The organism is Mycobacterium triplex (assembly GCF_000689255.1).
Lineage (GTDB): Bacteria > Actinomycetota > Actinomycetes > Mycobacteriales > Mycobacteriaceae > Mycobacterium > Mycobacterium triplex.
Genome location: NZ_HG964446.1, coordinates 436,344 through 493,566, shown reverse-complemented (window position 1 = coordinate 493,566; position 57,223 = coordinate 436,344). Strand labels below are relative to the sequence as shown.

The 57,223-nt window shown below is 67.0% G+C and carries 53 protein-coding genes, 1 tRNA gene and 1 pseudogene (2 of these 55 only partly in view); 33 read left to right on the top strand and 22 right to left on the bottom strand.

Annotated elements, in window-relative coordinates:
* From BN973_RS02240 to BN973_RS02190, 11 genes are all read left to right on the top strand, one after another.
* A protein-coding gene (locus BN973_RS02240; protein ID WP_036465631.1) for an LLM class flavin-dependent oxidoreductase crosses the window boundary here: on the top strand, positions 1-1,006 show its 3' portion. The gene continues 122 nt to the left of window position 1, outside the view; the window shows 1,006 of its 1,128 coding nt (coding positions 123-1,128); its start codon lies beyond the left edge, outside the window; it ends in the stop codon at positions 1,004-1,006.
* The gene (locus tag BN973_RS02235; protein WP_036465629.1) at positions 1,003-2,172 is read left to right on the top strand and encodes a sulfotransferase family protein; all 1,170 of its coding nucleotides are present in this window, start codon (positions 1,003-1,005) and stop codon (positions 2,170-2,172) included. The genes BN973_RS02240 and BN973_RS02235 overlap by 4 nt, the downstream gene beginning before the upstream one ends.
* A 4-nt stretch (positions 2,173-2,176) precedes the next feature.
* On the top strand, positions 2,177-2,977 hold the full coding sequence (locus tag BN973_RS02230; protein ID WP_036465627.1) for a sugar phosphate isomerase/epimerase family protein: 801 nt from the start codon (positions 2,177-2,179) through the stop codon (positions 2,975-2,977).
* Complete coding sequence (locus BN973_RS02225) at positions 2,974-4,188, top strand: DUF1214 domain-containing protein (RefSeq protein WP_232232010.1); 1,215 nt, start codon at positions 2,974-2,976, stop codon at positions 4,186-4,188. The genes BN973_RS02230 and BN973_RS02225 overlap by 4 nt, the downstream gene beginning before the upstream one ends.
* 11 nt (positions 4,189-4,199) lie before the next feature.
* Complete coding sequence (locus BN973_RS02220) at positions 4,200-5,114, top strand: alpha/beta fold hydrolase (protein WP_036471937.1); 915 nt, start codon at positions 4,200-4,202, stop codon at positions 5,112-5,114.
* A gap of 32 nt (positions 5,115-5,146) precedes the next feature.
* On the top strand, positions 5,147-5,953 hold the full coding sequence (locus BN973_RS02215) for an LLM class F420-dependent oxidoreductase (RefSeq protein WP_036465625.1): 807 nt from the start codon (positions 5,147-5,149) through the stop codon (positions 5,951-5,953).
* A 113-nt stretch (positions 5,954-6,066) separates the two neighbouring features.
* On the top strand, positions 6,067-6,807 hold the full coding sequence (locus BN973_RS02210; protein WP_036465624.1) for a GntR family transcriptional regulator: 741 nt from the start codon (positions 6,067-6,069) through the stop codon (positions 6,805-6,807).
* Positions 6,808-6,856: 49 nt separating this feature from the next.
* On the top strand, positions 6,857-8,665 hold the full coding sequence (locus BN973_RS02205; protein WP_036471936.1) for an ABC transporter substrate-binding protein/permease: 1,809 nt from the start codon (positions 6,857-6,859) through the stop codon (positions 8,663-8,665).
* On the top strand, positions 8,662-9,411 hold the full coding sequence (locus tag BN973_RS02200; protein WP_036465622.1) for an amino acid ABC transporter ATP-binding protein: 750 nt from the start codon (positions 8,662-8,664) through the stop codon (positions 9,409-9,411). Before BN973_RS02205 ends, BN973_RS02200 begins: the two co-directional genes overlap by 4 nt.
* A 62-nt stretch (positions 9,412-9,473) precedes the next feature.
* Positions 9,474-9,980, top strand: a complete 507-nt coding sequence (locus BN973_RS02195; protein WP_036465621.1) for a MarR family winged helix-turn-helix transcriptional regulator — start codon at positions 9,474-9,476, stop codon at positions 9,978-9,980.
* A 48-nt stretch (positions 9,981-10,028) separates the two neighbouring features.
* Positions 10,029-10,700: an SDR family oxidoreductase gene (locus BN973_RS02190; RefSeq protein ID WP_036465619.1), complete on the top strand. Its 672-nt coding sequence runs from the start codon at positions 10,029-10,031 to the stop codon at positions 10,698-10,700.
* A 6-nt stretch (positions 10,701-10,706) separates the two neighbouring features.
* Here BN973_RS02190 and leuS read toward each other — a convergent pair whose 3' ends face one another.
* Positions 10,707-13,613: a leucine--tRNA ligase gene (leuS, locus tag BN973_RS02185; RefSeq protein WP_036465618.1), complete on the bottom strand. Its 2,907-nt coding sequence runs from the start codon at positions 13,611-13,613 to the stop codon at positions 10,707-10,709.
* A gap of 187 nt (positions 13,614-13,800) precedes the next feature.
* On the opposite strand from leuS, the gene BN973_RS02180 reads away from it, so the two are divergent.
* From BN973_RS02180 to BN973_RS02170, 3 genes are all read left to right on the top strand, one after another.
* Complete coding sequence (locus BN973_RS02180) at positions 13,801-14,886, top strand: LpqN/LpqT family lipoprotein (RefSeq protein WP_036465617.1); 1,086 nt, start codon at positions 13,801-13,803, stop codon at positions 14,884-14,886.
* A gap of 78 nt (positions 14,887-14,964) precedes the next feature.
* Positions 14,965-15,306: a hypothetical protein gene (locus BN973_RS02175; protein WP_036465616.1), complete on the top strand. Its 342-nt coding sequence runs from the start codon at positions 14,965-14,967 to the stop codon at positions 15,304-15,306.
* A gap of 39 nt (positions 15,307-15,345) precedes the next feature.
* A complete protein-coding gene (locus BN973_RS02170; RefSeq protein ID WP_036465614.1) occupies positions 15,346-16,359 on the top strand; it encodes a bile acid:sodium symporter family protein in 1,014 nt (337 codons plus the stop codon).
* Here BN973_RS02170 and BN973_RS02165 read toward each other — a convergent pair.
* Positions 16,356-16,961: a YqgE/AlgH family protein gene (locus BN973_RS02165; RefSeq protein WP_036471935.1), complete on the bottom strand. Its 606-nt coding sequence runs from the start codon at positions 16,959-16,961 to the stop codon at positions 16,356-16,358. The two genes, BN973_RS02170 and BN973_RS02165, sit on opposite strands and share 4 nt — an antisense overlap.
* Before the next feature lie 144 nt (positions 16,962-17,105).
* Here BN973_RS02165 and BN973_RS02160 point away from each other — a divergent pair, with 144 nt between their 5' ends.
* Together BN973_RS02160 and BN973_RS02155 are read left to right on the top strand one after the other, a co-directional pair.
* On the top strand, positions 17,106-18,392 hold the full coding sequence (locus BN973_RS02160; RefSeq protein WP_036471934.1) for an MFS transporter: 1,287 nt from the start codon (positions 17,106-17,108) through the stop codon (positions 18,390-18,392).
* Between the two features lie 10 nt (positions 18,393-18,402).
* A complete protein-coding gene (locus BN973_RS02155) occupies positions 18,403-19,176 on the top strand; it encodes a TIGR03084 family metal-binding protein (RefSeq protein ID WP_036471933.1) in 774 nt (257 codons plus the stop codon).
* Positions 19,177-19,193: 17 nt separating this feature from the next.
* Here the strand turns inward: BN973_RS02155 and BN973_RS02150 are convergent, their stop codons facing one another.
* The 8 genes from BN973_RS02150 to BN973_RS02115 form a co-directional block, all read right to left on the bottom strand.
* Positions 19,194-20,399 carry a PPE domain-containing protein gene (locus BN973_RS02150; RefSeq protein ID WP_051641078.1) on the bottom strand — a complete coding sequence of 402 codons (1,206 nt, stop codon included), beginning with the start codon at positions 20,397-20,399 and terminating at the stop codon, positions 19,194-19,196.
* 6 nt (positions 20,400-20,405) lie between these two features.
* On the bottom strand, positions 20,406-20,711 hold the full coding sequence (locus tag BN973_RS02145; RefSeq protein ID WP_232232009.1) for a PE family protein: 306 nt from the start codon (positions 20,709-20,711) through the stop codon (positions 20,406-20,408).
* 179 nt (positions 20,712-20,890) lie between these two features.
* Positions 20,891-24,970, bottom strand: coding sequence for a type VII secretion protein EccC (locus tag BN973_RS02140; protein WP_036465613.1), 4,080 nt, complete (start codon positions 24,968-24,970; stop codon positions 20,891-20,893).
* 7 nt (positions 24,971-24,977) lie between these two features.
* On the bottom strand, positions 24,978-26,474 hold the full coding sequence (eccB, locus tag BN973_RS02135) for a type VII secretion protein EccB (RefSeq protein WP_036465611.1): 1,497 nt from the start codon (positions 26,472-26,474) through the stop codon (positions 24,978-24,980).
* A 40-nt stretch (positions 26,475-26,514) separates the two neighbouring features.
* A complete protein-coding gene (locus tag BN973_RS02130; RefSeq protein ID WP_036465610.1) occupies positions 26,515-26,844 on the bottom strand; it encodes a DUF2710 family protein in 330 nt (109 codons plus the stop codon).
* 29 nt (positions 26,845-26,873) lie between these two features.
* Positions 26,874-30,023 carry a hypothetical protein gene (locus BN973_RS02125; protein WP_139830356.1) on the bottom strand — a complete coding sequence of 1,050 codons (3,150 nt, stop codon included), beginning with the start codon at positions 30,021-30,023 and terminating at the stop codon, positions 26,874-26,876.
* 224 nt (positions 30,024-30,247) lie between these two features.
* The gene (locus BN973_RS02120; RefSeq protein ID WP_139830355.1) at positions 30,248-30,550 is read right to left on the bottom strand and encodes a hypothetical protein; all 303 of its coding nucleotides are present in this window, start codon (positions 30,548-30,550) and stop codon (positions 30,248-30,250) included.
* A gap of 126 nt (positions 30,551-30,676) precedes the next feature.
* On the bottom strand, positions 30,677-32,071 hold the full coding sequence (locus BN973_RS02115; protein WP_407067607.1) for a DUF5631 domain-containing protein: 1,395 nt from the start codon (positions 32,069-32,071) through the stop codon (positions 30,677-30,679).
* A 214-nt stretch (positions 32,072-32,285) separates the two neighbouring features.
* Between BN973_RS02115 and BN973_RS31330 the strand changes: the two genes are divergently transcribed.
* Positions 32,286-32,429: a hypothetical protein gene (locus tag BN973_RS31330; protein ID WP_169718264.1), complete on the top strand. Its 144-nt coding sequence runs from the start codon at positions 32,286-32,288 to the stop codon at positions 32,427-32,429.
* Between the two features lie 10 nt (positions 32,430-32,439).
* Here the strand turns inward: BN973_RS31330 and BN973_RS02110 are convergent, their stop codons facing one another.
* From BN973_RS02110 to BN973_RS02085, 6 genes and pseudogenes are all read right to left on the bottom strand, one after another.
* Positions 32,440-32,751, bottom strand: a complete 312-nt coding sequence (locus BN973_RS02110) for a DUF2694 family protein (RefSeq protein WP_036465607.1) — start codon at positions 32,749-32,751, stop codon at positions 32,440-32,442.
* On the bottom strand, positions 32,748-33,065 hold the full coding sequence (locus tag BN973_RS02105) for an ESX-1 secretion-associated protein (protein ID WP_036465606.1): 318 nt from the start codon (positions 33,063-33,065) through the stop codon (positions 32,748-32,750). Before BN973_RS02105 ends, BN973_RS02110 begins: the two co-directional genes overlap by 4 nt.
* A gap of 45 nt (positions 33,066-33,110) precedes the next feature.
* Complete coding sequence (locus BN973_RS02100) at positions 33,111-34,490, bottom strand: DUF4226 domain-containing protein (RefSeq protein WP_036465605.1); 1,380 nt, start codon at positions 34,488-34,490, stop codon at positions 33,111-33,113.
* A 127-nt stretch (positions 34,491-34,617) separates the two neighbouring features.
* On the bottom strand, positions 34,618-34,968 hold the full coding sequence (locus BN973_RS02095; protein ID WP_036465604.1) for a DUF4226 domain-containing protein: 351 nt from the start codon (positions 34,966-34,968) through the stop codon (positions 34,618-34,620).
* Between the two features lie 15 nt (positions 34,969-34,983).
* Positions 34,984-35,625, bottom strand: a pseudogene (locus BN973_RS02090) (C40 family peptidase); the annotation flags it as partial.
* A 161-nt stretch (positions 35,626-35,786) separates the two neighbouring features.
* Positions 35,787-36,575, bottom strand: coding sequence for a helix-turn-helix domain-containing protein (locus tag BN973_RS02085; RefSeq protein WP_036465602.1), 789 nt, complete (start codon positions 36,573-36,575; stop codon positions 35,787-35,789).
* Between the two features lie 144 nt (positions 36,576-36,719).
* On the opposite strand from BN973_RS02085, the gene BN973_RS02080 reads away from it, so the two are divergent.
* The 5 genes from BN973_RS02080 (at position 36,720) to BN973_RS02060 (ending at position 41,663) form a co-directional block, all read left to right on the top strand.
* Positions 36,720-37,136 carry a WhiB family transcriptional regulator gene (locus BN973_RS02080; RefSeq protein ID WP_036465599.1) on the top strand — a complete coding sequence of 139 codons (417 nt, stop codon included), beginning with the start codon at positions 36,720-36,722 and terminating at the stop codon, positions 37,134-37,136.
* Between the two features lie 89 nt (positions 37,137-37,225).
* Entirely contained in the window at positions 37,226-38,608 is a 1,383-nt protein-coding gene (locus tag BN973_RS02075) for an acyl-CoA dehydrogenase family protein (RefSeq protein WP_036465597.1), read from the top strand.
* A gap of 53 nt (positions 38,609-38,661) precedes the next feature.
* Positions 38,662-39,642 (top strand): pirin family protein, encoded by a 981-nt coding sequence (locus tag BN973_RS02070; RefSeq protein ID WP_036465595.1) that lies wholly within the window; start codon positions 38,662-38,664, stop codon positions 39,640-39,642.
* A complete protein-coding gene (locus BN973_RS02065; RefSeq protein WP_036465593.1) occupies positions 39,639-39,980 on the top strand; it encodes a GNAT family N-acetyltransferase in 342 nt (113 codons plus the stop codon). The genes BN973_RS02070 and BN973_RS02065 overlap by 4 nt, the downstream gene beginning before the upstream one ends.
* 333 nt (positions 39,981-40,313) lie before the next feature.
* Complete coding sequence (locus BN973_RS02060; RefSeq protein ID WP_036465591.1) at positions 40,314-41,663, top strand: PPE family protein, SVP subgroup; 1,350 nt, start codon at positions 40,314-40,316, stop codon at positions 41,661-41,663.
* A gap of 2 nt (positions 41,664-41,665) precedes the next feature.
* Here BN973_RS02060 and BN973_RS02055 read toward each other — a convergent pair whose 3' ends face one another.
* A complete protein-coding gene (locus BN973_RS02055; protein ID WP_036465589.1) occupies positions 41,666-42,559 on the bottom strand; it encodes an SCO6745 family protein in 894 nt (297 codons plus the stop codon).
* 168 nt (positions 42,560-42,727) lie between these two features.
* A tRNA-Leu gene (locus tag BN973_RS02050) sits at positions 42,728-42,813 on the bottom strand.
* A 223-nt stretch (positions 42,814-43,036) separates the two neighbouring features.
* On the opposite strand from BN973_RS02050, the gene BN973_RS02045 reads away from it, so the two are divergent.
* The 7 genes from BN973_RS02045 to pknB all read left to right on the top strand — a co-directional run bounded on the left by BN973_RS02045 (position 43,037) and on the right by pknB (position 52,892).
* A complete protein-coding gene (locus BN973_RS02045; RefSeq protein WP_036465587.1) occupies positions 43,037-44,728 on the top strand; it encodes a DUF3662 and FHA domain-containing protein in 1,692 nt (563 codons plus the stop codon).
* A 108-nt stretch (positions 44,729-44,836) separates the two neighbouring features.
* Positions 44,837-45,304, top strand: coding sequence for an FHA domain-containing protein FhaB/FipA (locus tag BN973_RS02040; protein ID WP_025738168.1), 468 nt, complete (start codon positions 44,837-44,839; stop codon positions 45,302-45,304).
* Entirely contained in the window at positions 45,301-46,815 is a 1,515-nt protein-coding gene (locus BN973_RS02035; protein ID WP_036465585.1) for a PP2C family protein-serine/threonine phosphatase, read from the top strand. The genes BN973_RS02040 and BN973_RS02035 overlap by 4 nt, the downstream gene beginning before the upstream one ends.
* Positions 46,812-48,221, top strand: a complete 1,410-nt coding sequence (locus tag BN973_RS02030) for an FtsW/RodA/SpoVE family cell cycle protein (protein ID WP_036465584.1) — start codon at positions 46,812-46,814, stop codon at positions 48,219-48,221. The genes BN973_RS02035 and BN973_RS02030 overlap by 4 nt, the downstream gene beginning before the upstream one ends.
* On the top strand, positions 48,218-49,696 hold the full coding sequence (gene pbpA, locus BN973_RS02025; RefSeq protein WP_036465582.1) for a D,D-transpeptidase PbpA: 1,479 nt from the start codon (positions 48,218-48,220) through the stop codon (positions 49,694-49,696). Before BN973_RS02030 ends, pbpA begins: the two co-directional genes overlap by 4 nt.
* Positions 49,693-51,018, top strand: a complete 1,326-nt coding sequence (locus BN973_RS02020; RefSeq protein ID WP_036465580.1) for a serine/threonine-protein kinase — start codon at positions 49,693-49,695, stop codon at positions 51,016-51,018. The genes pbpA and BN973_RS02020 overlap by 4 nt, the downstream gene beginning before the upstream one ends.
* Positions 51,015-52,892, top strand: coding sequence for a Stk1 family PASTA domain-containing Ser/Thr kinase (gene pknB / locus BN973_RS02015; RefSeq protein ID WP_036465579.1), 1,878 nt, complete (start codon positions 51,015-51,017; stop codon positions 52,890-52,892). Before BN973_RS02020 ends, pknB begins: the two co-directional genes overlap by 4 nt.
* On the opposite strand, the gene BN973_RS02010 is transcribed toward pknB, so the two are convergent.
* Both BN973_RS02010 and BN973_RS02005 read right to left on the bottom strand, forming a co-directional pair.
* Entirely contained in the window at positions 52,870-53,553 is a 684-nt protein-coding gene (locus BN973_RS02010) for an aminodeoxychorismate/anthranilate synthase component II (RefSeq protein ID WP_036465577.1), read from the bottom strand. The two genes, pknB and BN973_RS02010, sit on opposite strands and share 23 nt — an antisense overlap.
* Positions 53,554-53,602: 49 nt before the next feature.
* Complete coding sequence (locus BN973_RS02005; RefSeq protein ID WP_036465575.1) at positions 53,603-54,346, bottom strand: DUF881 domain-containing protein; 744 nt, start codon at positions 54,344-54,346, stop codon at positions 53,603-53,605.
* A 118-nt stretch (positions 54,347-54,464) separates the two neighbouring features.
* Here BN973_RS02005 and crgA point away from each other — a divergent pair, with 118 nt between their 5' ends.
* Entirely contained in the window at positions 54,465-54,746 is a 282-nt protein-coding gene (gene crgA, locus BN973_RS02000; RefSeq protein WP_025738162.1) for a cell division protein CrgA, read from the top strand.
* A gap of 155 nt (positions 54,747-54,901) precedes the next feature.
* Positions 54,902-55,336, top strand: coding sequence for a PH domain-containing protein (locus tag BN973_RS01995; protein ID WP_036465574.1), 435 nt, complete (start codon positions 54,902-54,904; stop codon positions 55,334-55,336).
* A 10-nt stretch (positions 55,337-55,346) separates the two neighbouring features.
* Here BN973_RS01995 and BN973_RS01990 read toward each other — a convergent pair whose 3' ends face one another.
* Positions 55,347-55,895, bottom strand: a complete 549-nt coding sequence (locus BN973_RS01990) for a peptidylprolyl isomerase (protein WP_036465572.1) — start codon at positions 55,893-55,895, stop codon at positions 55,347-55,349.
* Positions 55,896-56,034: 139 nt separating this feature from the next.
* Here BN973_RS01990 and cwsA point away from each other — a divergent pair, with 139 nt between their 5' ends.
* Entirely contained in the window at positions 56,035-56,472 is a 438-nt protein-coding gene (gene cwsA / locus BN973_RS01985; protein ID WP_036465571.1) for a cell wall synthesis protein CwsA, read from the top strand.
* A gap of 382 nt (positions 56,473-56,854) precedes the next feature.
* Positions 56,855-57,040 carry an excalibur calcium-binding domain-containing protein gene (locus BN973_RS01980; RefSeq protein ID WP_139830362.1) on the top strand — a complete coding sequence of 62 codons (186 nt, stop codon included), beginning with the start codon at positions 56,855-56,857 and terminating at the stop codon, positions 57,038-57,040.
* 13 nt (positions 57,041-57,053) lie between these two features.
* Here the strand turns inward: BN973_RS01980 and BN973_RS01975 are convergent, their stop codons facing one another.
* A protein-coding gene (locus BN973_RS01975; RefSeq protein WP_036465570.1) for a CDGP domain-containing protein crosses the window boundary here: on the bottom strand, positions 57,054-57,223 show its 3' portion. Its footprint extends 145 nt past the window's final position; the window shows 170 of its 315 coding nt (coding positions 146-315); the start codon falls outside the window, past its right edge; it ends in the stop codon at positions 57,054-57,056.

Sequence of the window (57,223 nt, the reverse complement as noted above, 5' to 3'; positions counted from 1 at the left end):
GCCGGACTCGATCTGGACGCCCGAATTCACCGACCTCGCCACCGCGTCGCCGTCACCGCATCGCCATCTCGACGGCCTGTCGGTCGCGGCCGCGGCCGCCGTGCTGACCGAGCGGGTGCCATTGGTGAGCGCGGTCGTCGACACCGTGCGGCGCCACCCCTCACTACTGGCCCAGACCGCGCTGACCATCGACCATCTCGCCAAGGGCCGTTTCATCCTCGGCTTGGGCAGCGGCGAGAGCGAGAACACGCTGCCGTACGGCTTCGACTTCGCCCGGCCGGTCAGCCGTTTCGAGGAAGCACTGACCGTGATCCGGCTGCTCTGGTGCAGCGACGGTCCCGTCGACTTCGAAGGACAGTTCTATACGCTGCATCACGCACGCTTGGACACCGAGCCGTATGGCGGGAAACCGCCGCAGATCTGGATCGGCGCCAGCGGCCCGCGCATGCTCGACATCGCCGGCCGCCACGCCGACGGCTGGTGGCCCGCCGGCGCCTGGACCCCGGAGCACTACGCCGAGATGCTTTCGGCGGTAAGGAAATCCGCCGAGCAAGCCGGCCGCGACCCGATGGCGATCACGCCGGGCTTCATGCAGGTCTGCCTGATCGGCGCCAGCGAAGACGCGCTCGCCGAGATCCTGCGGGCGCCGCTGGTCAAGGCCTTCCTGCTGCAAGTCTCGGCAGAGACATTGCGCGGCTTCGGCTTTGAGCACCCGATGGGCCCGAGTTGGCGCGGGTTCCAGGACATCGACCCCGCCGTGCTCACCCGCGAGCGGATCCGGGTGTTCCTGGACAACGTGCAGCCGGAGATGCTGCTTGCCGTCGTACCGCACGGCACCCCCCGCGAGGTGGCGAAGACCATCAAGACCTACGTGGACGCGGGCTTGCGGGTGCCCAAGATCCTCGACTACGGCGCCATGGCGGGCCTGTCCTACGCCGCCACGTCGGCGGCGAATGTCCTTGCCGCAGAAGACGAATTGATGCAGCTGTGCGGAGATCTGGCGTGAGCGCCCAACTCGACGCCGCTGAGCTGCTGCGTAGCGCGGAGGCCGAAACCGGATTGCACGACTACGGCGATCCCACGCTGCCGGAGCGCTTCGCCGTCGCCGCCGGCCACCTGAACAGCCTCGGCATGGACGCCGACGGAATCCGTGAAGCAGCGCGGGTGTGCCACTGGCTGCTCACTTCGCGGCTGGAATTCATCGAAGACCGCAATCGCTACCCGATCGGTGACGAAGTGATCGAGGCGCCGATGTTCGTGACCGGCGAACCGCGTTCGGGGACAACGCTGATGCACGCCCTGATGTCCGTCGACCCACGCGGGCGGGCGCTGCGCTTCTGGGAGGTGATGTACCCGTCACCGCCGCCGGGGTTGGCCGCCCCGGGCGACCCGCGCCGCGAACAAGCCGACGAGGACTGGCGCGAGATCAACGCGAAGATGCCCAAATGGCTGCACAGCCACCCCTACAACGACATGCTGGGCGACGGCTTACCCGAGGACGAACGCACCTGGGCCTTCGACTTCCGGGTGATGACACCGACGGCGTGGTGGCGGGTGCCGATGCAGTCACTGGTCGGCGGCCTGGCCACCGATGCCGCCGCGCAGTACCGGCTGCACAAGGCCATGCTGCAACAGCTGCAATACGCCCGGCCGCGGAAGTACTGGGTGCTGAAAGGTTTTCACGGCTTCCGGCTCAAGGAGATGTTCGAGGCCTACCCCGACGCCACCCTGGTCTGGCTGCACCGCGACCCGGTTCAGGTCGCGGCGTCACGCACCATGATGATGACCGACATCGCCGAAGGCATGGTCGGCCCCGTCGACCTGCACGCCCTGGCGAAAATGCACCTGGAGTTGACCCGCGCCGGCGTCGCCAACACGATGAGCAATCCCATGGTGGACGATCCGCGCATCCTGCACATCCGCTACACAGACTTCATCGCCGACCAGGTCGCCACGGTGCAGCGCTACTACGCGTTCGCCGGCCGGCAGGTCACGCCGGAAGCCGAGTCCGCGATGCGCGACTACCTGGCCAACAATCGCGGCGACCGCTACGGCAAGTTCCGCTACTCCACCCAGCTGTTGATCGACATCGGTGAAGACCTAGATGCGCTGCACGCCGAATTCCAGTCATTCCGTGAGCGATTCGGCGTCGAGATCGAGAATCGAGGCTGACGCGATGCCGGCCCACCAACGCCTGTCCGTGCACAACGTCACGTTTTACGGTGCCGCGTTGGCCGAACTGGAAAGCCACTGGGCGGAACTGGGCGTATCCCGGTTGAGCATCCTGGACAACCAGCTGCTCGACCCCGAGTTTCCAAAGATGTTGCAGCGCAATCCCTATACCGTCGAAGCGGTCTATCACCTTTTCGCCGGTGGCCGGCTGAACTCCGACCCGCAGGCCGCACAGGATGCGCTGATGCCGGTGATCGACGCGGCCGCCGGCGCCGGGGCGCGGATGATCTACCTGCTCACCGGCGGCCGGGGCACCCTCACCTGGAACCGGGCCGCCGACCGGTTCCGCACGATGATCGCGCCCTGCGTCGCGCACGCCCAGCAGGCCGGTGTGACGCTGGCCGTCGAGAATGCCTCCGGCCTGTACGCCGACCTGCATCTCGCCCACACCCTGCGCGACACCGTTACGCTGGCCGAGATGAGCGGGCTCGGTGTCTGCATCGACGTGTTCCACTGTTGGGCGGAAGGCGATTTCGAGGCGATGGTGCAACGTGCCCTGCCGAGAACCGAGCTCATCCAGCTCAGCGATTACGTACTCGGTGATCGTGCGCTGCCCGGCCGGGCGGTTCCCGGCGACGGCACGATTCCGATCGAAGGGTTTGTCGCCAACGCGCTGGCGAACGGCTACTCGCATGGGTTCGACCTGGAACTGATCGGACCCCGAATCGAGCAGGAGGGTCGTCTGGAATCCGCCCGACGCGCCTGCGCTGTCGTCGGGGCAATGCTGAACAGATTAGGTGCATGACAATGGCTTTCGGCGACGGTGCGGACGATGCGGCGCTGCGCTCGGCGTGGATCGAGTTCTGCGCGCGGCTGCAGCGGGCGGGCGACCAGGTCTTCAAAGACGCCAACGCCACGTCGGGCGCGCAGCGAGTCGACGCGTTTCGCTTCCTGACCCAGAACCTGGGCCAGGCCTTCGATCTGTCGCTCGAGACGCGCGACACCGGTTACCCGGTGCTGCACACCTTCTGCGGCCCGACCCGCAAGCTCGGCGGTGACTGCGCCGACTTCACCTACCAGCAAGCCTGGATCGACGGGCAGTCGACCTACCGGCTGTCCGGCAATCGCGGCACCGCAAGGTTTTTCAACGTTACCGTCCAGGGTGCGCGGGTCCCCGGGCCCGGGGTACTGCACGAGCCGTTCGGTGACACCCCGGAGGCCAACCTGTTCGGCCATCAGCTCAGGGTCGGCGACGACGGGGAATTCGAGATCTACATCGGTGGGCCCGAGTGCGGCCCGAACTGGCTTCCCACCACCGCGCACTCGCGAAAGCTGTTCATCCGTCAGGGATTCGACCGCTGGGATGAGCTGCCCGCGCAGCTGCGGATCGAGCGGGTCGACATGGCCGCCCCCAAGCCGCTCCCCGACCGCGAGGTGATGGTCGAGGCGATGGGATGGGCCGGCGAGTTCGTCACCGGCCTGATGGCGGACTGGCCGGAATTTCCGTTCACCCACGGCGGAGTCGATGCCGAACATCCGAACGCGTTTCCGCGAGTCGGCACCAGCGAAGCGGACAGCAAGCGTGGCCGCGCCGCCGCCAACATGTATTGGGAGCTGGCGCCCGACGAGGCGCTGATCGTCGAATTCGACGCCCACGACGGGCTGTGGATGTTCACCAACATGGGTGTCTTCTTCAACAGCATGGACTACCTCTACCGCCCGGTGAGCTACACGCCGAGCCGCACCAAGACCGACAGCGACGGGCGCATCCGGCTGGTCATGGCGCACCGTGATCCGAGTGTGCACAACTGGCTGGACACCCAGGGCTTCGAGCGCGGGAACCTGACCTACCGTCACATGCTCGACGGCGAACCCGTCGTGCTGGACACGCGCGTCGTCAAACACGACGACATCGCGCGCGAGCTGCCGGCGGACACCGCGATGGTGAGCCCCGCGCAGCGCAGCGCCGCGATGTGGGAGCGATTCCACGGTATTCGGCGCCGTTATGTCCTCTAGTGTCAAAGGTCGTGACCGAGATCTCCGAAGACGAACTGGACGGGCTGTCCGAATTCTCGCTGCTGTCCGAGAACGCCGAACAGGCCGGCGTCACCGGTCCGCTGCCTGAGGTAGAACGCGTCGAGGCCGAAACGCCGAACGGCAGAATCAGCGCGCTGCGCTGGGGCAACACTCCCCCGCGGATCGTTTTTTTGCACGGCGGCGGACAGAACGCCCACACCTGGGACACCGTCATCGTCGGGCTCGGCGAGCCGGCGCTGGCGGTCGACCTGCCCGGCCACGGTCATTCCGGCTGGCGCGAGGACGGCGATTATTCGCCACAGCACAACGCCGATGCGGTGGCGCCGGTGCTGCGCGACTTCGCGCCCGATGCCGACCTGATCGTGGGCATGTCGCTGGGCGGGCTGACCGGGATCCGGATCGGCGCGATCGCACCGGAACTGGTGCGCGAACTCGTTCTCGTCGACGTCACGCCGTCGGCGTTGCACCGCTATGCCGAGATGACCACCGAGCAGCAGGGCACCGTCGCGCTGGTCTCCGGCGAGCGCGAGTTCCCCAGCTTCCAGGCCATGCTGGACCTCACCGTCGCCGCGGCACCACACCGCGAAGTCAAGGCACTGCGCCGCGGCGTGTTCCACAACTCCCACCGCCTCGACAACGGCAACTGGGCGTGGCGCTACGACACCATCCGCAAAGTGCCGGACTTCGGTGATCTGTGGAACGACGTCGACGCGCTGACCGCCCCCGTCACCCTCGTGCGCGGTGGCTCATCACCGTTCGTCACCGACGAAGATGCCGCCGAACTCACCCAGCGCGCAACGCATTTCCGTCAGACACACGTTGTCGACAACTCCGGGCACTCGGTGCAAAGCGATCAGCCCCGGTCGCTGATCGAGCTGTTGGCCGGGGTGCTGGGCGCACGCTGAGAGGCTGCGGCTCCCACGGATAGGAGAAACACATGACCCGTCCCGTTCGCATCGGTGTACAACTACAGCCTCAGCACGCCCCCGAATACCACCACATCCGCGACGCCGTGCGCCGCTGCGAGGACATGGGCGTCGACGTCGCATTCACCTGGGATCACTTCTTTCCGCTCTACGGCGATCCCGACGGCGCGCATTTCGAATGCTGGACCGTGCTGGCGGCCTGGGCCGAGCAGACGTCGCGTATCGAGTTCGGCGCCCTGGTGACGTGCAACTCGTATCGCAACCCGGAGTTGCTGGCCGACATGGCACGCACCGTCGACCACATTTCCGAGGGCCGGCTGATCCTGGGCATCGGATCCGGTTGGAAAGAAAAGGACTACGAAGAGTACGGCTACGAATTCGGCACCAAGGGCAGCCGCCTCGACGACCTGGCCGCGGCGCTTCCCCGGATAACGTCGCGACTGACCAAGCTCAATCCCGCACCGACCCGCGACATCCCAATCCTGATCGGCGGCAAGGGCCCGCGAAAGACGCTGCGGTTGGTTGCCGAGTACGGCGACATCTGGCACGGCTTCACCACGGTCGACACCTACCCGGCCGCCGCCGCGGCCCTGGAAGAGCACTGCGCCGCCGTCGGACGTGACCCGTCCACGATCGAGCGGTCGGCCGGGGTGGAGAACAACAGCGGGGTTCGCCGCGGCGAGGGCGTCGACGGGTTGATCGCCAACGCCGAGGGCCTTGCCGCATTAGGGGTGACGCTGCTGACCGTCGGCGTCAACGGTCCCGATTACGACCTCGGCGCGGCCGAGGCATTGTGCCGCTGGCGCGACGCGCGTTAATTGGGGTTCGCCCTCAATTCATCCGGCAAACACCTTAACGAATGCGCGAATACATGAGAAACTTTCCTGCGCTGATCGCTGGTGCCCAGCTGCAACAGACTTGAAAGAGACTCATGCCGAAGAAATACGGAGTCAAAGAAAAGGACCAGGTTGTCAACCACATCCTCAACCTGGTGCTGACGGGCAAGCTGCGCAGCGGCGACCGCGTCGACCGCAACGAGATCGCGCTCGGCTTGGGGGTCAGTCGCGTCCCGATCCAAGAGGCCCTGGTCCAACTCGAGCACGATGGCGTCGTGTCGACCCGCTATCACCGGGGCGCGTTCGTCGAGCGGTTCGACGAAGCCAGCGTGCTCGAGCATCACGAGCTTGACGGCATGCTCAACGGCATCGCCTCGGCGCGCGCCGCGAGCAACCCGACCCCGCGTATCCTCGGGCAGCTCGATGCGCTGATGCGTTCGATGCGCACCGCGAAAGACTCCCGGACGTTTTCCGAACTCACCGCGGAGTACCGGCGCACTGTCAACGACGAATACGCCGGGCCGCGACTGCACGCCACCATCCGCGCCTCGCAGGACCTCATCCCCCAGGCGTTCTGGATGAGCTACCAGAACAATCGCGACGACGTACTGCCCTATTACGAGGACGAAACGGCGGCGATCCAGCGACGCGACCCCGAAGCCGCGCGGGCGGCATGCGTCGGCCGCGCCTACTTGATGGCGCAGACCATGTTGGCCGAACTGTTCCGGCGCAGGGTTTTCTCCGCACCCGACGACGTTCGCCAGGTTGTTTCCGGCCCCCTTCCCGTACTGGCGGGGTCCGAGTCGGTCCGCGGCCAGCCGTCGATGGCGCTCTAAATCGGCTCTCGCCGCGACGAGTTGCCGCCCGGTCGATACGGTGACGGTGATGAATTCGTGCGGAGGCCCGCGCCCAAAGCGCGGAGCCAAGCTGTTCGGACTAGCCACGACGATTGTGATCGTGTGCGGAATGGTGCTGGCCGGACCCGCGGCCGCCGATCGAAACCAATGCGCGCCGGGCGGACCTGAGCGCGCGACGGCCTTGCCGAAAGACCTGACCACCATCGGCGGGGTCGGTCGCGACGACGACCACACGACCCCCTCCGTCGAGCCACTCGGCTCGATCAACGTCGACGCGTTGGGCCTGAGCTCACCGGGCGTCCTGAGCGTCGGCACACTGTCGGATGCCCCGCCCTCGATCTGCGTTGACCCCGCCGGCACCTTCAGCGGTTTCGACAATCAGCTGCTGACCGCGATGGCGGAAAAGTTGGGCCTGCGAGTGCGTTTCGCCAGTACGGATTTCTCCGCGCTGCTCGCCGAGGTGGCGTCGCGGCGCTTCGACGTCGGCTCGGCCTCGGTGAAAGCCACCACTGCCCGTCGTCACACCGTCGGGTTCACCAACGGCTACGACTTCGGCTACTACGCACTGATCGTGCCGCCCGGATCGCCCATCGACGGCTTCGATGATCTCGCCGAAGGACAACGCATCGGGGTCGTCCAGGGCACCGTCGAAGAGTCCTACGTCGTCGACACCCTGCACCTGCAGCCGGTGAAGTATCCCGGCTTCTCCACCGTGTACGCCAGCCTCAAGACACACCAAATCGACGCCTGGGTAGCGCCGGCGGCGCTGGCCGCCAGGGTGATGCACCCCGGCGATCCGGCGGTGGTGGTTGCCAACGAGTTCAGCCCGGGCGACTTCGTCGCGTACGCGGTTGCCAAGGAGAACACTCCACTCATCGCCGCGCTGAACGCCGCGCTGGACGCCGTCATCGCCGACGGCACCTGGGCGAGGCTGTACTCCGACTGGGTTCCGCGACCGCTGCCGCCCGGCTGGAAACCCGGATCCCGGGCCGCCCCGGTCCCGCATCTACCGGACTTCGCCGCGATCGCGGCCAGCAACCACCACCAGTCGGAGCGACCGCCCGCCCCGAAATCCACGCTCGCGCAACTGCGCGACCAGTTCTTGGATTGGGACCTCTACAAGCAAGCGATCCCCGCTCTCCTGATGACCGGGCTGCCCAACACGTTGATCCTGACCAACAGCGCACTGGTGATCGGGCTGGTGCTCGGCATGGTGCTGGCGATGGCGGGCATGTCGCATTCCTGGTGGCTGCGTTGGCCGGCGCGGATCTATACCGACATCTTCCGTGGTCTTCCCGAGGTGGTGATCATTCTGATCATCGGGATGGGAATCGGACCGCTCGTCGGCGGGCTGACGCACAACAACCCGTACCCGTTGGGTATCGCCGCGCTGGGATTGATGGCCGCCGCCTACATCGGCGAGATTCTGCGCTCGGGAATCCAGAGCGTCGACAGCGGGCAGCTGGAGGCCTCGCGCGCACTCGGATTCAGCTATCCGGACGCGATGCGGCTGGTGGTGGTGCCGCAGGGGATCCGGCGGGTGCTGCCCGCGCTGGTCAATCAGGCGATCGCATTGCTGAAGGGCTCGGCGCTGGTGTACTTCCTGGGCCTGGTCGCCCAAGAGCGCGAACTGTTCCAAGTGGGCCGCGACCTCAACGCGCAGACCGGCAACTTGTCGCCGTTGGTGGCCGCAGGTCTCTTCTACCTGTTATTGACCGTTCCGTTAACGCATTTGGTGAATTACATCGATACGCGGTTGCGCAGCGGCAGCAACACCGACGACACCGACGAACCCGCCGCGATGGTCACTTCCACACTCGGGCCGGGGATGACATGACCGACGACACCGCAGGGCGGGCATCAGTTTCGTTGGAAGCCAGGGATATTCACAAGACCCTGGGCGGGACGAAGGTGCTGCGCGGCGTCAGCTTCGAAGCCCCCGCCGGCACCACGGTCGCCGTCATCGGGCCGTCCGGCTCGGGTAAGTCGACGTTGCTGCGCGCCCTCAACCGGCTGCATGAACCCGACAGCGGCGACATCCTGCTGGACGGACGATCGGTGCTGGGCGACGACCCCAACGAGTTGCGCCAGCGCATCGGGATGGTGTTCCAGCATTACAACCTGTTCCCCCATCTGACGATCCTCAAGAACATCGCGCTGGGCCCGCAGAAGCTGCGCGGGCTGTCCGCGGCGGAGGCCAAAGAGCTCGCGCTGACGCAGCTGGCACGAGTTGGACTGAAGCACAAGGCCGGTGCCCGCCCCGGCATGCTCTCCGGTGGCCAGCAGCAACGGGTTGCGATCGCCCGGGCGCTGGCGATGGCGCCACAGGTGATGTTCTTCGACGAGGCGACCTCGGCGCTGGATCCGGAAATGGTCAAGGGAGCCTTGCAGCTCATCGCCGACCTCGGGGCGGGCGGCATGACGATGATCGTGGTCACGCACGAAATGGGTTTCGCGCGGTCGGCATCGGACACCGTGGTGTTCATGGATCAAGGCAAGGTGGTGGAATCCGGGCCACCTGAGCAGATATTCGAAGCGGCTACAACTGACCGCCTGCAGCGATTCCTGTCCCAAGTGCTTTGACGGGCTAGAAATAGTCCGTAGCTACCTTGTACGGCACCCATATCGGGTTAGACTGCCGACTTATGGCGGACAGCGACTCCACCGCGGCCGAGGTAACCGAGCTTGCGGAAGGCTTGCACCGCGCACTGTCCAAGCTGTTTTCGATCCTGCGCCGAGGCGACCCCAGCGGAGTGGTGGCGGGCGAATTGACCTTGGCGCAGCTGTCGATCTTGGTCACCCTGCTCGATCAAGGCCCCATCCGGATGACGGATCTGGCCGCACACGAACGGGTGCGGACCCCCACCACGACCGTCGCGATCCGACGGCTGGAGAAGATCGGGCTGGTGAAGCGTTCCCGCGATCCGTCCGACCTGCGCGCCGTGCTGGTCGACATCACCCCGCGCGGCCGCGCCGTTCACGCCGAGTCGCTGGCCAACCGGCACGCGGCACTGGCCGCGATGCTCAGCCAACTCAACGAGTCCGACCTGAACATGCTGACCAAAGCACTGGCACCGCTGGAGCGCCTGGCGTCGGGAGAGCCGACGTCGGGGCCCGCCGGAGGAGAATCCCCCGCGCGCAAGCGCGCGTGAAAGTAGCTGTTTTCCAACGGCATTGGTGATGTCCGTAGACTGAGTCACATGCCAACCGCACTCATCACTGGTGCCGGCGGGGGCATCGGTTCCGCCATCGCCACCGCGCTGGCCCCGACGCATACGCTGCTGCTGGCCGGTCGACCCTCCGCCCGGCTCGACGCCGTCGCGGAGCGCCTCGGCGCCACCACCTTCCCACTGGACCTGACCGACGTCGACGAGATCGAGGCCGCCTGCGAGATCGTCGACGAGCTCGACGTGCTGGTGCACAACGCGGGAGTGTCCTTTCCGGGCCGGGTCGCCGAGTCGCACGTCGACGAATGGCGGGCCACCTTCAGCGTGAATGTCTTTGGCGCGGTGGCTCTTACGCTGGAACTGTTGCCCGCCCTGCGCAGCGCCCGCGGTCAGGTGGTGTTCATCAACTCCGGTGCGGGGCGCGCGGTTTCGCCGGGCATGGCGTCCTACTCGGCCAGCAAGTTCGCCTTGCGCGCGTTCGCCGACTCCCTGCGCACCGATGAACCGAGCCTGCGAGTCACCACGATATTTCCGGGCCGCACCGACACCGAGATGCAGCGCGAACTCGTCGCGTTCGAGGGTGGCGACTACGACGCCGCCGACTTCCTGCGACCCGAAACCGTCGCCGCTGCGGTCGCCCAAGCGGTGGCCACACCGCGCGACGGCCACGTCCACGAGGTGGTACTGCGGCCGGGCCGGCGGTAGCCGGCGTCAGACCACCAGATTCACCAGCCGGCCGGCAACCACGATCACCTTGCGGGGGGTCGCTCCGGCCAGGAAGGCCTTGACCTTTTCATCCGCCAGCGCCGCTGCTTTGAGGGTGTCGTCATCGGCATTGGCGGCTACCACCACACGTCCGCGCACCTTACCGTTGACCTGCACCGGGTACTCGACGGTGTCGTCGACAAGATAGGCCGGGTCGGCCACCGGGAACGGGCCGTGCGCCAACGACGTGGTGTGCCCCAACCGCGACCACAACTCCTCGGCCAGGTGCGGGGCCAGCGGTGCCAGCATCAGCACCAGCGGTTCGACCGCCGCGCGGGGCACCGCATCGCGGTGCTCTTTGGTGAGGTGGTTGGTGTACTCGATCAGCTTGGCAGCCGCGGTGTTATTCCGCAGGGCCGCATAGTCTTCCGAGACTCCCTCGATAGTGCGGTGCAGGGCGCGCAGCGTTTCGGTGTCCAGCTGCTCGCCCACGTCGGCCACCCGCGATTCGCCGGTGTTCTCGTCGACCACCAGCCGCCAGACCCGCTGCAAGAAACGGTGTGCGCCGACGACGTCCTTGGTCGCCCATGGCCGGGACGCCTCCAGCGGGCCCATCGACATCTCGTACACCCGCAGGGTGTCCGCGCCGTATTCGTCGCAGATGGTGTCGGGTGAGATCGAATTCTTCAGGCTCTTACCGATTTTGCCGAATTCCTGAAAGACTTCGACCTCGCCGTCGGGTCCGGGATAGAAGAATCTGTTGCCGCGTTCGACCACCTCGTCGGCCGCGACGTAGGAACCGCGGGCGTCAGTGTAGGCGAACGCCTGGATGTAGCCCTGGTTGACCAGGCGGCGGTAAGGCTCCCGCGAACTGACGTGGCCCAGGTCGTAGAGAACCTTGTGCCAGAACCTGGCATACAGCAGGTGCAGCACCGCGTGCTCGGCTCCCCCGACGTACAAGTCGACGCCACCGGGGTCCCGCGGACCGTGCTCGGCCGGCCGCGGACCCATCCAATATGCCTCGTTTTCCCTGGCGCAGAACCGTTCCGAGTTATGCGGATCGGCGTAGCGCAACTCGTACCATGAGCTGCCGGCCCACTGCGGCATCACATTGGTGTCGCGGCTGTAGGGCTTCAGCCCGTCGCCCAAATCCAGCTCGACGTGCACCCAGTCGGTGGCCTTGCCCAGTGGCGGCGACGGCTCGCTGTCGGCGTCGTCCGGATCGAACAGCACCGGCGAATAGTCGGGGATGTCCGGAAGCTCCACCGGTAACGCGGCCTCGCTCAGTGCGTGCGGGCGGCCGTCGCTGTCGTAGACGATGGGAAACGGTTCGCCCCAGTACCGCTGGCGCGCGAAAAGCCAATCGCGCAACTTGAATTCGATCCGCGCCCGGCCACGGCCCTCGGCCTCCAGGCGGGCGGTGATGGCCGCCTTGGCGGCCGCGACGTCCATTCCGTCGAGATAACCGGAGTTCACCAGCACGCCGTCGCCGGCGTATGCGGACTCCGAAATATCGCCGCCGGCGATGACTTCCACGATCGGGAGGTGGAACGCGGTGGCGAAGTCCCAGTCACGCTGGTCGTGGCCCGGCACCGCCATGATCGCGCCGGTGCCGTAGCCCACCAGCACGTAGTCGGCGATGAAGATCGGCACCGGTTTGCCGTTGGCCGGGTTGGTCGCGTAGCTGCCCAGGAAGACGCCGGTCTTCTCCTTGCTCTCCTGGCGCTCGAGGTCCGACTTCGCGCCGATCGCGCGTCGGTACGCCGCGACGGCTTCGCGGGGTGTGACGGCGCCGTAGGTCCACGTGGCGTCCACCCCGTCCGGCCAGGCGGCGGCAACGAGGTCGTCCACCAGCTCGTGTTCGGGCGCCAGCACCAGATACGTTGCGCCGAACAAAGTGTCGGGCCGCGTGGTGAACACGTCGATGTCGACGATCTCGCCGCTGGAGGTCGTCGCCGAGAACAACGCCTCGGCGCCGGTGGAACGGCCGATCCAGTTGCGCTGCATGGTCTTGACCTGGTCCGGCCAGTCCAGCACGTCCAGGTCGTCGAGCAGCCGGTCGGAGTACGCGGTGATGCGCATCATCCACTGCCGCAACCGTTTCCGGAACACCGGGAAGTTGCCGCGATCACTGCGTCCGTCGGAGGTGACCTCTTCGTTGGCCAGCACGGTGCCCAGTCCGGGGCACCAGTTCACCATCGAGTCGGCGCGGTACACCAGCCGGTGGCCGTCGATCACGTCGGCGCGCTCCCCCGCCGACAAGGTCGCCCAGTCCCGGCCGTCGTCCAGACGGCGGGCACCGGAATCGAACTCGGCGATCAACTCGGTGATGGGGCGGGCCTTGCCGGCGGCGGTGTCGAACCACGCGTTGTAGATCTGCAGGAAGATCCATTGCGTCCACTTGTAGAACTCGACGTCGGTGGTCGAGAAGGTTCGCCGGCTGTCGTGCCCGAGTCCCAGCCGGCCCAGCTGCCGGCGGAAGTTGACGATGTTGGCCTCGGTCCGAGCGCGCGGATGGGTGCCGGTTTGCACCGCATACTGCTCGGCGGGCAGTCCGAACGCGTCAAAACCCAAGGCGTGCAGCACGTTACGGCCAATCATGCGGAAGTAGCGCGCGTAGACGTCGGTCGCGATGTAGCCGAGGGGATGTCCGACGTGCAGCCCGTCGCCCGACGGGTAGGGGAACATGTCCTGGACGAACAGCTTGTCGTCGGGCACCGGTGCGCCATCCGCCGGGGCCAACGACCCCACCGGGTTGGACACATTGAACGTCCCGAGCCGCGCCCAGTTGTCCTGCCAGGTGCCCTCAATACGGCCGGCGAGCTCCGCGGTGTAACGGAAAGGCGGCGCGTCGGACTCGCTCTGGGCACCTGTGGGGTTGCTCCGAGACGAGGCGGTCGGCGATTGGGTCACCCGAACAGCGTATAAGGGACGCCTCGGCGGGCCTGTCGGCCACAGGTTGATAAAGGTTGCGTTGCGCAGAGATCAGGGGTTCATCCCAGCTCTGTTTCGGCCCTGTCCAGCGCGTTTGACCTCTGGTTACAGTCAGCCTCTATACGACGGATGCTGGTGGGCCAGCCATTCGGAAGGACCGACAGAGATGACTCAGATCGCCGCCCCCGGGCGCGTAATCGCCGGCGGTTTTGCCGCCGGTGTGATCGGGTTCGCCCTATTTTCGGGTGCTACCGCTTCGGCTGAGCCGGTGGCTCCCGTCCCGCCCGGTCCGATCGTTCCGGTGCCGGCGCAGCAGTACTACCCGCCGGCGGCTCCGGGCACGACCAGCAGCCGGTTTGTCCCCACCCCGCCGTCGGCGAATCCGTTCGCACCGCCGAGCCTCGCCTCGGCGCCCAACGCCGCTCCGGCCGCGACGCCCAACGCCGCCGCGGTTGCGCCGGCGCAGCCGCCTTCGGTGACTCCCGCGGCCTCCGGGACGCTGCGCGACTACTTCACATCGAAGGGCGTCAAGCTCGAGCCGCAGAAGCCGCAGGGATTCAAGGCGCTGGATATCACGCTGCCGGTGCCGCCTCGCTGGACCCAGGTGCCCGACCCCAATGTCCCGGACGCGTTCGCGGTGATCGCCGACCGGCAAGGAAGCAGCGTCTACACATCAAACGCGCAGGTCGTCGTCTACAAGCTGGTCGGTACGTTCGATCCCAGGGAAGCCATTTCGCACGGCTACGTCGACAGCCAGAAACTGCTGGCCTGGCAGTCCACGAACGCTTCGATGGCTGACTTCGACGGTTTCCCGTCGTCGGTGATCGAGGGCACCTACCGCGAGGGCGACATGACGCTGAACACCTCACGCCGTCACATCCTCGCCACCTCCGGCCACGACACGTACCTGGTGTCGCTGTCGGTCACCACCGACCGGGCGGTGGCGGTCGCCGACGCACCCGCCACCGACGCGATCATCAACGGATTCCGGGTGACCGCCCCCGGGTCCGCCGCCCCGGCTCCCGCCGCGCCCGCCCCGACCGCCGCACCCGTCGGGCTTCCGGCCCAGGCAACCGCACCCGCACCGGCTCCCGCCGCGGTTCCGGCGCAGGCACCGGTCGGCGCGCCGACCCGGCTTCCCGCGCAGCCGGCTGTGCCTGGACAACTGCCCTCCCAGCCGGCGCCCAACCTGTTGGCCCTCGTGCCGGGGCTTCCGCCGCTGCCGAACTTCAGCAACCTCGGCGCGCGCTAATTCCGCATTGACATAAGGGGTCATAAGGGGTGTGGAGCCCGACGCGCGGATCCGCCACCGGCCTCGTATTGTGGGGCAATGCTGATCGCTGGGGTCTTGTGCATGTGTGCGGCGGTGGCTTCCGCCGGGTTCGGGACTTGGTCGCTGTCGCACAACCACGCCGTCGACGGCACTCAACTGGCGCTACGCGCTATGGCGCCGACCCAGCTGGCGGCCGCGGTGATGCTGACCGCCGGCGGCGTGGTGGCACTGGCCGCATCCGCGCACACCGCATTCGTGGTGCTGATCGTCTGCGTGGCCGGCGCCCTCGGCACGCTGGCCGCGGGCTCGTGGCAGAGCGCACGCTTCGCACTACGCCAACAAGCGGCGGCACCCAGTTGCGCCGGCGAGTGCAGCGCCTGCACACAGTCCTGCCACTGACGAAAACTAAACCGACACGAAGTCGTGCGATAGGCCACCATGCTGAGGCGCTTGTCGACGATCTTTGATCCGTTTCTGCTGGCCCTGGCCTCGACCGTGGCGATTGCCTCCCTCTTCCCAGCCCACGGCGACGCCGCGCACGCGGCCTCGGTCGCCGCGGAGTCCGCGATCGCGCTGCTGTTCTTCCTGTACGGCGCGCGCCTGTCACCGCAGCAGGCCTGGCACGGCGTCCGGCAATGGAAATTGCACTTGCTCGTACTGTCCATGACCTTCGTGTTTTTCCCGCTGCTGGGGCTGGCCGCTCAGGTGTTGGTGCCCTCGGTGCTGACGACCGATCTTTACAACGGCGTGCTGTTCCTCTGCCTGGTCCCGTCGACGGTGCAATCGTCGATCGCCTTCACTTCGATTGCGCGGGGCCATGTTTCGGCCGCCATCGTCAGTGCCTCGTTGTCGAACATTCTCGGCATTGTGCTGACCCCCTTGCTGGTGGTGCTGCTGATGAATACCAGCGGCGTCGTCCACGTGGATGGCCATTCGATCCGCGACATCGTGGTGCAGCTCTTGCTGCCCTTCGGAGCCGGTCAGCTGGCGCGGCCATGGATCGCGGGGTTCGTCAGCCGTTACGCCGCGGTGCTCAAGATCGTCGACCGGGGGTCCATCCTGCTGGTCGTGTACACGGCCTTCTCGATGGGCGTGGTGCAGGGCATCTGGGTCAGCGTCGACTTGTGGCGACTGATCCTGGTGTCCCTGGTCGCCGTGGTACTGCTGGCCATCGTGCTGGTCGCCACGACCGTGGTCGGCCGACTGGCGCGGCTCGACCGCGCGGATGCGATCGTGCTGCTGTTCTGCGGGTCGAAGAAGAGTCTGGCGTCCGGGCTGCCGATGGCGCTGGTGTTCTTCCCCGACAACATCGTGGGCCTGACCATGTTGCCGCTGATGATCTTTCACCAGATCCAGCTGGTGGTGTGCGCGGTGATCGCCAGCAGGCTGGCGCGTGAAGCCGACGAAACGTCGTTGCCGCCGGTGCGGTCGGAGGTAGGGGAGGAGACCTAGTTTCGGCTGACGTCGATCGGGTGGGTCGCCAGCAACGACAACGGCAGCGGCTGACGACGCAGAACCTGCCCCCACAGGTCTTCCTTCGCCCCGATGAGAACGTCAGATGGCAACGCGGACAACACAATCCAATCGTCACGTTCGATCTCGCCTTCGAGCTGACCGATGGTCCAGCCCGAGTACCCCGCGTAGATCCGGACGCCCTCGATCATCGGCGCGATCAGGTCGGGCTCGGCGTCGAGGTCGACCATCACGATCCGCCCCGCGACATGCCGCAAACCGGGTACCCCGTCCGGGTCGGCGCCGATCCGCAGTGCGGCCAGGCACAGCGCGGCGTCGCGCTTCACCGGCCCGCCGATGAACATCGTCTTGGGCTTGGCGGCGAGTTTGGCCCACTGCGGCAACACGTTGTAGACCGCGGTCTCGCTGGACCGGTTGAGCACCACGCCCAGCGTGCCGCCGTCGTTGTGCTCGACGATGTAGATGACGCTGCGCCGAAACGTCGGTTCGAGAAGGTCGGTATTGGCCAGCAGCAAAGTACCCGCACGCACCCGCTGAGCAGCGGGTGCGACGTAGTCTTCGGGATCTTCTGGCTGCGGCATCAGTCCATCATCGCACTCCCGTAGCATCGCTCGGCACAAACAAAACGCCGCCCGTAAGTATTTGTACTGTTATTACAGCGGCGTCGAGTGAGACGATCTCTGTCCAGCCAAATCATGGAAGTCGGTTCTGTGTTCCAAACCCGGATGCCCTCGCGCGCACCCATCGAACTGTGGCAGTCGGTGCGCGCCATGCCGGATTTCCGGCGGGTGGTTGCGCTGCGCATGGCGAGTCAGTTCGGGGACGGGCTCTTCCAGGCGACGGTGGCCGGCGCGCTGCTGTTCAATCCGGACCGGGCGGCCGACCCCCTGTCGATCGCGTTCGCGTTCGCCGTGCTGTTCCTGCCCTATTCGCTGCTGGGACCGTTCGCCGGGGCGCTGATGGACCGGTGGGACCGCCGGTGGGTGCTGGTCGGCGCCAACTCGTTCCGCCTGGTCCTGATCGTGGTGATCGGCACGATTCTCGCGGTGCGCGCCGGCGAAATGTCGCTGCTGCTGGGGGCGTTGCTCTTCAACGGCTTTTCGAGGTTCGTGGCCTCCGGGCTGTCGGCGTCCCTGCCGCACGTGGTGCCGCGCGAACAGGTGGTGGCGATGAATTCGCTCGCCACCGCCTCGGGCGCGATCGCGGCGTTCTTCGGCGCCAACTTCATGCTGATACCACGCTTTTTCGTGGGCGGTAGCGATCGGGGCGCGTCGATCATCATCTTCATGACGCTGATTCCGGTGTCCGTCGCGTTGCTGCTGTCGCTGCGGTTCGGCCCCCGGGTGCTCGGGCCGGACGACACCCAGCGCGCGATCCACGGATCGGCGATCTACGCGGTGATCACCGGGTGGTTGCACGGTGCCCGCACGGTGGTGTCCACGCCGACGGTCGCTGCCGCCCTGTCCGGATTGGCGTCGCACCGGATGGTGGTGGGCATCAATTCGCTGGTGATCCTGCTGCTGGCGCACCACGCGAAGAACCCGGCGGTCGGTGGCCTGGGGATTGCGCTGGTGTTCTTCGCCGCGTCGGGCCTGGGATCCTTCCTGGCCACCCTGCTGACGCCCCCGACGGTGCGCCGTTGGGGCCGCTACACGGCGGTGAACGGGGCCTTGGTTGCGGCCGCGTTGATCGAGGTCGCGGGGGCCGGACTGATGCTGCCGGTCATGGTGGCGTGCAGCTTCTTCCTCGGTATCACCGGCCAGGTGGTCAAGCTGTGCGCGGACTCGGCCATGCAGATGGACGTCGACGACGCGTTGCGCGGCCACGTGTTCGCGGTGCAGGACGCGTTGTTCTGGGTGTCGTTCATCGTCTCCATCACCGTGGCCGCGCTGCTGATCCCGACCGACGGGCGTGCGCCGACGTTCGTGCTTTTCGGGTCGGCGCTCTATCTGGCCGGGCTCGTCGTGCACGGTGTCCTCGGCCGACGCGGTCAGCCGGTGGTCAGTCGGTAAGGAGGTCAAGATGGCGGATCCCGGGCCGATGGTGGCCGACCTGCGTGCCGAAAGCGACGAACTCGACGCGCTGGTGGCGCCCCTGGCCGCGGCGCGCTGGTCCGACCCGACGCCGTCGCCGGGCTGGAGCGTCGCACACCAGATCGCGCATCTGTTGTGGACGGATCGGGTCGCACTGCTGTCGGTCACCGACGAGGCGGGGTTCGCCGAGGTGCTGGCCAGCGCCATGCAGGACCCCGTCGGCTTCGTCGACGCCGGTGCCGAGGAGCTGGCGGTCAGACCGCCGGCCGAACTGCTCAGCGATTGGCGGACCACCCGGCAGCGGCTGCACGACGCACTGCTCACCGTGGACGAGAGCCGCAAGCTGCCGTGGTTCGGGCCGCCGATGAGCCCGGCGTCGATGGCCACCGCGCGGCTGATGGAGACCTGGGCGCACGGGCTGGACGTCGCCGACGCTGTTGGCGTCAAGCGGGCGCCCACCGATCGGCTGCGCTCGATCGCGCATCTGGGGGTGCGCACGCGCGATTACGCGTTCGTGGTCAACGAATTGACCCCGCCGTCCGAGCCGTTTCTGGTGCAGCTGCGCGGACCCGGCGGCGACACCTGGTCCTGGGGCCCGGCCGATGCGGCCCAACGGGTTACCGGCGCCGCCGAGGACTTCTGCTTCTTGGTGACTCAGCGCCGTCCGCTCAGCGCCCTCGACATCACCGCGCAGGGTCCCGACGCCCGGCGCTGGCTCGAAATCGCGCAGGCCTTCGCCGGCCCGCCGGGACCCGGTCGATAGGAGCTGGGAAGCCGCCGCTAGGTCTCGTCGTCCGGCCGGCCGCCCACGACGACACGCGCGCGGGTGACGTCCTTGTCGGCTTGGCCTTCCTTGCCCTGCGCCAGCATGCCGGCCGGCGACATCGGCATCGGCGAACCGCCCATGGCGGTGGTGGTCGGCGAGGCGGGGCCGCGCAGCTCGGAAGCATTCAGCACCCCGGCCCGCAGGCTGGTCGGCCTGCCGCCGGTCTCCGGCTCGAAGCTGCTGGTGGGACGGGTGTAGCTGGTCAGGCCGGCACCCGGGAAGCCACCGGCTCCGCCCACGCCGCCTCCAGCCGCGCCGCCCAGCGGACCGGTAGCCCCGGCCAGCATTGCGGGCTCGGCGGCCGCACCCGCTGCTCCGGCGTTGCCCGCACCGGCCGACGAGAACGCTCCCGTCATCGACTGAAGCAGACCCTGCGGCATGCTGGCCATCCCCTGGAAAGCGTCCATCGGGGCCTTGACGGCCTGCTGGAGTGGCTCGGTCAGGCCGGAGATCATCTCTAGCGGCTGCTGCATCAGCGAACTGAGCTGGCTGCCGCCCTCGGCGGGTGCGGCCGCAGCCTGGCCCGCACCCTGCGTGGCTTGGCTACCCACCTGCGTCGCACCGTTCATGCCGGCTTGCGCCGCCGCCTGCCCCACGGCCGAGGCGGCCGCCGCGGGCCCGGCCGGCGAGGCGCCCATCGGTGCGACGGGTGGGGGAACAGCCAACGCCGCGGTGAGCGTGGCCAGCGTCGTGGCGTAGGCCCAACCGATGGTGGAGTTGGTCGGCCAGTGATGGCCGTAATACTCGCCGTCCCGCTCGCCCATGGCCATCGTGTTCTGCCCGAAGAAATTGGTGTGGAACAACACGTCCCACTCGAGCCGATTGGTCAACGACATCAAGGACGGGACGACCGACGATCTGGCGATCGTGAAGGCCTCGACGGCGGCCGTCGTGACGCCGATCTTTTCCGCGGTCCAGCCCACCAGGGTCTGCAGTCCGGCATTCAGGCCGGTACTGGTGATCATCGAGGCAATCGCGCCCACGCCCTGCCAATGCGCCGCCGTGGCCAGGGCGTTGACGCTCGAAAGGCCCGCCGCCACTTCGTGATTCGTGGTCTCGGCGACCCACACGGCGTTGTTGGCAAGCACCGACGCCGGATTGCCGGCCTCGAAGATCTGGGCGACGATCTCGGGAGGACCTGTCCACCTGGGATCGGCCATTGTCGGTTAGAGCGCGCTCGCGGCCGCGTTCAGTCCGTCGGTGACGACACCGGTGGCGGACGCAAGACCCTGGGCACCCGAGAAGGCGGCGCGCTGCCCTGCGTGCTCGGCCGCGGTCGCCAAGTAGGCGGCACCGGTTGCGTTCAGCGCGGCGGCGAATTCCGCGGAGTCGGCGTCCGGAGCCATCGGCAGCACGCCGGTCAGCGCTGCCGACCCGGCGGCGGTGGTGGCCGCCATCTCCTCGCTGATCGCCCCCTCCGTCGCCGCCGACAAATCAACGGCGCCCGGCACCATTTCAAACAGCCCGCTCATTTTGACCCTCCGTATTTCCAAATGCCCGGTTTCATCCGTGGGGGTATACCCCCTTTGGCTGGCTCCCCACCAGGCAAGTTGTGTCCGCGGAAAGATCGCGGAATGGCCCGATTCTAGGGTGGTCGCCGGCAGCTGTCGATTCACCTTTTCCGCAACCTCGGCTGACGCCGCGGATCGGCCTATTCCGGCGTGCCTACCAGCACGCCTTCGATCGCACCATCGGTGGTGACGAGCAAGCCGCGCCCCGGCGGCAGTTGCTGGGCGCTGACCCGGGCGAACACTTTTACCGTCGCCGGGTCATTGTCCATGAAAAGGGTCGGCGCGCGCGAACTCGTCATCTTCTGCAGGAATGGATTCGTCACGGAAACCCCGGCCCAGTTTCCGGGCAAGCGCGACGCAATCACGTGCAGGCCGATCTCGCGACTGCGCTCGATCAGCCCCCACAGCGGAGCGCTCGCGGCCGCCTTGCCGATCGCACCGTGTGGACGCAGTTCCTGCTCGTCGTCGATCAACAGGAAATGGTGCGGGCCCGCCCAGGTGCTGCGGCTCAGCAACTCCTCCTGGCTGAGCCCCGAGGGCGGAAGGCGGTCGCGCATGATCGCCGCCAACCCCTCGATCACGGTGTCGATGTCGTCGGCGGTGTAGGCGTATGCGCGCACGTGGGGTCCCCGAATCTTGCCGATCAGCGACGTCTTGGGGTCGATGATGGTGATCTGCGCCTGCTCGGGACCGAACCGGCTCATCACCGCCTGTCCGAAGGCAGCCAGGGTCGTCGTCTTTCCGCACAGCTGCCGTCCCAGCACCAGCATGCTGGGCACCGTTCGGGTCGGCAAATACGTTGGCTGCAAGGCGCTTTCGCCGATGGCGAAGGGCACATTGAACGGGTCCGACGCCACATCGGTGTCCGCGAACGCGGCGATGATCTGGGAGAGCTGAATCTGCTCGGGCAGCCGCGCCAACTTCTCCAGCCGCCCGACACCCGTCATCTCGGCGATGACCGCGCCGAGTTGGCGGGTAGGCACCCGTTCGCCGGTGGCCGAGATGATCTCCGGGACCCCGACCAGCAGCTCGTGACCCTCCCGGGTGACGCCGAACCCGGGCCGGTCCAGGGTGTTGCGGGCGGCCTTGCGGCGTTCGAGGCCCTCGCCCATCTGGGTTTCGTCCGGGTTGCTCAGCCGCAGCTGGATACGCGCATTCGACACGTTGACCAGTGCCTGCTTTTGCCCCACCAGCCACGCCGTGGCAGTGGTCGCGACGTGGACGCCGTAGGACAGGCCCTGGCGAGCGATCGAGACCAACCGGTCTCCCATCGCGGAATCCTTGTCGTAGAGGTCGCTGAAGTTGTCGACGACGAGGAAGACGTCGCCGAACTTGTCGGCGGGATCGGTGCCGCCTTCCCGCTCGGTCCCGAATCGTCGTTCCCGGAATTCGGAGATGTCGATTTGGTACTGCTTGAACGCCACCTCGCGGGCCAGGATCAAACCCTCGATCGACGCGACGGTCCGCGAGACACCTTCCTTGTCGGTTTGGCTGACGACGGACGCCACGTGGGGCAGCTCCTCGACGGGATACAGCGAAGCCCCGATGCAGAAGAACGTGACCCGCTCGGGCCGGTACATCAACGCCGCGGAGGTGATCAATGACATCAACGTCGTCGACTTGCCGCGCTGAGCGGTCGCCACCACCATGATGTTGTCCATCTCGGCGTCGATGGCGTGCACCCGCTGCGCGTGGTCTTCGGGGATGTCGACGACGCCGACCGGGAACACCAAACCGGGATTCTCCCCGTAGTCGACGTACCACGGCTTGCGCCGCCAGCCGGCCACCAGCACGTCCATCGTCTCGCTGACTTCCAAAGGCGGGAGCCATATTTGGTGAGGCGGACGCGCGCTGTGCGACATCAGCGACTCGCGGATCACGTCGACCAGTTTTTTCTTCCGGAACCCGTCGGCATGGAACAGAAACTCATCGGGCTCTTCGGGCTCGTCGGCGACCGCCAGCGCTTCGCTGTCGGCTTCGCTGAGCGGTTGGTAGGCCCAGGTGAACGTTCGCGGCTGCGAAAAGCTCATGGCCACCGTCTTATTCACGTTGACCGCGCGCTTGGGCACCACGAACGGAGCCGACACATAGAAGCAGCGGAATTGCTCCAAGTCGCGTGGCCCCACCTTGAGCAACGCGTAGCCGTTCTCCTTCGACGGCAGATGCAGTGCCGCGTCACTACCGATCACGTCGCGGGAGTCCTCCGCGGTTTCCGCGCGCAGAGCCACCCGAAAAGCGATGTTGCTCTTGACCTTACTGAGCGACGACAGATCCAGCCGCTGACCCCCGAGCGTGAAGAAGACGTTACAGCCGCGGCCCTCTTGCCCGATGTGGATGACCAGATCAATCCACTCCGGATGATGGATGAACAACTCGAGGTATTCGTCGATGATCACCAGCAGAATCGGCACCGGCTCCAGGTCGCGACCGGCCAGCCGCATCTCTTCGTACTCGTTGGCGTCGCGGGCCCCGGCCTGGTTGAAAAGCCGGTACCGCCGGGCGATCTCGCCGTTGACGGCCTTGCGCATGCGCTCGGCCAGATGGCGGTCGTCCTTGCCCAGGTTTGACAGTGAACCCGCGACGTGGGGGAACCCCTGTAGGTCCTGGGCCGCGGATTCGAATTTCATGTCGACGAAGATCACGATGAACGTCTCGGGGGAGTGCGTCAACGCGATACCCGTGCACAGTGACAGAAAGTACTCCGACTTGCCGGAACCGGACGTCCCGATCACCACGGAGTGAAACCCGAAGCCACCAAAGTCTTTGGCGCGCAGAATAATCTGCTGCAGTTCGCCGCCTTGCTTGACGCCTACCGGCATCATCGCCCATTTGTGGTCGCCGCGGCCACGGCTTTCGCCCCAGAGCCGGTCGACGTCCAGCTCCCGAGGATCGCTGATACCGAGCGCGCGCAGCAGTTCACCGCCCTGGCTGTCGGTCTCCGACAGCTCTCCGGCGCTCATCGGCGACCACCGGGCAATGGCCCGCGCATACCGGTTGGCGGTGCTTTCGGCGAGCATGTCCGCCACGGCATAGAACGTGCCGCGGTGCGCCAGCCTGCCCTCGCGAAGAGTGAAACGTTCACTGTCATCGGTGAATCCGACACCGACCCCGGCCCGGGTGGCCAGCCGCAACACGGTGATGCCGGCCATGCCCTTCTGCCCGGTCACACCCTCCCACTGCTCCGGGGTGCCGACGTTGTCGTCGACGATCACCCAGTGCGGTCCCAGCGCCAGACCGGTGCCGGACTCTATCGGCGACGGCATGGATGTCGGGCTCATGCCGACCGGTGGCGCCCACGGTCCTCGGCCCTTGCGGTGCAGTTCGGCGTCGAGCGCCTCTTCCAGCTCGGTGGGGGAGGTGAAGATCAACCGGCGCAGCCCGCATGCGTCGAACATCTCGTCGTGCTGGTTGTGCGGGAGCCACACCAGCCACGACCACAGCTCGGGATGGCGGGTGACGACCATGACTTTCAGATCGCTGGAGCTGTGGTAGACGGCCAGCGAGCACAGGATCGAACGGGCGAGGCTGTGCAGTTCGCCCGGATCGTCGCCGATGAAACTGAAGCCGGGTTTCGACCGCAGGCTCACCACCTTGCCGATTCCGCGGATTTTGCTCTGCTCGAGGATGAAATCCCTTAGCGCACCGCCGGTTACGGGCTCGAGCTCTTCGCCGATCGGGACGTCGGGCCACTGCAGCGACACCGCCGATTCGCTGGCCTGTTGGATCCCGATCCCCAGCCGGACGTCGAGGAAATCCGGGTCGGCGGGGCGCCGTTCCCACATCCGCGGCCCACCGATGACGGTGTCCAGCTGCTGCGGGTCGCCGTGCACGAAGAGCTGGCTGCGTCGCTGCTCGTGTGCCGCGCGTTGCACTTCGTCGCGGTCCTCGTCGAGCTGGCGCAAATAGGCACGGCGTTGTTTTTCCTGTTCGCCCCAACTGATGCGGCGACCGCGCCCCAAGCGCCCGCTGAACATCAGCGTGCCGAACCCGACCAGACCGATCATCGGGAAGAAGCCCGACTGCAGGGAACGAATCCCCGACGCGTACATCACCACCAGCGTGCCGATGATTCCGACGAGCAGCGCCGGGATCGCGATCATCAGCAGGATGTTTCGCGGTTCACGCTCGGGCAGCGCCAACGGTGCGGCGACCGCGATGCGCACCGGCGGGACGTTCGGCGGGGCCTGGCGCGCGCCACGGACAAAACCTCGCTTGGACATCGTTTACTTAACCCCCGCCTGCCAAATCGTTGAGATCGGGAATCGGCGCCACCGCACCGCTACCCGAGACGGCGTCGCGCGCCACCAGCGCAGCGTCGCGGCCGATCGCGGGCCCGGGTGCGAAGGTACGCACGATCGGCCACGGTGCTTGCACCGCCAGCCGTGCATCCAGGCCCAGCGCCTGCAAGGTGGCGTGATCGGATTGAATTCCGTACCGAACCCCCTGCGGTGAAATCCAATACAGGCTTTCGCGGCTGTCGGCCGTCGCGACGCCGCTGGTCGTCGTCACGAAGTTCGCCGCACCCGGTAGCAGCAGCGTTTGTTGTGCCTCAGCGGAATTGGGGTCTCGGTCGTCGCGGACCAGGCGAACGACCCGGGAATCCATGCCGATCGGAATCGGCAACCCCCGGCCGCTGAGGATCGTGATCCTGGCCTGCGGGTCACCGGATTGCTTCTCCCAGCCCACGCAGGTCGCCGGGTTGGCCGACGTGTCAACGAATTCCAGTTTCTCCGAGGGGTAATAGTCGACGTCGAGCACATCGACCACCGGGATCTGAATCAGCTTGTCGGGGGCGACCAGGGTCGGCGTCGTCGAGCCCTCCGAATCCGCGGTTCGCAGCAGGTCCGCCACGAAGCTGGTGATTTTCTGCACGCCGTCGGGCAGCAGCACATAGAAACCGTTGACGGTGCCGCTCGCGTCGCGGGTTTGCAGCACCCTGCCCACGATGGAGCCGGGCAGCAATCGCGACGGTGTGCCGCGGCCCGGAATGACCGGCAGCACAATGGGTTCCGTCGAGGGCATCGCGTCGAACAGAGCGTTGGAGATTTCGATCGGGTAGGTCACACCGGGGTCGAGGCCGAGGTTGAAGGTCACCGACCGGTCGGCCGGATCGATGCGGGATCGCTGCCCGTGCCAGATCACGTACGTCGCACCCTTGTGGGTTGCCAGGATGGCCTGCTTCGCGCGCATCGGCTCCGCCCGCCCGATGGGGGAGAGCTGGCCGGCGATCGCGGTCACCACCGGAGCGGTTCCACTGCCTCGGGCGGCGGCGGCGTCGCAAACCGCCCAGGCCGATTCGGCGCTCGTCGTGATCGGCAGGCTGTCCGGCGCACCGGGAATGCCGATGATCGGACCGGTTGGGTACTTGGCGATCTCGCTGGCTCTGACCCAGGTCGGAGCGCCGGCGCTGCCGACCGCCAACCGTGCCGAGGTCAAGTTCAGCGCGGGATAGAGCCGGCCGTTGATCTTCGCGTAAACCGCACCGGTGTCGCGATCGCCGACGATCGACGCCTGGCCGACCAGGCCGGAGGGCTTCATGACATGAAGCAGCGCCATCCACCCGACGCCGATGAGAACGAGCACGATCGACAGCGCCACGGCCGCTTGCTGTTTGCGGTCGTCGTGCTTCATCCGGACCGAGAACCGGGTGATCGCAGCGCGTAGCCGCCGGTTGTAGAACAGGTGCCCCGAATTCTGGTCCCGGTTGGACAGATTGAGTGGCACGGTCAGTCTCCTTCAGGCGATCGATGCCCAGACACCGACATCAATGCAGTTCGCCGCCGTACCTGGCCCGATTTTCGGCTTCTGCCTCTTCGCGAAGCGCTGCGATCGCGACGTTCAACCTGTCCGCCAGCTCTGCGTGGGCGTAGCCGGTCATCACCCCAGGATGCAGCGACAGCTCGACCAACTTGCCGTCGGAATTCGTCACGGCGCGAATATCCCCCAAGTCCACGCTGTACGTGATCGTCTCGGCTTGCGCGACAAGGGCTTCCCACTTGTCGGCTGCCTCGCTCAATTCACGTAGAACCGCTTCGACGAGATCTCGGTCTTTCAGGTCGCTCTGTTCGCTGCGACCACCCGGCCCCGCCACCATGTCAGTATCATCGAGCCCTGCAAGCAGCGTCAATTCACAGTTTGACTGGTGACGGGCACGGGCGGGCGCGGGGGAGCGGGAGGCAACCCATCACCTACCGCGGAGCCTCGACCGTTGTGGCTATCGTGCGGCTGGAGAACTCGCAGGCACCCGACCGCCTCTTCGGCGATGACACGGCCCAGCGAGGTATAGGCGGCGAACTGCGCTTCACTGAACCACTGGTCGGACGTGGGATCGTGCGGGAATATCGCGGTCGACGCCGCATACGACAGCAGCCAGAACGGACACCGTTCGCTCAGCACCGCCTTCGCGAAAATCAGGGTCCCGGTGCTCTCGTCGAGGCCCGCCGCCGCCGGATATTTGATCACACCCCGGACTACCGCTCCGCGGGTGATGCGGCTGTTCAGGCCGGCTAGCGCGTTGTCGCGGGCGAACTGTTTTCCAGATCCCGGCGTGATGCCCTCGATGGAGTATGGACCTGTGCGGTTCAACGTAACCACCACGCCCAGTTCATATCTCGCCAACCGAAGCGCGTCCGTGAGGCCGACGGGCAGCGGCGGTGGATCGCCTCCTCCGTCGATCACGATGATCAGTCTGCAGCGGCGCCGTAGCGCCTCGACGAGGCCCGAATTGTCGTAGTGGCCACCGTCGGTGACTTGCACCAGCCGCGCGTCGCGGTCGTTGATACCGAGGATTTCTCGATACAGGTAGCCCCCGCCCCGGATGCTCGGCAGCGACTTCGGCCATACCCGAGGAAGCGGATCGGGTGCCGAACCGTTCGAGCCGGTGGAGTTCTTGAGTTGGCGAACGAAGTTCGGGTTGGGCAACCAGGTCCCCAGGCGGGCGCCGGAAACGGCGAGCAACTTCTCGACACCCTTGTTCTGGCGTCCCATTGCCGAGGCGAACGCCGCGCCGCTCACGGCGACCGCGGCCTCCACCGTGAGGTCCCGGCGGATCCGCGGCGATGAGGCTTGGAACAACTTGTCGGTATGGAACCAGCCGAGCTCCGGTCCGCCGACGTAATCCGCACTCATGACGAACGAGACCGCGTTGAGGCCGGGCGCGGGCTTGTCCGGGCCCGAGATGGCGGCCGAGCAGGCGAAGACGAACTTCGGGCCGTTGGTCGTCCGGCCGTAGAGGTGCAGCCAGGTGGGTTCGGCGTCGTCGTACCGCACGGCCCCGTCTGTTCCGCGCCGCACGGCGAAGGTGCGGGCCAGGCAACGGCGATAGAAGGGATGCAGGCTCAGCGACGTAACGTCGGCAAACCCCAGGAACAACGAGGCGAGCGCAAGCCCGCCCAACCACCACACCGCCGGTGGCACGTTGAGGAAGTGCTCGCCCCAGCCGGTTTGCGTGCAGTACTGGAAGGCGCCGGCGGCGAAGCTGCCCAACAGTGCCAGCCACACCACCGAGAGCAGGGCCAAGGTGGCCAGGGTCAGCAACAGCGAGATGACCTCCGGCGGCAACAGACGTTTCAGCAGGCGCGGCGTCGACTGCGCGCCGGCGCTCTTGGTCAGCTTGTGCCGGTCGCGCCAGATGATCGCGACCAGCGCGGCAACGTAGTTGACCCCGACGACACCGGACAGCGCGGCGAATGCGCCGCCCGCGCTGGAGGGTGTGTGGCTGCTAGGTGCCGAGCAGAGCAGCATCAATGCGGGCAATGCGATGGTCAGCGTGAAGATCACCAGCGCGAATACGGCGCTCGCGCGAGCCATGCCCAGCGCATGCGCCATCCGGCGCTCGCTGCACCGACTGTTCGATCGCCACTCGGTGATCAGCACGAAGACGGTACAGACGACGGCGAAGACCGCAAATAATCCGAGCGCCCAATATGCGGCGGGGTGGGTGACCAGTGACGCCGACGAGGGGGTGTTCGGGCCGGCGGCCGTGGACTTGCCGGACACCGGTGGGAAGGCGGCGATCGGGACGTCGGCCAGCAGAAAACCTGCCGCTGACCCCGCGATAACCGGGACGCTGAAAATTATCGCCAGCGAGGCCACTAGATTCTTGAGCACTTCGGCGAGGGCCCGGACCAACCCCAGCGGTGAATCGGCGAGATAACTCGATCCTCGACGAATGTGGTCGAACTCCGCCGACCCGTCCTCGAACCGCTGCGAGATGTTGGCGATGTTCCGCTTTGGCCGGAGTCGGCCAGGCTTTTCGCGCTTCTGTTTGGGGTCGACTAGTTGGCCTTGGACCGCCAGCAGCCGCGCCCCGGCGGCGTATCCGCCGCCCGACACCGAGATCACGTAGTCCAGGCCGTCCAACAATGTTGGCGCTTGGGCGCTACCGGTGCCGGAGTTCGCCGCGGGGCCGGTCGCGCTGGATGGTTTGGAGAACACCTGCATGGCGCCCATCGCCACGCACGCCGACCGCACGCCCCCGCCGGAAAGGCAAAGCGCGCGAAGCGGTTCCGTTCGGTGTTTCAACGCCGTCGTGACGCCGGGGACGTTGTAGGCCCGCCGCCAGCTCTGCTGGTTCTTGAGCACGTCGTCGAACGCCTGACCGGAGTCTCCAATCGCCTCTTTGACGGCCTCCTGGTCTTCTGTCGGTTCCGGTAAAGCCTTGGACGCCAGCACTTTATCCCACCATGGCTTTGGTTCGGGCCCATCGGTTGAACCCAAGCCCATCCATCGGAATATTCTGAGCGATCGCAATATCTCGCGGATCGACGCCTGCTGAGTGCGCCGCCACGTCCATGCCCGGCGGCAGGTGCCCAACGCGTCGCGCAGCAGGATCGCAAAGAACGCAACTACCCCGAAGGCCGCCACCGCGATCGCGCAGAATTTGATGGTGGCCGCGGCGGCGGCCGCGGTGCGCCAAGCGGTTCCGCTGTGGGTCAACATGATTGAGACCAGACGGCATTCGATCAGGTTGGCGGCCACCGCGATCAGGGCAGCGGCACCGATGAAGTTGGCCGCTTGGCCGCCTAGTTTGGAGCCCGCGCGAGCGCGGTAGAACAGCGCGCAGCCAGCCAACACCGTTCCATAGGCGGCGATCCACCAAAGGTTGCACTGCAACGCCGTCGGAAATGCCGACCTGACGTCGCCAATGGCGGATCCGGGGTCTCCGAAGGTGTAGTGCGTCCATTTCGGTCTAAACGCGCCGCGCACCTCGATCGAGCCGATCACCACACCCGTGGCGATCAATCCGAGCGCGATGACTACCGCTCGCGCCAACAGGAAACTGTACATTCTCGCCTCCACGCTCGACGGTGAGTTGTTGGCTAGCACGGCTTTTGGATAGCCGAGAAGTTGTGCGGAGCGCCGACAAAGCGTTGAGGAGTTACCTCAGTCTTCGCAATGGCGCTCGTAATCCCAGCGCTCCAACCATGCGGAAAGGTGATGGATTGCGATGCTGACCACGATCAGCACCACGCCTTCTGCGACCATCAGTAGCTCGTTCACAGTCGGTCCATCTCTCGGGCCGTCGCCGCATTCTCGAAGTAGCTCAACCGTCGTGGCGGGTAATGGCGGCGCGGCTGACGCTCGGCACCGGCGCGCTGCACCAGCCGTAGCCGGAGCGCGGACAGCCAGCGATGCGGGGCCGAAACGGGCCGCGGCGCTGAAAGGGCAGTGACCGTCGCGAACTTCACCTGGCGTTCGGTGATGAGCACGGGCTGCGGGGCCACGGTGGTGACGTCACTGGGTTGCGGGGGTGCGGCGGTATCACGATGTAGCACCGCTGCTTTCGGGATAACTGGCATTTCGATCACCTGAGTGAGGTTTGCGTCCGGTGGTTCCGGCCGTCGATCAAAATCTATGAAGTCATCGGTATTGTGCGCATGCGTAGTGCACTACCTGTTCTGCCGCGAGGAATCCTTGCGGTGCCGTCAGATCTCGGCGGTCCACTGGCTGGCCGGCGGTTCAGCCAGTTTCTGGAACCAGGCCAGATGGTAGTTCGCCGACGTCGCATCGCCGGCGACACTGCTTTCGGTGGCGGCCAGCAACAGGCAGTTGAGCAATAACGCGGGCACGACATCCGGATATTGGCTCAGCAGCTGATAGCGGGCGGTGTCGAGATGCACGCGCAGCAGTTCGGCCTCCTCTTCCACGACGCCGGTTCCCGCGGTGGCGGCTTTGGCCAGGGTGTGCACCAACCGCGGAAGTCCATCGCGCCAGTGCGTGACTCGACCCAGCTCCCATCCGAAATCCTCGACGGCAGGCAGCTCGCGAGGCTGCGCCGACGATTCCGTCGGCGCGAAATCCGTCGCCCTGCCCACTCGATCGCCGGGGGTGTAGGTCGCGGTCCGAGCCGCCTCGCCGAGCAGTGCAGCGGCTTTCCCGGTCCGACGTCCGGGCGTCAACAAGCGCACACCGGCCGGCAGCGTGATCCCCGGCGGAATCCAGCCGTGGGCAAGGTCGGTGACCAGCAGCGTGGTGCCGTCCGCAAGATCACCGACCGCCCAGTTCAGTCCGGGTTCTTGGCGGACCACGAAAGCCAACAGCCGCTGCAGTCGTTCGGAATCGGATTCCGCATTGACCGGGGCCGGCGGGGCTTCCACGACCTCGGGCTCGGGTTCGCTGACCACCGCCGGCTCGGCTTCCAGCTCAGGCTCCGGCTCCGCACCGCTATTGGCGGGCTCTCCCGACGGGATCGGCTTCTGCAACCGTGCGGTCTCGGCTTCGGGCTCGACCGCGGCTTCCGGGAATTCTCGTTGCACCGACATCGCGACGTCGACGGTGGAGTCCTCGGACGGAGCGCGATGCCGGCCCCCGGAGGCTTCGCGTTCTTCCTCGTCATCGGCGGAAACCTCAGCTACCGGCGCGGCAACGGGAACCGCGGGCTCAGCTGCGGTGACAGCCGGCATGACCTGGGTTTGATCGAGCGTCCGATCACCGACGTCGGACGCCGCCGCGACCACCGGCATGACCTGGGTTTCGTCGATCGTGGGCGCGACATCGGCTTCCGCCGCCCGGACCGCGGGAATGATTTGCGTCTTTTCCAGGTCGGCCGTGCTGAAGCGTCGCGCGACCTGCGCGGTTTGGCGTCGCGCGCGGGTCTGCGCCTTCATCATCTCCAGCTGGCGAATCGTCGATTCGACTCGCCGCACGGCGCGGGCCCGGGCTTCCTCGATGACACGGGCTTCCGCCGCACGCCGGCCCACATCGGTGAGTCCCGCGCGCTTGACCATCCCCAACTGCTTGTTGGCACTACCGGCGATTCGCTGCAGGTCTTTCTCGAGATACTCTGCGAGCGTGGCGGTTTCGTCTGTCGCCGTCGACAATTCGGCAGGCCAAAGCCCACCGATCACCCACGGGGTGCAATCGACAGGAGAGCTGAAGGCCGGCATCGACAATGATTCCCGGGTAGCTCTCCGGAGGCGCTGGCGCGCCGTCATCCGACCGAAGATCGCCACCGGGTCAGACTACCGACCTATTCCGCACGCTCTTTAGCAATGGTGAATTGTGCGGGTGCGAGGGCCTCGGTAGCGTAAAGCCATGGCTGATTCTGCGCTGCAGCAGCAACTCGACGAGGTGCGCGCCCTCCTCGGCCGCGCACGAGAGTTGTTCGGCGCCAACCCCATCGAGCCACCGACCGATATCGCGCCGGATCCCGACGCCGCCAAAACCTGGCTGATCTAGCAGCAGTCGGCTAGTCCGCGCTGTCGCGGCGGCGCAGTTTGTGCGCCAGTAGTTTCTCGATCGCCGCGTCGAGGTCGTCGGGGGTCGGGACCTCCGCCGACGGGGTGTGTCCGGCCGCCACGATCTCCTGGCGAACTTCCAGCAACGCTTTGAGCCACGACACATCGGCGGTCAACAGGATGCCCTGGGCCAGCGTCGCGGCGTCGGTATCCATCGCCTCTTCGCTCAGCGCGACGCTGTGCATGTACCCGCCGCGGCACGAGCGGACCAGGATGTGCCCACTCGGGTGAACGGTGTCGAACGCGGGATTGGCGTCGGTCATCGACCGCCGTCGACAATGCGGCCGAGTTCGCCGGCCGCTTCTTGTTCATGTCGATCCCATGTCGTGGCGGACACGGTCAGGTTGTGTGCCATGTCGGCGTGGTCGTCGGCCTGTTGCTGGTAGCACCGGCGCCTGAGTTCGAGCAACTCGCGTCCGGCGTCGCGAAGCTCACCGAAGATGGGCCCCAAGGAGTCCAGGCTTTCCTGGATGGCGGCGTGCGACGACGGGATGGTGCGCAGGTAGTCGGAGGTCTCCTGGTGGTGCGCGGCCGCTTCACGTAACTGCGCGGGCTCCACATGGATTCGATCTGCCATCCGTTTTCTCCTGTTCCTGCGCCGCCGGCCGGGCCGGCGAGTTCACTATTGTCCAGTGCTCGGCGTGGCCGCCGGCCGGGTCGGGGTCGGTGCCTCGGTCCTGGCCGGCGCGGTCGCGGTAGTCGCGGCCGGCGGATGCTCCCAGCCTAGAAAGCTCGGGCCGCTTACGGTGGCGATGTGCTGAATCTGGCCATCCAGCAGTGCCTTGGTGTGGCCGAGGGCCAGCGCATGGCGATCGGTGAAGATGCCGATGTCTCCGGGCACGACCTGCATCGGATCGATCGGGCTGGCGACCGCGGTTCCCGGGGCGGGAATGGTGATCCCCTGCTGCTGGAATGCCTCCGGGATCGACGCGCCACCAACCGCGGCCTGGATCGCCGCCGCCAGTTGCGGGCTGGCCGCCGTGACCGTTTCACCATCGGGCAGGGTCACCGTCGTCGGGCCCGCCGGCGGCGCTTCGGCCGCTGACGCGTCCGCACCGTGGTCTTCCGCCTGGTGTTCGTCGCGGTCGTCGGATTCGGGGTCGAACGGGTCCGCGTCTAGGCCTTCGTCGTCCAGTGCCGGATCGGTGTCGCTGCCCTCCTGCCGCCCGGGAATCGCCAGGCCGCTCGGCGTACCCCAACCGCCCATCGAACCCGGCGCCGGCGCCGAGCCCATGCCAAAGTTGGGGATCCCGGGCAACGCCGACGGCAGCGCGGGCGCCGGCGCAGTCTCGGCCGGACTTGGCTCCGAATCCCCGGCCAGCGGGCCAGGGTCCTCGGCCAGCAATGAATCCAGCAGCGGATCGGCCGCGGGATCCGGCGCCGGCGCGGGCGTGGCAACCGCCGCCGGCCGGGTTTCGGCAGCGACACCCGACGGGCCCTTCGAGGCGTCGTACAACGAGGTCCACGCGGCCATCAGCGCTGACTTCGACGTATCGTCGAGGCTGGCGGTCATGACCACCGATCGAATGTCTCTGAGCTTGCCGATCAGGAACCGCTGGAAGTCGCGGGCGCCCGCCGGGGTGTCCAAGTCCGATCTAGTTTGCACTGCCGCCTCGATTTCGCGCTGCAAGGCGCTCAGCGCATCCGCGCCTTCGACGGTCTTGAGATGAGCGTTCATGATCGCCGAAATGACTTGCAGATCCAGCTGAGAGCTTGCCGAATTCTGGTGTGCCAGAGCCGCCTCCGCACCCGCTATGGCCTCGGCCGCGGCGCCCTCGGAACGGTGCGGCGGCGGGCCCAGCGGCGCCGTGCCGGGGTTGAACAGGTCCGGATGCTGTCGGCGGATCTTGGCGAGAAGCGTCTCGAGGTGTTGTGCCCGTGTCGTCGGGGTGACCACGGCGGCCAGCTCTGCCGGCGTCAGCCCGGCCTGCCATGCGTTCGGATCGCCGGTGCGGTCGCGCACGACTTTGACCGTGACCAGTAGCTCGTCATACGTCGACATCGGCTAGCCCAACGGCGCTGCGCCCCAACGCGGGCGGTGTCGCGACCCCTCCATGCCGGGTGACAGTACTGAGGCCGGCAGCTGCCGACAATTCACCGCGCAACGGCTGTGGATGAATATCCGCGCGCTAACCGTACTCTGCCCGCAAGCCTTCCAGCACAGCCGTTTTCGCGCGGTCAAGCTCGCGCGCGTCCGCGACCACCGCCGCGATCTCCCGCTGCTTGGCAACCAGGAACCTCTGGAACTCCCGGGCTCCCATCGGCGTGTCGACGGCCCGGCCCCGCTGCCGCGGAACGGCGCGCTCGATTTCGTCGGCGATCGTATCCAGACGCCTGATGCTCTCCCGCATCGCGGCATGCGCACTGGCAAGCACATCCATCAGCGCACGGTCCGCGTCGGCGACCGAGTCGTGCTTGGTCGCCATCGCCGATTGCCGTGCCTGAATGGCGGCTAACGAAGGGCCGGTTTGTTTCGACATAGGTTCAACCCAATCTCATAGCGGCCGGCGGATCGCGACGTAGCTGCCCAGCCGGCTGATCCGCACCGAGGCCCCCGAATACGGGGCCTCGACGACGAGGTTGTTGCCGATCGCCATCTGCACGTGTCCGGTGTGCGGGAAGACGAGATCGCCGGGCCTGACTTGCGAACGGGGCACCGGGACTCCGTCGTTGATCTGCTGATACGTGGTGCGGTCCAGATGAATACCGGCCCGCGCGTAAGCCCACTGGACCAAGCCGGAGCAGTCGAACTTGTCGGGCCCGGTCGCGCCCCATACGTAGGGGCGGCCCAGCCGGGATAACGCGGCGCGCACCGCCATCCCGGCACGACTGCTCGGCGACGGCAGTGGCCGTCGGCGGTGGTGCAGCATGCGGTAGCGCAGCGCCCGCAGCGCCGCCGAATGCCGTCGGGCCCGCAGCCGGGCGGCCAACACGTGTGCGCGCTGCGCGCGAAGCCTCGCGGCCCGGCGGCGCATCGCCTCGCGCTGGGCCATCGGCGTGAGCGGGGTTACTGCGGCATCGGCGCGGGCGGCGTCCAGGACGTGCTTGGTCAGCTCACGGGCCTCGGCCCGATCGCGGTGAGCGCCGGCGATAACGGCGGCCGCCGCGACGTCGGTGCGCGCCGCCGAGACCAACGTTTGGTGGCTGCGGCTCACCATGGCTCGGTAATTACCTTGGCCCACAACGCTATTCACCGGAAATGTCGGCAGCGCGGAGTGGGGCGGTTGCAGCGGCGGCTGTTGGGTGGTGCCGGCGAACAACTGGTGTGCACGCCTCAATGGCCCGATGTCGCTTTCGGTCATTCGTCCCCCTCGACGCTGCCCTCGTCTGTGCCGTCTTGTCCGGTTGGCGCCATCGTGTCGGCGAACGCGCGGACGCGGGGGAGCACCCCGGCCGGGATCACCCCGCGGTTGCGGATGTCCCACACCTCGTCGGCGCTCACACCGAGCAGCGCCGCGATGATCGTGTCCGGCAGCGACGACTGCGCGCAGGCCCGGTCGAACCGCGCGCTCAAACTGGTCGGCATCCGCTTCAGCAGCGCGCTGCGGGTGTCCTCGAGGGCGCGCAGATGCCCCATCAGCCGCTCGGTCGAGTCCGCGCCGGCGTTCACGGCCACCCGCCATGAGCTGGCGGCGAGCATCTCGGCCTTCACGCACTGCGCGATCACAGAGAGAATATACGTCTCATATTCGTTTGATGTCGTCGCCGGCAATCTATCGATGACGGATTTGAGCGCATCGAGCTGGGCTTCGGCATATCCTTCCAGCACTTCGGTGTCGCTGTGCCGGTCGACGACCACCGCCCCGGCCCGTGGCGCGGACATCGTTTCGGGGGGCTGCGCGGCGATCAACCGGGCCAGCTCGGCATCCGGGTCGGCGGCCACCAATAGCCGCGAGTAGGTTCCGGGTGGCAGGCCGAGGCCGTTTTCAACCTTTTGAACAGTACTTTTGTGGGCCTTGCGGGCGCCGCGCTCCAGATAGCTCAATCCCATGATGCTGACCCCGGTCGCGGCGGCCAGCTCCGCCAGCGACCAGTCCCGCGACTCACGCAACGCACGGATGGCCGCACCTGCCGATTCACGGCTCACCCGCTGGCTCCGGCCATAGGCCGGATATTACACAGCAGCGCCGCTATCGCTATGTATATACGTTTTTGTCACGTTTCGCTTGCGGATCGCCGATACCTGTGTATACGCTTTCGTCTACGTTTCATCCCAGGCAAGGAGACTGACATGGGCCACCCCTGCGCAACCGACCCGGAACTGTGGTTTGGCTACCCCGATGACGACAGCGGTGACGGCGCGGCCAAGGCGCGTGCCTATGAGCGATCGGCCACCGAGGCGCGGATCCAATGCCTGCGCCGCTGCCCGCTGGCACAGCAGCGGCGATGCGCTCAGTACGCCATCGCACATCGCGAGGAGTACGGCGTCTGGGCCGGCGTGAAGCTTCCCGGGGGCCAGTACCGCAAGCGGGACCAGCTCGCCCGGGCCCACGACATCCTGCGCCGCATCGCCGCAGGCGAGATCAACTCCCGACAGTTGCCCGAGAACGCGGCGTTGTTGGCACGCAGCGAGCACGAGACCATTCCGACGTCGGCCGTGGTGCTGCACCTTCCGATGGCGCAGATCGGTCCGCGTACCGCCGCCTGACAGCGCGCCGCGCCGTGTGAACGTTTGTTCACCCAGTCGATTGGGTAGTCGACCGCGACGGAACACGAGACCGTCGAAGAGGTGCATCCATGACGTTCGACCTGACACCGACGGCAGCGCAGCACGACCTTGCCCGGCGCGCGCACGACTTCTCCGAGTCCGTGATCCGTCCGGTCGCGCTCGGGTACGACCAGCGGCAGGAGTTTCCCTGGCCGGTGCTCGAGGAGGCGGCACAACAGGGCTTCTACAGTCCGTTGTTCTACCGCGACCTGATCGGCGATCCCACCGGCCTGTCGTTGCCGATGTTCATGGAGGAGCTGTTCTGGGGCTGCGCCGGCATCGGTTTGGCCATCGTGATGCCGGCGCTGGCGCTTTCGGCGATCGGTCAGGCCGCATCACCCGAGCAGATGTTGCAGTGGGCACCCGAATGTTTCGGCACGCCAGGCGATCTCAAACTCGCCGCGCTGGCGATCTCCGAACCCGAGGGCGGCAGTGACGTGCGCAATCTGCGTACCCGGGCGCGCCGCGATGGTGACGACTGGATCATCGACGGTCACAAGATGTGGATCGGCAACGGCGGCATCGCCAACGTGCACGTGGTGAACGCCGTGGTCGACGAGGAGCTGGGCCACCGCGGCCAGGCGCTGTTCGTGGTGCCCGGCGGCACCCCCGGACTGGAACTGGTGCGCAAGCTGGACAAGCTGGGCTGCCGCGCATCGCACACCGCCGAGTTGCGGTTCGACGGTGTACGGGTTCCGGGCGCCAATTTGCTTGGGGGAGAGGACAAGCTCGAGCACAAACTCGCCAAGGCACGCGAGCTCGTCGCCGGTGGACAACGCTCCGACTCGGCGACGCTGGGCACCTTCGAACAGACCCGCCCGATGGTCGCCGCCCAGGCGATCGGTATCGCGCGCGCCGCACTGGAGTACGCGACGGCATATGCCACGGAACGCGAAGCGTTCGGCGGTCCGATCATCGACAACCAGGGCATCGCGTTTCCACTGGCCGACCTGGCCACCCAGATCGACGCCGCCCGGCTGTTGACCTGGCGGGCCTCCTGGATGGCCGCCAACGAAGTCCCGTTCGAGCGAGGCGAAGGCTCGATGGCCAAGCTCGCCGCCAGCGAGGTCGCCGTCAAGGCCACCGAACGCGCGATCCAGACCATGGGCGGCTGGGGCTACATCACCGATCATCCCGTGGAGAAGTGGTATCGAGATGCCAAGCTCTACACCATCTTTGAGGGCACCAGCGAGATCCAACGGATGGTCATCTCGAATGCGCTGGGGGCCGCGGTGGGCACCCCGCCGCTGCACGTCGTGCTCGAGCCGTCCGGCGGGCCGCTGAACCGGGTCTTCGGTCGGGGCACCCCGCTGCGGTCCCGTGCCGCCGACGCCGCACTGTCGGTGAAGGATCAGATCCCGGAACCGATCATGCGGCTAGCCATGCAAATGCTGCGGCCGCCGGGCAGGTAGGCCGCCGCCCGCGGGTACGGTCGCCGTATCACGCCCGCAACGAAGGGTGCACGGTGAGCAATCTGGAGACCGCGCCGGCCGAAGTCGCTTGCCGCGCTTCCGGGGTTGCGGGGGTCGAGGTGCTCCACCCGCGAGAAGTTCCGTTGGGCGGCCCGCGGGCCCTGCGGGTGCAGCGCACCCTGCCGCAACGACAGCGCTCGCTGATCGGGCCGTGGTGCTTCATCGACCACTACGGCCCCGTCCAGGCGCGCATGGATGTGCCCCCACATCCGCACACGGGACTACAGACGGTCAGTTGGCTGTTCAAAGGACAAGTGGAACACCGCGACAGTGCAGGAGTGCACGCCATGGTCCGGCCCGGGGAGTTGAATCTGATGACCGCGGGCGCGGGCATCTGCCATTCGGAGGTATCGGTCCAGCCGGACGCCGTTCTGCACGGGCTGCAGCTGTGGGTCGCACTACCCGACTCCGATCGCGACACCGGCCGCGACTTCGCTCACTACGTGCCCGACCCGATCTCGCTTCCGGGCGCGGTGGCGCGGGTGTTTTTGGGCGAGTTGGCCGGCAGCCGGTCTCCGGTGCACACGTTCACCCCGCTGCTCGGCGCCCAGATCGACCTCGACGCGAACACTGCGCTGCGGCTGGATGTCTGCCCGGCGTTCGAACACGGGGTGCTGTGCGATGCGGGCACTGTGGCCATGAGCGGAACGAATCTGGCGGTCGCCGACCTCGGCTATCAGGGCCCCGGCAGCGCGGAGGTCCACCTGCGCAATGTTGGGGATCAGCCGGCGCGGGTAGTGCTGTTGGGAGGCACCCCGTTCACCGAAGAGCTGCTGATGTGGTGGAACTTCGTGGGGCGCACCCACGACGAGATCCTCGGTTATCGCCGCTTGTGGGAGGACGCCGATGCGCTGTTCGGCGTCGTCGAGGGCTACCGGGGCTCGGTCGCCCGACTGCCGGCCCCGCCGCTGCCGACCACCCGGCTGCGGCCAAGACCAATACCGCACCGACCGAATGGAAAGGGAACCACATGACAACCGACAAGACCGGCGCAGAAACCACGGTCACCGAGGGACATCAGACGTACACCATCGCCGTCGAGGGCAAGACCGTCGGCCACGCCGACTACGCCGACCGTGGTGACCAGCGCGTTTTCCACCACACCGTCGTCGACCCCGACTACGGCGGACGCGGCCTGGCGACCATTCTCGTCGAGGAGGCGCTGAACAAGGCGCGGGACGCGGGCAAACGGATCGTGCCGGTGTGCTCGATGGTCCAGACGGTGCTCAAGAAGCACCCCGAATTCGACGAGCTCACCGACCCGCCGACCGTCGAGGTCAGGGCCTGGGCGCAGACCCAACCGGCCGGCTAGGCAGCCGTCGGTCACCAACGGCTTTACTGGAGTCGAACCTCTGGCACCGCCGCCCTGGTGTGGCAGCTAAATCTCTCCCGTGCTGTTGTCCGGTCACGCGATTTCGGCGGACAATGCGACGTGACTTAACGTGTTATCGCAGGGCAGCTGGGTAGATCGGGCACTCCCGTTGCTAGGCATCCAAGCGGCGGCAGTGGTAGGCGGACCTCCCAACTAACCCACAGCCTCCGTTAGCAAATGATTGGCTCGGGCGACCAGGCCGGGCGAGGCCGTCGTGTTGGTTTGCCGTTCATCACGGCGGCCAGCGCCGGGGCTGCTCGATCGGAGGGAAAAGTGGACTTCGGAGCACTGCCGCCAGAGATCAACTCTGCGCGCATCTATGCCGGACCAGGGTCCGGACCGATGCTCGCCGCGGCGTCGGCGTGGGAAACGCTGGCCGCGGAGCTGTACTCGACGGCAACCTCCTACCAATCGGCAATTGCTGAGCTGACCGCCGGACCGTGGCTGGGTCCCGCCGCAGCAACCATGGCCGCCGCCGCTGCTCCGTATGTGGCCTGGCTGCGCATCGCTGCCGAGCAGGCTGAGCAGGCGGGCAACCAGGCCATCGCGGCGGCGGCCGCTTACGAAGCCGCGTTCGCGGAGACGGTGCCGCCCCCGGTGGTCGCCGCCAACCGCACCCTGCTGGCGGCGCTGATCGCGGCCAACTTCTTCGGACAGAACACCAGCGCGATCGCGACCACCGAAGCGCAGTACAGCGAGATGTGGGCGCAGGATGCCGGCGCGATGCAGAGCTACGCGACCTCCTCGGCGTCGGCGACGTCGCTGACGCCGTTCGAGTCGCCATCGCCGAGCACCAGCAGCGACGGATCCGCGTTCCAAGCCGAGGCGGTCGCGCAAGCCGGCGGCACCTCTGCCGGCAGCGCACAGCGGAGCGTCCAGCAGGCGATCGCCGCTGTCCCCACCGCAATAACCAACCTGGCCAGTCCGGCCGACGCGTTTGGATTCGGGGGGCGGGACCTGCTGGGCCTGCTCGCGGACCTAAGCGCGGTTTTCCTCGACCCGGAAGTCGGCGCGGCGGGACTTGCCGCCGACACCTCGCTGGGAGTCACGGCTCTGCCCTACGACGTGGGCGGGTATTGGACCGGTGTGCACACCGACGACATCGTCAGCGGCTGGGCGGGGATACAACCGTGGCCGGGCAATGCGCCGACACCGCCGACGACCTTTCCCGTCGTCGCCAATCCGGCCGCGTCGGTGTCCGCCTGGTTTGGCCACGCGCCCTCGGTCGGACGGCTCTCGGTGCCCCCGGCATGGGCGGCCGCGGCCCCGGAATTACGCGCGATGACGACGGCGCTGCCGGCCGCGACCGTCGGCGCCGCCGCGCAAGCGACCGGTTCCAGCGCGGGGAGTCTGTTCAGCCAGATGGCCCTGGCGAGCATGGCCGGGCGCGCGATGGCCGGCACCACCGGAGGAGGCGGCGCAAGACTCCAGGAGCGAATCGGGGTGCCCGGCAGGAAAGGAAAGGACACGCCGCCGGCCGACGTGCAACAGACTCCGTTGGGCGGTCCGATCACCAGCATCGCCGCCGAGCTGCGCGAGCTGGCCTCGCTGCGCGACGCGGGGATCCTCACCCAAGACGAGTTCATCGAGCAGAAGCAACGCTTGCTCCCGCGCGACCCGTAGCGCTAGGCAGAGCTCAAATGTGCACTGGCGTCGTGTAATTCATTGCGCCGCAACGCCATTGGAGTAACTGCGAGGACGTCTCCGCCCTCCACCACCGCACGCGTGATCGGCGTGAGTGCTTGGAACAGTGCCTCCACCTCGTCGTCGCTGAGCGCGTCGAGCGCCGAGAGTCCGAGCGCGTCGGTGCTCGATTCGACGTGTTCCTTGAGTTCGGTGCCGGCCGCCGTCAGCGTCCCGTCGTCGTTGAGCAGGCCACGCTCGGCCAGCCGTTGTTCGTGGTGCCGCCACTCGGTCTCGTCGTAGTCGCGGGTGCGGGCGATGTAATCGCGGGGGACGCGGTCCGCCGCGGCGTGCAACACGTTGCACTCCCGGCCCGAGATGCCGGCGGCGGTCAACACCGCCACGTGACCGTCGCCGCGGTGCTCACGCAGCAGCGTGGTGGCATGCCAGAGTGCGGCCAGCGGAGTGTCCGGCCACGGCAACGCGCGGTTGGCGGCGAACAGCGGCCTCCCGTCAACGGGCGCCGCACGGGCCGCCTTTTTCGCTAATTCGGCTGCGGCGCTGACGTTTTCGTCGTCTTTCAGGCCGTAACGGCGCAGCGCCGCCACCGCCGAGTCCTGCCTGGCGCGCAAGGCGGCGTCCGGTCCGGCGATCTGCCACGCCGTCGGCAAGGCCTTGGCGACGCGTTGCGGGGCGAAGTTGTGGAAGATGGCGGTCACCAGCTCCGGCGGTGCCATGCCCAGCGGCGCGGAGCGGGCCGCGAAGTAGCCCATCCAGAAGCCCCGGTACCCCAGCGCGTCGAGTGCTGCCCGTGCCTCCGGCGCGAAGTACGTGACCGCGTGCACCGGTTCGAATCGGTCGTAGAAGCGCCGCGCCAGCTGTGATTGTCTGCGCACGATTGCAGTTAATCACCGGTGCCGGCCATTCCCGGTGCCGGGATGCCGATTGGGAGAGGCCACGACCCCTCGTAGAGTTCGTGGCCTTCCTCCGACCCGCGGCCCATGGCCGGGGAATCTGTAACCCATGACGCGACTCATCTGTCACCCATGACGCGACTCATCACATGGTGGGCGAAGGGGGACTTGAACCCCCACGTCCCGAAGGACACTGGCACCTGAAGCCAGCGCGTCTGCCATTCCGCCACTCGCCCGGGGAAACAACCGAAGGACCATATCACTCTAGTTGCCCTGCGCCCTAACCGTGCCCGTCGGCGGCGCGACCGAGGGTGACCAGCATGGATACGATTCTCAGAATTCTCACGGTGCCGCAGCGTCGCGATGTCCCGATAACATGCATGAGTGACGCGACACGCGGGCGAGACGTTTGCCTTGCCCCGGCGAAATACCTCGACAAGTGCGGGCGAGCGCTGAAGCATGGGTAGCCAAAGGGGGCTTGCTGCCCGGATCGAGCGCAAGCTCGAGTCAACCGTCGGCGATGCGTTTGCCCGAATGTTCGGGGGATCGATTGTGCCCCAAGAGGTTGAGGCGCTACTGCGCCGGGAAGCCGAGGACGGCCTGCGGCCGCTTCGCGGAAACTACCTTTTGGCGCCCAACGAATACGTCATTACCCTCGGTGTGCACGACTTCGAGAAGGTGAGCGCCGATCCGGCTCTGACGTCGGGCGCTTTCGGTAGATACCTGGCCGACTATATCCATGAACAGGGGTGGGAAACGTATGGTGATGTCGTCGTTCGGTTCGAGCAGCTGCCGAACCTGCATACCGGACAGTTTCGCGCCCGCGGTGCTGTCAACCCAGATGTCGAGGCCCGCCCGAAAGTCCACGATGCCGCCCCGCCACAATCAAATCAGGCGTTCAGCGCAGAACCAGGAGTACCACCGATGACTGACAACTCGAGCTACCGCGGTCAGGGGCAGGGGCAGGGGCGTCCCGGCGACGAGTATTACGACGAGCGTTACGGGCGTCCGCAAGACGACCAGCGTAGCCAGGACCCGCAGGGCGGACCGGACCCTCGCGGGGGATATCCGCCGGAGCAGGGCGGCTACCCGCCCCAAGGCGGATACCAGCCGCCTCGCCCCCCCGAGCAGGGTGGCTATCAGGAGCAGCGCGGCGGATACCCGGAGCAGGGCGGCTACCCGCCGCAGGGTGGGTACCCCGACCAGGGCGGCTACCCGCCGCAGGGTGGGTACCCCGGCCAGGGCGGCTACCCGGACCAGGGGCGCGGCTACCCCGACCAGGGTCAGGGCGGCTACCCGCCGTCGTATGAGCAGCGTCCGCCGGCCGGTGGCGGCGGCTACGGCGCCCAGGGCTACGACCAAGGCGGGCAAGGTTACGACCAAGGCGGGCAGGGTTACGACCAAGGCGGGCAGGGTTACGACCAGGGCTACCGCCAGGGTGGCGGCGGCTACGGTCAGCCTGGCGGCGGGCAGCAACCCGGCGGTGGCCAGCAGGGCTACGGCGGCGGCTACGGCGAGTACGGTCGCGGGCCCGCGCGTCCCGAGGAGGGCGGTTACGCACCGGGCGCGCCTGAACCGCAGCGGCCGTCCTACCCCGAGCAGGGTGCGGGATACGACCAGGGTTACCAGCAAGGGGGCCAGGGCTACGGCGCCCAGCCGGAGTACGGCGGCGGGGACTACACGCAGTACGCGGAGAACATTCCGTCCGGCGGGTACGGCCCCGGGGCCGGCGGTGGCTACCCCGAGACCGCCCATCGCGACTACGAGTACGGCCAACAGCCCGACTACGGCCAACAGCCCGACTACGGCCAGCAGGCCGGGGGAGGCTACGGCGGTTACGGGCAAGGCGGCTATGGCGCGGCCGGGACGGCGGTCACGCTGCAGCTCGACGACGGCAGCGGCCGCACCTATCAGCTGCGCGACGGCTCCAACATCGTCGGTCGCGGACAAGATGCCCAGTTCCGGTTGCCCGACACCGGTGTGTCACGGCGCCACTTGGAAATCCGCTGGGATGGACAGGTCGCGCTGCTGTCCGACCTCAACTCCACCAACGGCACGACGGTCAACAACGCGCCGGTACAGGAGTGGCAGTTGGCCGATGGCGACGTGATCCGTTTGGGCCACTCGGAGATCATCGTTCGGATCCACTGAACGCACCGGGCATAAGCTGCCGTGCTTCGCCCCGCGTCGACCGCCCTCCAAGTATCGTGACGTTGCTTGGTTTCATGAGGTGCGGCGCCAGGACGGAAAGGACGCCAGATGCAGGGACTGGTACTGCAGCTGACGCGTGCCGGATTTTTAATGCTGTTATGGGTGTTCATCTGGTCTGTTCTCCGGATCTTGAAGACTGACATCTACGCACCAACCGGTGCGGTCATGGTCCGCCGCGGTTTGGTGTTGCGCGGCACGTTGCTGCCATCGCGCCAGCGCCGCCATGCCGCCCGCTATCTGGTAGTGACCGAAGGGGCGTTGGCAGGTGCACGCATCACGCTCAGCGGACAGCCGGTGTTGATCGGACGCGCGGACGATTCGACGCTGGTGCTGACCGACGACTACGCCTCGACGCGGCATGCCCGGCTGTCGCAGCGCGGCTCGGAATGGTACGTCGAGGATCTAGGATCGACCAACGGCACTTACCTTGACAGGGCGAAGGTGACCACTGCGGTACGAGTTCCAATCGGGACGCCGATTCGGATCGGCAAGACGGCAATCGAGTTGCGCCCGTGACCCTGGTCCTGCGATATGCCGCCCGCAGCGATCGCGGCCTGGTACGCACCAACAACGAAGACTCGGTCTATGCCGGCGCTCGACTTCTGGCCCTGGCCGACGGCATGGGCGGCCACGCGGCCGGCGAAGTGGCGTCTCAGTTGGTGATCGCCGCGCTGGCACACCTCGACGACGACGAACCCGGCGGCGACCTGCTCGCCAAGCTCGATTCGGCGGTGCGCGCCGGCAACTCGGCCATCGCCGCCCAAGTGGAGATGGAGCCCGACCTCGAAGGGATGGGCACCACCCTTACCGCAATCCTGTTCGCGGGCAACCGTCTTGGGCTGGTGCACATCGGAGACTCACGCGGCTATCTGCTCCGCGACGGCGAACTGACCCAGATCACCAAAGACGACACCTTCGTCCAAACCTTGGTCGACGAAGGACGGATCACCAAGGAAGAGGCGCACAGCCATCCGCAGCGATCGCTGATCATGCGGGCGCTGACCGGCCACGAGGTCGAGCCCACTTTGACCATGCGCGAAGCTCGCGCCGGTGATCGCTACCTGCTCTGCTCGGACGGGCTTTCCGATCCGGTAAGCGACGAGACCATCCACGAAGCACTACAGATACCCGACGTTGCCGAAAGCGCTTACCGCCTAATCGAATTGGCGCTCCGCGGCGGCGGCCCCGACAACGTGACGGTCGTGGTCGCCGATGTCGTCGACTACGACTATGGCCAGACTCAACCGATTCTTGCCGGCGCGGTATCCGGTGAAGAAGACCAGCTGACGCTGCCCAACACTTCGGCCGGCCGGGCTTCGGCCATCGGTCCCCGCAAAGAGGCCGCCAAACGCGTTGTGCAACAAGAGGAGCCCGTGCCCCGGCCCCGGTTTGCCTGGCGGCGCATGTTCATCGTCACCACGCTGGTGGTGCTGCTGGCACTCACTGGCCTGGCCATCGGACGCGCGATCATCCGAAGCAACTACTACGTCGCCGAATACAACGGCATGGTGTCGATCATGAAGGGGATTCAAGGATCCCTGCTGGGAATGTCACTGCACGAACCCTATTTGGTGGGCTGTCTCAACGCACGCAACGACTTATCGATCGTCGGCTTCAGCCAATCCAGTGGGCACCCCGACTGCCGCCTCATGCTATTGCAGGACCTGCGCCCCGCCGCGCGCGCACAGGTGTTGGCCGGGCTCCCTGCCGGGACTCTCGACGAGGCCGAAGCACAGTTGAAAGAGCTGTCGGCCAACAACTTGCTGCCACCCTGCCCGCCGCCCCGAGCGACGTCGCCACCCGGGTCACCGAGCCCGGCGACCACCGGGACAACCCCGCCCAGTGCCACCGCGCCCCCCGCCCCGTCCAGCGGCACCCCACCCAACAGCTCGCCTGTCAGCACCGCCCCAGCCAGCACCAGCCCTGCTGCGCCCGCGACCACGTCGCCCCCGCTCACTTCCTCGACGGTGACTACGCTCCCGCCACTCCCACCACAGCCGGGCATCGACTGCCGGGCGGCTGCATGACCACGCAGGTCCAACCGCCGGTCACGGTCACACCGCCGCTGCCGACTCGGCGCAACTCCGAACTGCTGTTGTTGTGCTTCGCCGCGGTGATCACCGTCGCCGCGCTGCTGATCGTCGATGCGAACCAGGAGCACGGTCTGGACTGGGCCATTGCCAGCTACGGGCTGGGCTTCCTGGCTCTGTTCGGAAGTGCGCATCTGGCCATCAGGCGCTTCGCGCCCTACACCGATCCGCTGCTGCTGCCAATTGTGGCGCTGCTCAACGGACTTGGCTTGGTGATGATCCACCGGCTGGATCTCGTCGGCAACGAGCTCAGCGGTCGTCATCACCCCAGCGCTACCCAACAACTGCTGTGGACCCTGGTCAGCGTCGCCGCGTTCGCACTCGTCGTCACCTTCCTCAAAGACCACCGGCAGCTTGCGCGCTACGGCTACATTTTTGGGCTCACGGGTCTGGTCTTCTTGGCCATCCCCGCGATTCTGCCGGCCACGCTGTCCGAGCAGAACGGCGCCAAGATCTGGATTCGCTTGCCGGGCTTCTCAATTCAGCCCGCCGAGTTTTCCAAGATTCTGCTGCTGATCTTCTTCTCCGCGGTGCTGGTCGCCAAGCGCGGTCTGTTCACCAGCGTCGGCAAGCACCTGATGGGGATGACGCTGCCCCGCCCGCGAGACCTCGCACCGCTGTTGGCGGCGTGGGTGATCTCGATCGGCGTCATGGTGCTCGAAAAAGACCTCGGCACTTCGCTATTGCTCTACGCGTCGTTTCTGGTGGTGGTCTACCTGGCCACGCAGCGCTTCAGTTGGGTGGTCATCGGGCTGACGCTGTTCGCTGGGGGAAGCGTTGCCGCGTATTTCATTTTCGCGCACGTGCGGACTCGGGTGCAGATGTGGTGGGACCCGTTCTCCGACCCCGACGGCAGCGGCTATCAGATCGTGCAGTCGCTCTTCAGCTTTGCCACCGGAGGCATCTTCGGCACCGGTCTGGGCAACGGCCAGCCCGACACGGTCCCGGCCGCATCCACCGACTTCATCATCGCCGCATTCGGTGAAGAACTCGGGCTGGTCGGGTTGGCCAGCATCTTGATGCTCTACACCATCGTCATCGTCCGGGGCATGCGCACGGCGATCGCGACACGCGACAGCTTCGGCAAGCTGCTGGCCGCGGGCCTGGCATCGACCCTGGCGATCCAACTGTTCATCGTCGTCGGTGGTGTCACCCAGCTGATTCCGCTGACCGGACTGACCACACCGTGGATGTCCTACGGCGGGTCCTCACTGCTGGCCAACTACGTGCTGTTGGCCATCCTGGCGCGCATCTCGCACAGCGCCCGACGCCCGTTGCGATCCCGCACGCGCGACACGTCGCCGATCGCGGCGGCCGGCACCGAGGTGATTCAGAAGGTATGAACACCTCTCTCCGCCGGATCTCAATGACCGTGATGGCGTTGATCGTGCTGCTCCTTCTCAACGCCACCATGACGCAGGTCTTCGCCGCCGACGGGCTGCGGGCAGACCCGCGCAACCAGCGCGTCCTGCTCGACGAGTACTCGCGCCAGCGCGGCCAGATCATCGCGGGCGGCCAGCTGCTGGCGTATTCGGTGGCCACCGACAGCCGCTTCCGTTTCCTGCGGGTGTATCCCAACCCCACGGTGTATGCGCCGATCACCGGCTTCTACTCGTTGCGGTATTCCAGCTCCGGGCTGGAGCGCGCCGAGGACTCGCTGCTGAACGGCTCCGACGCGCGGCTGTTCGGGCGCCGGCTGGCGGACTTCTTCACCGGCCGCGACCCGCGCGGCGGCAACGTCGACACCACGATCAATCCCCGGATGCAGCAGGCTGCCTGGGACGCGATGCAGCAGGGTTGCGGCGGGCCGCCGTGCAAGGGAGCCGTGGTGGCCCTGGAGCCGTCCACCGGCAAAATTCTGGCCATGGTGTCCTCGCCGTCGTATGACCCCAACCTGCTGTCTTCCCACGACCCCGAGGTACAGGCGCAGGCGTGGCAGCGGCTGCGCGACGACCCGGACAACCCGCTCACCAACCGTGCGATCTCGGAGACCTACCCGCCCGGTTCGACCTTCAAGGTGATCACCACCGCGGCAGCACTGCAGGCCGGCGCCAAGGACGACGAGCAGCTAACGGCGGCGGCCACGATCCCGCTGCCCAACAGCACCGCCACCTTGGAGAACTACGGCGGCATGCCGTGCGGCGACCAGCCGACCGTTTCGCTGAGCGAGGCGTTCGCCAAGTCGTGCAACACCGCATTCGTCCAGCTGGGCATCCTGACCGGAGCCGAGGCCCTGCGCAGCATGGCGCATTCGTTCGGCATGGACACCAACCCCAGCGTGATTCCGCTTCAAGTGGCGGAATCCACTGTTGGGATAATCGCGGATGCCGCCGCCCTCGGGATGTCTAGCATCGGGCAGAAGGACGTGGCGCTGACCCCGCTGCAGAACGCGGAGATCGCCGCGACCATCGCAAACGACGGCGTGACGATGCAGCCCTACCTGGTCGAGAGCCTCAAGGGACCGGACTTGGCCAACATCAGCACGACTGCGCCCTATCAGCAGCGCCGCGCGGTATCGCCGCAGATCGCCGCTAAGCTGACAGAGCTCATGATCGGTGCCGAGAAGGCTGCACAGCAGAAAGGGGCCATTCCCGGCGTGCAGATCGCATCCAAGACCGGTACCGCAGAGCATGGCGCCAACCCGCGCAACACTCCGCCGCACGCGTGGTACATCGCGTTCGCGCCCGCCCAGACGCCGAAGGTGGCCGTGGCGGTGCTCGTGGAGAACGGTGGTGACCGCCTTTCGGCGACCGGCGGGGCGATCGCGGCGCCGATCGGGCGCGCCGTTATCCAGGCCGCATTGCAGGGGGGCCCATGAGCCCCCGAGTTGGAGTGACGCTGTCGGGCAGGTACCGGCTCCAGCGCCTCATCGCCACCGGCGGCATGGGCCAGGTGTGGGAGGCCGTCGACAGCCGGCTGGGCCGGCGAGTGGCGGTCAAGGTCCTCAAGGCGGAGTTCTCCCAGGACCCCGAGTTCATCGAGCGGTTCCGCGCCGAGGCGCGCACGACCGCGATGCTCAACCACCCGGGAATCGCCGCCGTGCACGACTACGGCGAGAGCCAGATGGACGGCGAAGGTCGCACCGCCTATCTGGTGATGGAGCTGGTCAACGGTGAGCCGCTGAACTCGGTGCTCAAGCGCACGGGCCGGCTGTCGCTGCGCCACGCGCTGGACATGCTCGAGCAGACGGGCCGCGCGCTGCAGATCGCGCATGCCGCCGGTCTGGTCCACCGCGACGTCAAACCGGGCAACATCCTGATCACCCCGACCGGGCAGGTGAAGATCACCGACTTCGGTATCGCCAAGGCCGTCGACGCCGCGCCGGTCACCCAGACCGGCATGGTGATGGGCACCGCCCAATACATCGCGCCCGAGCAGGCGCTGGGCCACGATGCCACCCCCTCCAGCGACGTGTACTCGCTGGGAGTCGTTGGCTACGAGGTGGTTTCGGGCAAGCGTCCGTTCACCGGCGACGGCGCGTTGACGGTGGCGATGAAGCACATCAAGGAACCGCCGCCGCCGCTGCCGCCGGAGCTTCCGCCCAATGTGCGCGAACTCATCGAGATCACGCTGGTCAAGAACCCCGGTATGCGTTACCGCAGTGGCGGGCCGTTCGCCGACGCTGTAGCCGCGGTTCGGGCCGGGCGGCGTCCGCCGCGGCCCAGTCAGTCACCGCCGCCGGGACGCGCCTCGCCGGCTGCCATTCCGTCAAGCCCGCAGGCCCGGACGACCGCCGCGCCCAGTGCGCGGGGCGCCGCGGCCAGCCGATCGCGGCCGGCCGCCAGCAGTCGCCGTCCACCGCCGGCCCGTCGGACCTTTTCTTCGGGCCAGCGCGCGCTGCTGTGGGCCGCCGGGGTGCTCGGGGCGCTCGCCATCATCATCGCGGTGCTCATCGTGATCAACTCCCGCGGTGACAACCAGCAGCCGCCGCCCCCGACGGTCACCGACACCGGGACACCGCCGGCAACCGCGCCGCCGGCCACCAAGACCCCGAGCGGGTTGGCGCCGGGTTTGCGGCTTGATTGGACGGATCGCGGCGCGATAGGTAATTCTGGATTCCACCGCAGGCCACCCGAACTGAGCTGGGCTACCCCCCTGACGCCCAGCCTTTCGCCGGCCCGACACGAGACACCGCAATGACCACCCCGCAGCACCTGTCAGACCGTTACGAACTGGGCGACATACTCGGTTTCGGGGGTATGTCCGAGGTTCACCTGGCCCGCGACGTCCGCTTGCACCGCGACGTCGCGGTGAAGGTGCTGCGCGCCGACCTGGCCCGCGACCCCAGTTTCTATTTGCGGTTCCGTCGCGAGGCGCAGAATGCCGCCGCGCTGAATCACCCGGCCATCGTCGCGGTCTACGACACCGGCGAGGCGGAAACCCCCGCCGGCCCGCTGCCCTACATCGTCATGGAGTACGTCGACGGCGTCACACTGCGCGACATCGTGCATAATGACGGACCCCTGCCGCCGCGGCGCGCGATCGAGATCATCGCCGACGCCTGTCAGGCCCTGAACTTCAGCCACCAGAACGGCATCATCCACCGCGACGTCAAGCCGGCGAACATCATGATCAGCACGACCAATGCGGTCAAGGTGATGGACTTCGGCATCGCCCGGGCGATCGCCGACAGCGGCAACAGCGTCACCCAGACCGCGGCCGTGATCGGGACCGCGCAGTATCTCTCGCCGGAGCAGGCCCGGGGCGATTCCGTCGACGCCCGCTCCGATGTCTACTCGCTGGGCTGTGTGCTTTACGAAATCCTCACGGGCGAGCCACCTTTCACCGGTGATTCGCCGGTTTCTGTTGCCTACCAACATGTTCGCGAGGACCCCGTTCCGCCGTCGAAACGGCACGGGGGCATTTCCCCCGACCTCGACGCCGTTGTGCTCAAGGCGTTGGCCAAGAATCCGGACAACCGCTACCAGACCGCGGCGGAGATGCGCGCCGATCTGGTTCGGGTGCACAACGGGGAACCGCCGGAAGCGCCGAAGGTTCTCACCGACGCCGAGCGGACCTCGTTGCTGGCCTCGACCGGACCGGGACACGGTCCGCGCACCGATCCACTGCCGCGCCAACACCTTACCGACACCGACCCCGAGCGGATGGGCGGTCCGGTCGGTCGCTGGGTCGTCGCGGTCGCCGTACTGGCGGTGCTCACGATCGTCGTCGTGATCGCGTTCAACACGTTCGGCGGCTCGACCCGCGACGTGCAAGTGCCCGACATGCGCGGCCAGGTGTCCGCCGATGCCGTTGCCGCGCTGCAGAATCGCGGCTTCAAGACCCGCACACTGCAAAAGCCCGACTCGTCGATCCCGCCCGACCACGTCATCAGCACCGATCCCGGCGCGAACGCGTCGGTAGCGGCCGGTGACGAGATCACGATCAACGTCTCGACCGGACCCGAACAACGAGAAGTGCCCGACGTGTCCTCGATGAGTTACTCCGACGCGGTCAGCAAGCTCAAGGCCGCCGGGTTCACCAAATTCAAGCAGGCGAACTCGCCGTCGACCCCGGAGCTGCTGGGCAAGGTGGTCGGCACCAATCCGCCCGCCAACCAGACGTCGGCGATCACCAACGTCGTCACGGTGATCGTGGGGTCCGGCCCCGAGACCAAGCAGGTTCCCGATGTCGCCGGCCAGACCATCGACGTCGCGCAGAAGAATCTGACGGTCTACGGCTTCACCAAGATCACCCAGGCATCGGTGGACAGTCCTCGGCCGGCCGGTGAGGTGATCGGCACCAATCCGCCCAAGGGACAGACGGTTCCGGTGGACTCGATCATCGAGCTGCAGGTGTCGAAGGGCAATCAGTTCCTGATGCCCGACCTGACCGGCATGTTCTGGACCGACGCCGAACCACGGTTACGCGCGCTGGGCTGGACGGGCGTGCTGGACAAGGGCGCCGATGTCGACGCCGGCGGCTCCCAGTCCCACAAGGTCGTCTACCAGAACCCGCCGGCCGGCGCCGGGGTCAACCGGGACGGCATCATCACGCTGAAGTTCGGTCAGTAGCCGCCGGGTCGGGAAAATACGGCCGCACCGCGGAGCGAACCTCGTTCTCCAGCCGGCGGACCAGGGTGTCATCGCGCGACCATCCGCAATAGGCCAGCCAGTTGGCCAGCATCCGGTGACCGCCCTCGGTGAGGATCGACTCCGGGTGGAATTGCACACCGTGGATCGGCAGCTCGGTGTGACGCACGGCCATGATGACGCCGCTACGGGTCTGGGCAGTCACCTCCAGCACCGGCGGCAGCGACTCCGGCAGGATGGTCAGCGAATGGTAACGAGTCGCCGTGAATGGATCCGGAAGTCCTTGCAGCACACCGACATTGGTGTGGTGGACGCTGCTGGTCTTGCCGTGCAGCAGTTCGGGTGCCCGGTCGACGGTGGCACCGAACGCGACCCCGATGGCCTGGTGCCCGAGGCAGACGCCAAGCAGCGGGGTGGTCGCAGCGGCGCACGCCCGGACCAGGTCGATCGAGGCGCCCGCGCGCTCCGGGGTGCCCGGCCCTGGGCTGAGCAGCACACCGTCGAACTGCGCGGCGATGCCGGCTTGATCGGAGAGCCTGGCGTCGTCGTTGCGCCACACATCAGCCTCGACTCCGAGTTGCCCCAAGTACTGCACCAGGTTGAACACGAAGCTGTCGTAGTTGTCGACAACCAGGATCCGCATCGTGTCAGGTTACCGCCCTGCCGAACGCCGGGCCCGGCTCAGTGGCCCCTCAGTAGCCGACGGGGCCCGCCGGCTGCGCGAAATGCATCCGGACCGGCTCGGTGTGGCCGACGAGCCGCACGTCGGGCTTGACCTCCTCGTGGTAGCCGAGGCCGAACCGGACGACGTACTGCTTGTAGAGACCCACCAGGGGAGCGGCGGCGAGGGCGGCTTGCATCGCGGCGGCGTTCCCGATTGCCGTGATCGTGTACGGCGGGCTGTAGGTGCGCCCGTTGAGCAGGAGCGTGTTGCCGACGCAGCGCGGCACCGACGTGGCGATGATTCGCTGATCCTGCATCTGGATCGCCTCCGCGCCGGCACTCCACATGGCGTTGAGGACGGCCAGGATGTCTTGCTGGTGGACCACCAGGTCATCGGGAGAGGCATCGCGGGGGAAACGGCCGTTGGCGTCGCGCTGGGCGTCATCGAGCGTCACCGCCAGGCCTGGCCCGTGCACCGGGGTCATGTCCGCTTCAGCGGCCAGCTCGGCCGAGCGCCGCAGCATCGCCGCCAGTGCGGCATCGGACGACCGCAGATGCGTCGAGTCGATCTTGCCTTCCAGTTGGTCCCGTTCGGCCTTGAGGCGATTCACCGAGGCCTGCGTCTCACGCACCAGGTCGACCAGGCGCGGTGCATCGCTGCGACGGATCTCGGCGCCACCGGAGACCCCGTGGGTGGCCGCCAGCAGCAGTCCGGCCAGCAGGCAAACCAATGGGACGCCGAAGCGCCATGGTGACCGGCGGGTCTGGATCATCCAGTCTCCAATTTCCTGGTCGGGGGGCCAGGTGGGTTAATCTCGTAGCCAAGTCCTGCGGGTAGCTACAACCGCTATCGTTGCACCCCGTCCCGCTCACCGTGATCCCGAGGTAATCATGCCCAAGTCCAAGGTCCGCAAGAAGAACGACTTCACCGTCAGCGCGGTCAGCCGGACGCCGGTGAAAGTGAAGGTCGGACCCTCCAGCGTGTGGTTCGTCGCGCTGTTCGTGGGACTGATGCTGATCGGTCTTGTCTGGCTGATGGTGTTCCAGTTGGCGGCCGTCGGAAGCCAGGCACCGACCGCGCTGAACTGGATGGCGCAACTGGGCCCGTGGAACTACGCGATCGCGTTCGCTTTCATGATCACCGGGTTGTTGCTCACGATGCGCTGGCACTAACCAAGATCAAGTTCCGGATGAATTCATCTTGGGGTCGATCCGCGGCTGCGCCAGCAACCTTGTGAGTACCCAATCACACGCGTGTGATTTATCCCCACTGTTGATAGCTGATGTGGATAACTGCATCGGCGGTGGTGGGAGGGGTTAAAGACGGCATGCAGCAAACACAATGGGAGCCCCGCGCGGCGGGAGTCGCTGGTTGTGGCCTCGGTGGGTTGTTTATGGCTATCGCGAGTGTGACCGTGGTCACAGACCCGCCGGGCCGCTTCATGGTGGGGATTGCCGGTGCGGGTCTGCTCTTGTTTGCGGGCGCGACGTGGCGCGCACGCCCAAAGCTGGCAATTACCCCCGCCGGTTTGGTAATCCGGGGATGGTTCCGGACGCAGGTATTGCAGCACCCCGACATCAAGATCATTCGGATCACCGAGTTTCGCCGGATGGGACGCAAGGTGCGCTTCCTCGAAGTCGAAACGGCCGACGACAGCCTGGTGCTGTTCTCGCGCTGGGACCTCGGCACCGAGCCGCTGGACGTACTCGACGCACTCACCGACGCCGGCTACGCCGGTCGAAGCGGCGGCGAGCCGGCGTAGGGCAAACGATTCAGGAGATCGTGATCGACTCGATGACGACCGGGTCGGTCGGACGGTCGTTGCCGTCGGTCGACGTCGTGGCGATCGCGTCGACCACTCGCTGCGACTCGGGCTCGGTCACCTCGCCGAAGATGGTGTGGCGCCGGTTCAGGTGCGGAGTCTGCCCGACGGTGATGAAGAATTGCGAGCCGTTGGTGCCCGGACCCGCGTTGGCCATCGCCAGCAGGTAGGGCTTGTCGAACTGCAGCTCGGGGTGGAACTCGTCGGCGAATTGGTAGCCCGGGCCGCCGCGGCCGGTGCCGGTCGGATCGCCGCCCTGGATCATGAAGCCCTGGATCACTCTGTGAAAGACCGCGCCGTCGTAGAACGGACCGGAAGGACCGCCCGACGCGTTTTGGGTCGAGTACTCCTTGGTGCCCTGCGCCAGGCCAACGAAGTTGGCGACAGTCTTCGGCGCGTGGTTTCCAAACAGGGCGATCTTGATGTCGCCGCGATTGGTGTGCAGTGTGGCAGTGGCAGTCTGATGCGGGCTGTTGGTCACGACACCAGAGTCTGCCATTGCCCGCGGGGCCGCCCGCACCGGGTGTCGCTCGATGGGGCCCGGCGCCGAAAATCCCGCCGTCGCGCGGCAATCGGCGCGGTGGTGTTTTTATGGTGGCAGTCTGTAGGTTCCACGACCCGGCACGGAAAGGCGGCAGATGAACGCGACGGCGGAATCCCGGCTGACCCCTAGGCAGCGGCTGTCCCGGGGCCTGGCCTACTCGGCAGTGGGACCGGTGGACGTCACTCGCGGTGTCATCGGGTTGGGGGCGGACACCGTACAGGCGACCGCAGCGGAGTTGCGCCGCCGCTACCGCCGGGGCCAACTTTCTCGCGATATCGCCGCGGCACAGGAAACGATCGCCCAGGAGCTCGCCGCCGCGCAGGAGGTGGTGTCCAGCCTGCCGCAGGCATTGCAGGACGCGCGCAAATCCCGGCGCCGCCGCAGCAAGCGCCCCCTGCTGATCGCGGGAGTGGCGGTCGTGCTGCTGACCGGCGGCGCGGTCGCATTCAGCATCGTCCGGCGTTCGACCAACCGCGACAACCCCGATCCGTCGCCGCGCCCGCCCAGCGTGGACGTCCAGCCGCGGCCCTGACTCGGCTTTAGGCAGCAAATAGCAGTTTTACCTATTGCACTGCCGCCGTTTGCTTTCCGTTGCCCAGAGCCATCTGGTTAGCGGTATGCGGGCCGCCTCACAGTTTCGGCCCCCGTGGCCGAAAATGAACGGGGCGGTCATGTCTCGATTCGCCACCCTGAGGCTGACGGCCGCCGGCTGCGGCGAGACGGTCACCGCGCCGACCGTCAACGCGCAGTAGGCCCTTGTGTTGAAGAGCCTGTGCGCCTGAGGAACTCGGCGCACAGGACCGGCGGCCGTCGAATCTGCCGAATTTCGTCTCGCGGCCGCAATTTTCGCCGTAGTCTCACAACCCGCAAAGAAAGGTTGTGAGCCCGTGAAGATCCGCTTGTTGGTGGCCGCGCTGGCCACGGTTGCCGCTGCGCTCGGCGTCGGAGGGACCGTTGCGCCCGCGGCGCAGGCAGACCCGCCGTACGCGAACTGCAAAGCGGCCGCGAAAGACGGGCGGTACAACATCCCGCGAGGCGACCCGGCCTACGGACAGTGGTTAGACCGGGACAACGACGGCATCGCCTGCGAATCCCACTAGGCGGCGGCCGGCGTCAGTCGTCGATGTGGTTCGGCGGCTGACCCAGCGGGGCCGGTTGCGACGGGTCGACCGGGTAGCACTCCGGCGGCGGCGTCACGTCCTCGATCACGCCCCGGCCACCGAAGACCGGGTAGCTGGGGGCCTGGTGGCACCGCTCGTAGACCCCGTTCGGCCCCGGCGGCT

Coding starts and splice junctions, on each gene's coding strand:
- BN973_RS02230 (WP_036465627.1), top strand. CDS start 2,177: ATGCCGGCCCACCAACGCCTGTCCGTGCACAACGTCACGTTTTACGGT.
- BN973_RS02225 (WP_232232010.1), top strand. CDS start 2,974: ATGACAATGGCTTTCGGCGACGGTGCGGACGATGCGGCGCTGCGCTCG.
- BN973_RS02215 (WP_036465625.1), top strand. CDS start 5,147: ATGACCCGTCCCGTTCGCATCGGTGTACAACTACAGCCTCAGCACGCC.
- BN973_RS02210 (WP_036465624.1), top strand. CDS start 6,067: ATGCCGAAGAAATACGGAGTCAAAGAAAAGGACCAGGTTGTCAACCAC.
- BN973_RS02205 (WP_036471936.1), top strand. CDS start 6,857: ATGAATTCGTGCGGAGGCCCGCGCCCAAAGCGCGGAGCCAAGCTGTTC.
- BN973_RS02200 (WP_036465622.1), top strand. CDS start 8,662: ATGACCGACGACACCGCAGGGCGGGCATCAGTTTCGTTGGAAGCCAGG.
- BN973_RS02195 (WP_036465621.1), top strand. CDS start 9,474: ATGGCGGACAGCGACTCCACCGCGGCCGAGGTAACCGAGCTTGCGGAA.
- BN973_RS02190 (WP_036465619.1), top strand. CDS start 10,029: ATGCCAACCGCACTCATCACTGGTGCCGGCGGGGGCATCGGTTCCGCC.
- BN973_RS02180 (WP_036465617.1), top strand. CDS start 13,801: ATGACTCAGATCGCCGCCCCCGGGCGCGTAATCGCCGGCGGTTTTGCC.
- BN973_RS02175 (WP_036465616.1), top strand. CDS start 14,965: ATGCTGATCGCTGGGGTCTTGTGCATGTGTGCGGCGGTGGCTTCCGCC.
- BN973_RS02170 (WP_036465614.1), top strand. CDS start 15,346: ATGCTGAGGCGCTTGTCGACGATCTTTGATCCGTTTCTGCTGGCCCTG.
- BN973_RS02165 (WP_036471935.1), bottom strand. CDS start 16,961: ATGCCGCAGCCAGAAGATCCCGAAGACTACGTCGCACCCGCTGCTCAG.
- BN973_RS02160 (WP_036471934.1), top strand. CDS start 17,106: ATGCCCTCGCGCGCACCCATCGAACTGTGGCAGTCGGTGCGCGCCATG.
- BN973_RS02155 (WP_036471933.1), top strand. CDS start 18,403: ATGGCGGATCCCGGGCCGATGGTGGCCGACCTGCGTGCCGAAAGCGAC.
- BN973_RS02150 (WP_051641078.1), bottom strand. CDS start 20,399: ATGGCCGATCCCAGGTGGACAGGTCCTCCCGAGATCGTCGCCCAGATC.
- BN973_RS02145 (WP_232232009.1), bottom strand. CDS start 20,711: ATGAGCGGGCTGTTTGAAATGGTGCCGGGCGCCGTTGATTTGTCGGCG.
- BN973_RS02140 (WP_036465613.1), bottom strand. CDS start 24,970: ATGTCCAAGCGAGGTTTTGTCCGTGGCGCGCGCCAGGCCCCGCCGAAC.
- BN973_RS02130 (WP_036465610.1), bottom strand. CDS start 26,844: ATGGTGGCGGGGCCGGGTGGTCGCAGCGAACAGAGCGACCTGAAAGAC.
- BN973_RS02120 (WP_139830355.1), bottom strand. CDS start 30,550: ATGCCAGTTATCCCGAAAGCAGCGGTGCTACATCGTGATACCGCCGCA.
- BN973_RS31330 (WP_169718264.1), top strand. CDS start 32,286: ATGGCTGATTCTGCGCTGCAGCAGCAACTCGACGAGGTGCGCGCCCTC.
- BN973_RS02110 (WP_036465607.1), bottom strand. CDS start 32,751: ATGACCGACGCCAATCCCGCGTTCGACACCGTTCACCCGAGTGGGCAC.
- BN973_RS02105 (WP_036465606.1), bottom strand. CDS start 33,065: ATGGCAGATCGAATCCATGTGGAGCCCGCGCAGTTACGTGAAGCGGCC.
- BN973_RS02100 (WP_036465605.1), bottom strand. CDS start 34,490: ATGTCGACGTATGACGAGCTACTGGTCACGGTCAAAGTCGTGCGCGAC.
- BN973_RS02095 (WP_036465604.1), bottom strand. CDS start 34,968: ATGTCGAAACAAACCGGCCCTTCGTTAGCCGCCATTCAGGCACGGCAA.
- BN973_RS02080 (WP_036465599.1), top strand. CDS start 36,720: ATGGGCCACCCCTGCGCAACCGACCCGGAACTGTGGTTTGGCTACCCC.
- BN973_RS02075 (WP_036465597.1), top strand. CDS start 37,226: ATGACGTTCGACCTGACACCGACGGCAGCGCAGCACGACCTTGCCCGG.
- BN973_RS02065 (WP_036465593.1), top strand. CDS start 39,639: ATGACAACCGACAAGACCGGCGCAGAAACCACGGTCACCGAGGGACAT.
- BN973_RS02045 (WP_036465587.1), top strand. CDS start 43,037: ATGGGTAGCCAAAGGGGGCTTGCTGCCCGGATCGAGCGCAAGCTCGAG.
- BN973_RS02040 (WP_025738168.1), top strand. CDS start 44,837: ATGCAGGGACTGGTACTGCAGCTGACGCGTGCCGGATTTTTAATGCTG.
- BN973_RS02030 (WP_036465584.1), top strand. CDS start 46,812: ATGACCACGCAGGTCCAACCGCCGGTCACGGTCACACCGCCGCTGCCG.
- pbpA (WP_036465582.1), top strand. CDS start 48,218: ATGAACACCTCTCTCCGCCGGATCTCAATGACCGTGATGGCGTTGATC.
- BN973_RS02020 (WP_036465580.1), top strand. CDS start 49,693: ATGAGCCCCCGAGTTGGAGTGACGCTGTCGGGCAGGTACCGGCTCCAG.
- pknB (WP_036465579.1), top strand. CDS start 51,015: ATGACCACCCCGCAGCACCTGTCAGACCGTTACGAACTGGGCGACATA.
- BN973_RS02010 (WP_036465577.1), bottom strand. CDS start 53,553: ATGCGGATCCTGGTTGTCGACAACTACGACAGCTTCGTGTTCAACCTG.
- BN973_RS02005 (WP_036465575.1), bottom strand. CDS start 54,346: ATGATCCAGACCCGCCGGTCACCATGGCGCTTCGGCGTCCCATTGGTT.
- crgA (WP_025738162.1), top strand. CDS start 54,465: ATGCCCAAGTCCAAGGTCCGCAAGAAGAACGACTTCACCGTCAGCGCG.
- BN973_RS01995 (WP_036465574.1), top strand. CDS start 54,902: ATGCAGCAAACACAATGGGAGCCCCGCGCGGCGGGAGTCGCTGGTTGT.
- BN973_RS01990 (WP_036465572.1), bottom strand. CDS start 55,895: ATGGCAGACTCTGGTGTCGTGACCAACAGCCCGCATCAGACTGCCACT.
- cwsA (WP_036465571.1), top strand. CDS start 56,035: ATGAACGCGACGGCGGAATCCCGGCTGACCCCTAGGCAGCGGCTGTCC.